Here is a 57,671-nt window from a genome sequence, read left to right as displayed (position 1 = left end):
CTCGCGTGGCGGTGTTCCAGTCTCCGCGCAGACGTCGCGGAAATCCTCGGGTTTGCCGCAGCCATGTGCGCCCATTCGCGTGTCGCCGCGCGGGAGACTGCATTTACGTCTCGGTCGGATCCCGCCGGCGCACGCATCCCCGCCATGATCATCCTCGACAATGATGCGTCGCGATCGCGCTGGTCGCCTGTTGCTGCCGGACCATCGCTCCTCCACTGTCGCTGGCCACTGCGTTCATAACGCGATGCTGTTCGATCGCGGGAATGCGACCCGGCGATCGCGCCCGGGAGCGGCGACGGTGACACAGCGGCGATGGACGCGCCTTCGCGGCGCATCTCCAGTCTCTCCGCCGCCCCGGTCTTCATTATGGAAGCGACGGCGGGACGGCATCGGCGGCTTGGGTGCGGTGCGGCGGTGTCCGCTCACGATATTCACCTTGTCATATCCGGCTTGCCGCGTTCGGTTCGTCGCGTGCGGGACGCGCTTGAACGCCTGCCAGCCCGCTGGCCGTGCCGGGCCGGTGCGGGTCCGGCCGTCCCGTGCGTCCTTGGGGTGGAGGAATATTCGATGACCGCTGATCCATCTCTTCTGCCTTGCTCGCGCGGCTTGCGCGCGGCGCTGCTGCTCGGCGCATCCCTAGCCGTAAATGTGCCCTCTTTTGCCGTGGCGCAGGAGGATCCGGCCGCGACGGGCCCGGTGGCGGCAGGGGCCGGGGCGCCCGCGGACCTGCCGGCAAGCGCCGACGACGCCGCTGTGGACGGCGAGATCGTCGTGACCGCGCCGACCACGGCGCGCTCTGCCGCGCGCGTCGCCCCCGACTTCGAGATATCGGCGGCCGAGGTCGAGCTCTACGCCGCCGACAGCATCGCCGAGCTCCTCTCGGCGCTGGGGCCGCGAACCGGTACGAGCGAACCCGTGGTCCTCGTCAACGGCGAGCGCGTCGACGGCGCGGGCATCGGCTCCTATCCACCCGAGGCGATCGAACGCATCGAGGTGCTGCCGCCCGCGGCCGCGGCGATCTACGGGTTCGAGCCCGGTCGCCAGCTGGTGAACATCATCCTCAAGCGGCGCTTCGCGAGCAGCACCGTCCAGGCAGGCGCTTCGGGAGCGACGCAGGGCGGCGGCGGCAATTATGACATCTCGGTGCAGCGCGTCTCGATCGCCGGCACCCGGCGCGGCTCGCTGCGGATCGAGGCGCGCGGCAGCGACCGGCTGCTCGAAAGCGCCCGCGACATCCCGCTAGCGGAGGACGCGCTCGCCGTGGGCACGCGCGTGCGGGCTCCGGTCTCCGGCGCCGAAATCGATCCCGCGCTCAGCGCCGTCGCCGGATATCCGGTGATCGCCGCGGCGGTCCCGCCAGGGCTGGCAGGCGCGCCGGCGCTCGCCGACTTCGTGGCTGTCGGGGACGGACATGCGGGCGGGGAGGGCGCCTATCGCACGATCCTGCCAAGCGCTCACTCGCTCTCTATTGCGGCCGATATGGCCCGTCCGCTCGGCCGCTTCCAGGCGTCGCTCGCCATCGACATCCGGGCATCGTCGAGCGAGAGCCTGCTCGGCCTCACCGGCACCAGCCTCCTCCTGTCTGCGGATAATGGCTGGTCGCCATTCTCGCGCGACGTAATCGTCGATCATGCCGCCGCGCGTCCGCTTACCGGGCGGCAGGACAGTCTCGGTACCTCGCTCGCCGCAACACTTGCCGGGCCGCTCGGCGGTTGGCAGCTCTCGGCGGGTAGCTCGTACGATCTGACGCTCTCGCGCTCGCGGATCGAACTCGGCGCAGATCGCGCAGCGCTTCAAGCCAAGGTCGATTCGGGAGCCGCAAACCCCTTCGTCGCGGGCTCGCTGTCTCCGCTGGTCGACGCACGCCGCACCCTCAGCCATAACGCCGCCGTCACTTTCGCCGCATCGAAGATCGTCGCGCGGCTTCCCGCGGGTCCGGTGCATCTGTCGCTGTCCGCTGACGGCGCAGTCAATCGCACGAACACCGAAATCGGCGGGCCGGTGCCGGACGTCGCGGTCGCGCGCAGTACCGCGAGCGGGACGATGTCGATCAGTCTTCCTGTCGTGGGGGAGGAGGGGCCGCTTGCTGCGCTGGGGACGATCGCGCTCCAGCTCGGCGCGGGCGGGACGATCGCAGCGCGCGAGCCCGCGCGCACGCGGCTCAATGCCGGTATTGCCTGGGCGCCGCTCGAGGGTCTGAGCGTGAATGCGATGCTCCGCCGCTCGACCTCGGCGCCGCAGCGCGACCAGATCGATGCGCCGCTCGTCGAAACCCCCAATGTCCGGGTTTATGACTTCGTTGCCGGCGAGCGCGTCGATGTCATACGCGTGACTGGCGGCAACCCGGCGCTCGGCGATGCAGTGTCGGAGGCGATCGATATCCGGCTCATGGCGCGCCCGGCCTTCCTCGAAGGTTTCACCGCGCAGCTCGCCTATAGCCGGAGCGAGGAGCGCGGGGCGGTCGGGGCGCTGCCGGCGCTGACAGCCGCAGTTGAAGCGGCCTATCCCGAGCGGTTCTTACGCGCGGTCGACGGCAGGCTCGAGCGCATCGACGCGCGCCCGATCAACATCGCCCGTTCGCTTGGCGAAACCTTGACCACGAATGTCGGCTGGACGCTCGGGCTTGGCGGCAATGCGGCGCGGGACGATCCGGGGCGGGACGGGGGGAACGGCGGCGGCGATGATGCCACCGAAGCGCGCCGCACTGGCCCCGCCGGCAGGCGGGGAATGGGGAACAGGCAGAAGACCGCTCTTGCCTTCGGTCTGAGCCATAGCTGGAAGCTCGCCGACGAAATCGTGCTGCGCGACGGGCTCGCGCCGCTCGACCGGCTCCGCGGCGACGGGGGGGCAGGGGCGCCGCGGCACAGCCTGTCCGCCAGTGCCCGGCTCAGCTTGCGCGGTGTCGGCGGGCTCGCGCTCGAAGGCCGCTGGGCCTCGCCGACGACGGCGCGCAGCGACGGCGTCGACCGCCTCCCCGGTACGCGGCTCGATTTTTCGTCGAAGACCGAGGTTGGCGTTCGTCTCTATGCCGATATGGGCCGGATTGACGATGGCGCCTGGGCAAAGGGACTGCGTCTTGCGCTCGATGTCGACAATCTGTTCGATCAGCGCGTGCGCGTCGTCGACCGGGACGGGCAGACCCCGGCAGGGTTCACGCGCGACGAACTCGACCCGCTGGGGCGAACCGTCAAGCTGTCGCTGCGCAAGATGTTGTAGGCAGCGCAGACGGCGCGGGCTGACCCGCTTTTGGGCATCGCGATACGGAACGGTTGGAACCGCTTTTCGCGTGCGACGGTGAGGAGACTGACGCCGGCGCGCGCGCTCGGCGGGCGGAATATTGGGGTCGCGGAGGGGAATCTTCTGCAGGCGATGATTGCAATGAGCATTCGGAGATTTGGCGTGGCAATCCTGACCATTCGGAATATCGACGATGCGTTCAAATATCGTTTGAGGCGTCAGAAGGCGGAGCAGGCCATTCGATGAAAAAAGAAGCGCGGAATAACCTTCGAGCGGCTTTAGCGCCCGGCGCTCGGCCGTCCTCCGGTCTATCCGCCACAATCCGCGCGCGTTTTGCGGACATAGGCGGTGAGGAAATCGAACTGCCCCCTCGCGCACCCGTTCGTTCTGTGCCCGACTTGTCATAATCATCCTTGGGACGAATAAGGGTGCGGAAATGATCCGCCCCGCTCCGGACGAACTTCGTAAACGGGCTCGACGCTTGGTGCCAGGCCACGCGATCCGGCGTCAGCCTGTCTTTTTTGGCGCTGGCTAGGGGGCTCGGCGCTGTCTAAATGCCCTGCCGCGCGGGATGTCCCCGCGCGCCTCAGGAGATACCATATGAACCACGCCGAACTTTCGGACAGCGTTGCAGCCTCGCTCGGTCTTTCGAAGGCCGAAGGCAAGAAGGCCGTCGATGCCGTCTTCGCCGCGATCGCCGACGCCGCCGCCAAGGGCGAGGAAGTCTCGGTGAACGGCTTCGGCAAGTTCAAGGTCAAGGAATCGGCCGCGCGCGAAGGCCGTAATCCCTCGACCGGCGCGACGATCCAGATCGCGGCGTCTAAGAAGCTCGGCTTCTCGGCGGCGAAGGCCGTGAAGGACCGCCTCAACGGTTGAGGTCTTGCTCCCGCCGGCTGTGCCGGCGGGACGGCCGCGCCGCGGCCTTGTCGGCGCTCCGGACCGGAGCGCGGCAGCTGTTGGGCGCACTCTGGCGGCGGAAACCGCCGCCAGGGATCGCGCGTCGTTCGGGCCGCGCTGCGCACCCGGCGCGCTGTCCTTGCGGGGCAGCGGCGCGCGGCGTCGCCGGGCAAACGGCGCCTTGCGCCGTTCCGGCCGCCGCTGCGCGCGGCCGCCCCTGCCTTGCCGCACCCACGCCGCCCCGCGGCGGGCTTGCCGGGAGCGCGGTTCTTTCTTCGGTGAATGTTTCGAGGGATGAGGTCCGCCCCGAAGCGAGGCGGGGGAGAATGAGTGCGGGCGGACCTGCCATGGTGGAGGGCGCCGCGGCACCGAAGGTTCTGCGAGTTGTTTAACGCTCAAGTAATCGCGCACGTTTGTCCTGAAACGGGAAAGTGAAACGGGACATCGTGCCGCACGGATCGATGAACTCATCTATTGATATCAGGGTAGAAAAAGGCGGAGCGTTGCCCGCAAGGGGCTCATGCAGCGCTTTGACTTATAGGGCGGGGCCGAGGATGTGGCTTGCGCTGGGATGCCCTTTCCTCTAAAGGGCCGTTTCACGAATCAGAGGAACATTCGCGCGAAGGGAGCGTTGGATCTTTTGCCATGCAGATCGCGTTGACCATCCTCGCCATTTTCTTCGGTTTTCTTTCCGTCATTCTTGGAACCCTCTTCCTTGGCGCGCTGCGCAACGGGAAGAAGGAAATCAAGCGGCTGCGTCGCAAGCGGTACGGCGTCCGCAACTGGGCGGCAGGCAGCCTCCCGGCCACGACCGCAGGCGCCACCATGCACGAGCTTGAAGGTCTCGAGCTGAAAGCCCGCGGCGGCGAACTCGTCCACATCCGCCAGACCCGCGCTCCCTCATCGGAGCTCATCTGACCGTCCGACGGGGGGCGTCGGGGGACGGGTGGCAGTGGCAACGAATTTTCATCTGCCCGAGACGGGCACCTATCCTTGGATCGATGCGCCTTACAGCTACGCCGGCTGGGTTCCGAACGTATCGGGGCATCTTTCCTTCGGGCTGATCTGCGCCGGCGGCGAAGCGCAGGCGCTCAATCATCGCAGCCGCGACGGCGGGCGCGCGATCGTTATCCATCGCCGCCGTTCGGCCGAGGACTTCCCGCTGCCGGGCCGCCTCGTCGGACATTTCCGGCGCTCCGCCACGCTCGACTATGTCATTGCGGCGCGCACGGCGACGGCCCGAACGCCGTTTCTGCTCGACGGCAAGCTCGAAGAACGCAGCGAGCCGCATGGCGTGCTCGTCGGCGCCGTCCTCGTCCTCCCGCGCGACAGCGACGACCAGGCGAGCGCAGCGCGCAGCGCTCTGCTTTCCGAAATCGACGATGCGATCGGCACCGGCATCGCCTGCGAGACAACCGAGGAAGAGGCTGCCGCCGCCGCGCTGCCCGAACGGGTCGCCGCGCTCGCCGATGCGCAGCGCGGGCAAGTCGCGTGTCACCGCGTGAACTTCGCGCTGTTTCGCACCGGCGAACTGCGCATCTGGTTCGACATGGACATGTTCCTCGGCCGCGACACCGGCGTGCGGCCGCCGACCGCCATCCAGACGCTCGCTGCCCAAATCCTGCCGTCGCAGATTTATTTCTGCCTCAAGGACCTGACGCACCGCCATTATCATCACGATCCGCAGACCGATCAGCTTCTCGATCTCCACCGGATCGACACCGAAGGGCTTGTCTTTGACGATAGCAGCTGGCGGATCGATACGCTCCGGGGGCTTGCCAAGGTCGTCGTCGAGTTCCGCCATTCCGACGCGCCGACGAGCAACAAGAAGGCGCTCGGCGTGCTCGCCTATGCCGACGCATTCCAGTCGCTGCTCGCGCGCGTCAGGCGCACGCGGCGTGCCGAGGAAGAGGTGGTGCCCCAGGACGGCGTCATCCTTTACGATTTCAATCATGTGCGCGCCTCGATCGAGGCGCTCGACGCGCTTAATGAGTCCAACCGCGGCGCGCTGCTCCAGCTGTTCGGCATCCTCGTTGGCGTGATCCTCTCGGCCTTCGCCCTCTGGGCCGGCGCCGTGCAGATCCAGCCGATCCTCTGCGACGCGATGCGGACGACCACGACGCCTTGCCCGAAGATGACGCCGAACACCGCGGTCGATTTCATCAACTGGGTGGTCGCGAACCCGCTCGGCTTCGTGCTCGTGCTCGCCGTTCTCGGCTTCATCGCCTTCATCTGGTTCTTCAAGGGCATCACCTCGGTACCGGGACAGCGCGCCGTCCGCATCTGGGTCAACCGCTTCTCGTCGGCGATCGGCGCGACGCTCTCGCAAAAATCGGGGTCCGACAATCTCGGCTATGCCGTCTATGTCGCGATCATCGGCATGCTGACCGCGGGAAGCGCCGTCGTCGCCTATTGGATCGTACCCAAGACCGAGGTCCCGAGCGTTGCCGCCGCCGGGCGCGATGTGGGCGGCCCCTGGTCGCAGCTCGACCGGCTCGGAGGCAAACGTCCCTCCGAGACCGGCCTGTTCACCTCGAGCGTGATTGCGCCGCATCTGCGCGACCTCACCGGGGAAGACTATGACAGCTTCATGGCGCTGATGGCCGAAAGCAATGTCCTCCAGCACAAGAAGGGCATCTTCTGGATCACCGGACGAGCCGCCGGCGCGGGCCGCGACGGCGCCTATCTCATCATCGATCAGCGCCACGAGAGACTCGAGATCGGCCTTCGCCGCGAGGGCGTGACAACCGTGTACCGCAGTCCGGGCGCGACGATCGCAAAGCCGCCGGCGGTCACCCAGATGCTCGACGGCATCAGCGCCGACCTTGGCCCGCTCGCGGTGCTTGCGCCCGTCTGCAAGATGTCGCCGACCAGCAGCAAGAGCCGCGGCCTGCTCTTCGAGGGGCAACTTCCTGCGTCGCAGCATTGCGACTACCGGATCATGCTGCGCGCGGGGCAGGTCTTCGGCTACAGCCTCACCTCGGCGCGCGGGCTGCAGGTCGCGGTGGGCGCTCCGGGCAAGGCGGCGCTCCCCATCGAACAAAGCTACACCGCGGTCGCCGATGGCGAACATCTCGTGCGGGTCACATGGCAGATGGTCGGCGGATCGCCCGAAGAGCGGGCAGCGCTGCGTCGCTTCTACGTCCGGGCGCGAATCCAGTAGGGCGCCGCCCGGTCCGCAGGTCTGCCCGATCCGGGTCTTTCATCGCCCGTGCGCGTGCGCGATGAAAGACCCGGCCAGCAGCTTCGTTTCTGCCTCTATCAGCGAGCGGTCAACTCATCTGTTCGCGCCAGGCGCGCGCGCGCGGCTCGAGATCGGCGGCGGCAGGCGGCAGGCTGTAGAAGGCGTAGGGATTGAGGAACTGACGGCCCCAGAAATAGCGGCGGTCGATTTCACCAAGCTGCGCCTCGTCGCACACCGCGCGCCAATTCTCGGCAATGACGCGCAGCTGGGCGTCGGCGATCTCGATCGCGCGCGCCTCGCTCAAGTGAAAATGCGGCGCCGCGGCGATGCACGCGCCAAGCTGGCTTGCGCGCACATCGTCATGGATCAGCATCGCCTGGCTCGCTTCCTCGCCCGCGCGCCCCTGCGGGCAAATGTCGTAGGCGGGGGTGAGCCTCAGATCATGCCCGTTCCAGAAGGCGGCATGATTGCGCGCATGGTCGTCGACATTGCCGACGAGGATGTTGAACATCATGCGCGCGAACAGCTCGTGGAGCATGCGCTGCGGCTCGGCGAAGCGGCGGCGGATCTCTTCGGCCAGATCCTGGTAGCTCGCATAGCGCGCCTCCATCTCGGAGAGGCCAAGCATCGTGAGCGCCGAGACCATCGCGCGGCGGGTCCAGCCGGCGTCTTCGTGGACGCGGTCGAACCGCTCGACGAGCAATATATCCTTGCCCGCGGCATGTTCGAGCCGCACCGGCGCGACGTCGATCCCGGCAATCGCGGCAAGGCGCATCGCGACATATTCGCCTTTCACGACATTATAGCTGTCGTTCCCGCTCGAAAATTTGGCGATATATTTGGTGTCGCCCGCGGTGATCAGCGCCTTGGGACGCGCGCCGCCGATCGAGCTTCCATGGTGCAGCGCCTGGTCGAGCTCAGGGGTGAGGGGGATATTATGTTCCACCCGTTCGGCCGAGCGGATGAGTTCGTCCAGCGTTCCTCCGCTGCCGCGCGGCACATAGTCGCGCGCCGAGGCCTGGAAGTCGAGCGCGCCCGCACGATCGGAGCCCGACGACAAGAGAAAGGTCAACTCATCGAGCTGCGCGGCGTCGAGGTCGGCGCCGCGGCCGAGCAGGCGGTTGAGGATCACCCGCCGGCCCCAGGCGTCGGGCGCTGCGTCACGGATCGCATTGGCGATGACGAGGCCGCGCTCGGGGCGGATCGGTCCCGCGACGAGCGGCAGCTCGGGCATATAGAGGGGAATCGCATCGGTGCGCTCGCGGTAGGAGCGGCCGTAGATGAAATCGATCTCGTCGCCCGCGCTCGCGAGCCGGCCCGCGACGATCGGCTCGGTCGCGCCGGGGAGCCAGACCCAGACATAGGCCTCGCGGGGCGGTGCGAGATCAGAAATCATCGTCATTGCCTTTGGCGGAGCGCGGACGCGCGGCCTGCGGGAGCAGCGCAAGATGCCGTGCTCCCGTCCGTATCTCCTGCTCGATCCGCCCACGGTCACCGCCGAACAAGGCGATGCCGAGCAGCGTGCACGCCTCGAAGGCAAGACCGAGCTCGACCTTGGGGTCGCCCTGTTCGATCCGGCGCAGCGTGTGGCGCGTGATGCCGAGCCGGTCGGCGAGATCCTGCGCGGTCATCTTGCGGTTCCGGCGCTCGAGCGCGACATTCTGGCCGAGCAGCGTCGCCGCGGCGAGCGTGTAGCGAGCATAGCTTCTTTTGTTCGTCGCGGGCATGATGGTCACTCCATTGACCGTAAAGGCTCTTCATGGTCAATGGAGTGACCATTTGACAGGATTGGGCTGAAAGTCAAGGGCTGATGGTCAATGCATTGACCGCGAAATAGGTTCGTGGGCAATGCATTGCTCATTTTTGGCATTCGATTTGGTGGACCGATCGTCTTCGTTCGCGCGCGGCGTGGGTCTGGCCCTGGCGCGCTTCGCGTGCCGCAAGCGGGCGCCAACGAAGCTCAAGGCAGCGGGATCGCGGTCGTATCCTTGATGACGTCCATCGAGAAGGTCGCCGAGATATGGCAGTCGGGCAGGAGCGCCGCGAGACTGCGAAAGACCTCGTCATAGGCGTCGACGCCCGGGAGCCTCAGCTTGAGCAGATAGTCGCCGCCGGTAACCCGGTGAAGCTCGACCGCCTGCGGCATGGCGGCGGCGGCGCGGCGCAGTCGCTCGAGCAGCGCGTCGCTCTTGTCCTGCGTTTTCAGGGTCACAAAGGCGGTCGTGCCCTTGCCGAGCCGGGCCGCGTCGAGCAGAGCAACCCGGCGGTGGATCACGCCCTCGGCCTCCATGCGCCGGATGCGGTGCCAGCAGCCGGTGCGCGAGAGACCCGCTATACGGGCGACCTCGGCGAGCGGTCGGCTGTCATCCTCCTGGATCAGCCCGAGGATCCGGATATCGATTGCGTCCATCGCGTGTCTCCCGCCCGCGCCATCCAAGTTCGAAAGGCGCGGCTGTCCGTCGCCGGTCATAGGCTCCATGACCCCAGAACGAGGGAGCGGGGCGATACCCGCAATCGCCGATGAAATATTTTTCTCGTCCGCGTTGTGGCTGCGCGCTTCGCCGTCCGTCCCAGTCCAGAAATCGGAAAAAAATTCCGGTGGTGGCGCGCGCTCGGTCCGGGCGCGCCTGCCGCCGGACACCAGACCGGGAGACCTATGATGCTGACTTCACTTCTGACCCCGCGCCAGCGCGGCGCCGGCGCGGGCCCGATGCGCGCTGGCGTGCTGGTGGCTGGTGCCGCCTCACTGTTCGTCCCTTCTGCCGCGTTCGCCGCCGCGCCGGGGTCGATCAGCACGCTCGTCGTCCCGAAAAATATCACCTACTGGCAGATGTTCGCGCATGCGACCGCTGTCGTGCAGTTCGTGATGATTCTGCTTCTTCTCGCGTCGGTCGCGACCTGGACGATCTGGGTCATGAAGCTGCTCGAGCTCAAAAAGGGCAGGGCCGAGCTGCGCGCCGACTGCGCGATGCTCGAAACCGTCGTCGATCTCGATCGCGCGCCCAAGCCCGAGAGCCCGGCTTCGGTGCGAATGCTCGCGGCCGTGCGCAGCGAAGTCGTCAAGGCGGGCGCAATCCGGTCGGTCGAGGCGGCGGAAGGTATGAAGGAGCGCGTGGCGGCACGCCTCCTCAACATCGAATCGGGCACCATCGAGAAGATGCTGAAGGGCGCGAGTGTGCTCGCGACGGTCGGCGCGATCACGCCCTTCGTCGGGCTGTTCGGGACCGTCTGGGGGATCATGAACAGCTTCATCGGCATCTCGCAGTCGAACACCACCAATCTCGCGGTTGTCGCGCCCGGCATTGCCGAAGCCCTGCTCGCAACCGCAATGGGTCTCGTCGCCGCGATCCCGGCGGTCATCATGTATAATCATGTCGCACGCTTCATCGCCGGCCAGCGCCGCCTGCTCTCCGAGGTGTCCACCAATATCGCCTGCCTCGTCAGCCATGAGGTCGATCGCCAGCTCGCCGGCGGCGCCCGGCCCGCGCATGCGGCCTGACGGTCCGGGCCGGGGAGACAGATTATGGCGATGAAGCTTTCGCACAGCGATGACGGGCTCGATCTCAATCACGACATCAATGTGACGCCGTTCATCGACGTCATGCTCGTGCTTCTGATCATCTTCATGGTCGCGGCGCCGCTCGCAACCGTGAATGTGCCGATCGACCTGCCGGTCTCGACCGCCGAAGCGCAGCCGCAAAACCAGGACCCGGTGGTGCTCAGCCTTGGCGAGGATATGTCGCTCAGCCTCGGCAACGACCGGATCGAGCGCGCAGAACTCGCCGAGCGGCTGAACGCGGCGTCGAAGGGCGATCGCAATGTCCGCATCTTCCTGCGCGCCGACCAGGTTGTGAACTATGGCGACCTGATGGCGCTGATGAACGAGCTGCGCGCGGCGGGTTATCTCAAGGTCGCGCTCGTCGGGCTCGAACAGGGCGCGGCACAATGATCGACAGCGACCGGCAGCGAGTAATTTCGGGCATCTGCGTGTCGCTGGCGGTGCATGCGGGCGCCGCGGCGGCGCTATTCGTCGGCTTTGCGAATGCGACCCCGAGCCTGCCGGCGGCCGCGATGGTGATCGACATGGCGCCGTTGCCGTCGGCGCCCGCCGAGCCCGTCGATGCGATGCCGCAGCCCGAGCAGGTGAAGGCGCAGCCGAAGCCCGTGGTCGAGGATCTGAAAATCCCGCCCGTGCCCAAGCTCGCCTTTGCCGTGAAACCCGAGGTTGCGGTGCCGCTGAAGGAAGAGGTCAAACCCAATGAAAAGCAGGCTGAAAAGCCCGCCGAGGAAACCACGCCGCCTGCCGCGCCGCAGCTTGAGCGGAAGGACGCGCCCAAGGCGCCCGCGCAGGGGCTGACGTCGAACAGCCCGTCGAACGCCGATCCGAACTGGGAAGCGAAACTGCTCGCGGCGATCCAGCGCAATCTGCGTTTTCCGGCAGCGGCGCAGGCCGCGGGGCAGCAGGATCTCGTCCGCGTGATCGTGACGATCGATCGGAGCGGACGCTTGCTCGATGCGAAGATCAAGAGCTCGCGCGGCTATGCGCTCGTCGATGCCGAGGCGCTCGCGGTGCTACGGCGCGCGTCGCCCTTTCCGAAGCCGCCCGAACGGGTGACGGGCGATCCAATCATCAAGGAAATCCCGATCATCTTCGCGGTGAAGCGTCGCCGATAACGAGGCAATGGAGACAAGATAGGGGCCGGCAGCACATCGCGCGCTGCCGGCCTTTTTCGTGCGCCGGAGGTTCTGGAATATGGCATTCTATGCCCCGCGTACCGTCCGCAGATGATCGGCAAATCGCTTTGTGAAAGAAAATTGCAGGCGCGATTGCGGTGAATCCGGCGCCCGGCCGTCCGAGAAATGAAGCAATTCTGTAACGGAGGCTGAGGGGGACTATGATGAACATGACGAAGGCGAAGCATTTCAGATTTGCGGCGGCTCTGTTGGGGGGCACGAGCTTGTCCCTGATGGTCGCACCGGCGGCTTTTGCGCAATCGGAGCAGGTGCGCTCCTACAATGTGCCGGCCCAGTCGCTGACGTCGGCGGCGGCGCAATTGTCCGAGCAGGGCGGCATGCAGCTCGTCGTCGACAGCGCGGTGGGTGCTGGCGTGCGGTCGAGCGCGGTGAGTGGCCGCATGAACGGCACGGAGGCGCTTGGGCGGATGCTCGCGGGAACCGGGCTGACTTGGCGGTCCGTCGGGAACAATACGATCGCGATCGAGCGCCCCGCGGACGCAAGCGATGGGGATCGGGTCCTCGACGTGGTTCGTATCGATGGCTCGCAGGGCGGCGCCGGTTTCGGCCGCCAAGGTCAGGCAGTCGGTGTGAACGGTGTCAACGGATCCAGGGATATTACCGCGACCGAAGGAACTGGAAGCTTTACCTCGGGCGCGCTTACCGTTGGGTCAAAGACTCCGCAGGCCATCAAGGACGTCCCACAGTCGATCAGCCTGCTGACCGACGAGATGCTCGAGCAGCGCAACGTTACCGACCTGACATCGGCAATGCGTCAGTTGCCCGGGATCACGCTGGAGCAGGGCGCGACGAGCCTCGATTATACATTTTACTCGCGCGGCTTTCGGGTCAGTAACATACAGATAGACGGTGGGGCGCCCATAAGCACCGAGTCTGGTTTGGCGCCGATCATCGATATGGCGATGTACGATCATGTGGAGCTTCTTCGCGGTGCCGGTGCCCAGTTCGGCGGCTACGGCGATCCCTCGGGGACAATCAATCTTGTTCGCAAGAAGCCGCTGGATCACCCGCAATTCACTGTAGAAGCGCAGGCGGGTAGCTGGAGCAACTATCGGATCGTAGCCGATGCGACGTCGCCACTCGCACTCGACGGGCGTCTCCGCGGCCGCCTCGTCATGACCTATCAGACGAACAAGTTTTTTTATGACACGGCCAAGGACAACAAGACCCTTGTCTACGGCATTGCCGAATTCGACCTTACGCCTTCGACCTTGCTAACAGGTGGCTTCAGCCACACCCGGCAGGCCAGCGTACCGTGGCGGGGTGGCTTGCCGCGCTACTTGACCGGCGGCGATCTCGAGCTGCCCAGGTCAATCTGTCTATGCTTCGATTGGAATCGGACGAACATCGAAACCACAGAAGTCTTCGCTGGGATGGAGCAGCGTCTTGGTGGTGATTGGACCCTGAAGGCAGATCTGACCTACACGCGGCAGTCAAACGATACCAAGGTCGGTTTCAGCAGCGGCGCAGTCAATCCCAACAACCTTCGCGGCGCGCGGCTCCAAGCGTATCAGCAAGACTTTAGCAGCGAGGCCCTTGCTGCCCAACTTGGACTTCAAGGATCATTTGAGCTTTTCGGCCAGCGACAAGAGATCGCGCTTGGCATCAGTCGTTCGCGTTCTGACGGTGGGAATAGCTTTGATTATGGTGATCCGCTGGCGAGTTCTCCGTCTGCGCCCTATCAGCCTTACCCTGGAGGACCTCTCTATTTCCTCGGATCGCCGAACGGTTCCCGACCCCAGATCGATGTGTTCGCATTCGATCCAAATGATCTGATCTTCAGCGAGCCGCGCGATGCGCTTCCGATCCAGTATCAACGCACGAACATTTCCACCACAACCACCGCCTACTTCAACCTTCGCCTCACTCCGATCGAGCGGTTGCACTTCTCAACAGGCATACGGTGGAGCCGGTCCAGCTTTGCTTCTGAAAGCGACGTTCTTTGTACTAGCATTCCCGCGACCGATCCAGGCGTGACCCCGAGCTGCTTCGGTCTTGCGATAGGGGATGCGTTGTCAACTGCTGCTATCAAGCATGGCCAAAACGACTTCAGCTGGCCCCCGGCCATTAGTTTATCATATGACTTGACCAAATCGGTTACTGCTTACCTTGGATATACCGACATCTATCGGTCGCAGTCGAACTATCTGGCGGCGGACTTGAAGCCGCTTGAGCCAATTCGTGGATCGAACTGGGAAGGCGGCGTCAAATGGGCGGCTCGTGACGGCAAGCTCAACGTGACACTTTCGGCCTATCGCATGACACAGAAGGGATTTTCCTTGCCTGATCCGCCGGACGGGTCGGGCGTTCGCGAAATATCTCCGGGAATCCTCTGCTGCTACGTGCAAAATCCCGAAAACACATATCGAAGCCGCGGTTTCGATCTGGAGGTTGCAGGCGAAGTCTTCAAAGGTTTGCAGGTTGCTGCGAGTTACAATTATAACAGTAATAAGGCTGTCGGCGCTATTTACGGTGACGATTCCGGGAGGCCGTTCAGCAGCGCACAGCCGAAGAATGTGTACAAGCTCTGGATGAGCTACGATTTTGGAGCGGGAGGCGCAGAGGGATTCTTATCCGGCTTTTCCAGCTCTATCGGCATAAACGGTCAGTCAAGCGGCTTCTATGAAGGCGAGGTTTGTGTAAACTTCGCTCCGGGATCGATTCCGAGCCCGCTTTCGGGGGCGCAGCCTTGCAATTCGTTCGAAGAGCCGGACTATGTTTCGTTCAAATATGTAGTTCCCCCGCACGCAGTCGTGTCGGCCCGCATTGATTACAGATTTTCAGATAAATGGTCGGCTACTCTTAATCTCGAGAATATCTTCGACAAGACTTATTATCAGACGGTCGCTGCGACGCCAACCAGCGGCCATTGGTATGGCGCGCCGCGATCATTCGCAGCGACCGTTCGCGGCAAATTCTAGCCACCGCTGACGTGGTTCCCGGGCGGCGAGCCGCCCGGGAATGCGAAGAGGCGCGTGCGTGGTTCCCGCCCTCTAGATGGAAAATCCTGCGAGGTTTATTTATGCGTATTCTCGTCCCGGCGTGCGCAGCGCTTTATGTGTTTGCAAGCTTCGCCCAGCCAGCTTGGCTGGGCGCCCCAGCGCTCGCAGCGGATTCCGGCGCTTCGGGTGAATTGCCGGCCGAAGCGGCTGGTGTCCTGCCGAACGGGTTTCGGTATTATATCAGGCAATCGGGCCTGCCCGGGGCGAAGATCGAGTCCAGGCTCATTGTGCATGTGGGTGCCGACAACGCGCCCGTCGAAAAAGCCGAGCTTGCGCATCTCGTCGAGCACCTGTCGATGCGGAGCTCCAAAAAATATCCGGATGGAGGGCTGTATAAACAGCTGATATCTCATAATCTTACTGCGCAATATTCGGCCTTTACCGGCCCCGACGTGACGGCGTTCAATCTGCGAACCAATGATGGCTTGGGAACTACCTTGGACGAGGTTCTCGACCTGTTGTACCAGGCAACCATCGACATGGAGTTCACGCCGGAAAACTTCAAAGCAGAATTGGGTGCGGTCATCGGAGAGAATCTGGAGTCGCTCGACAACTCCGTGCGTCGCGACGCCGTCCGGGCCATTGTATTCGATAATCCGCAATTGTCGAACAACGATCATCTTCGCCTGACGTCTGCCTTAACCATCGACGATGTCCGCGACTTCCATCGCCGATGGTACCGACCTGACAACATGACTTTGCTTGTCGTCTGCGACGGTAATCCGAAGGTGGTCGAGGCGAGAATTCGCGAAATTTTCTCAAGGGCGCCCGCAGCACCGACAGCCGATCGTATCGTGCGTACAAGCGAAGGTACGGGTCAAATCGTGCCCGGACCGGGTTCGGTTGCGGCAGCCGTCGCCGTGAGGGGATATGATGGGTCGGAGTTGCGCCTGATCTCGGGCTTCTCCAGGCCGGCAGCAGAGTCCGACATTCAAGGCAGGGCTCGGGAGGATTACCTCATTCAGCTTTCCAACGCCGTGATCGCGTCGCGACTGGCTAGGCTGCCGCTCATCGAACGTGGAAAGTTCGATATCAAAGACGTGAGATTCAATAATTATTCGGGGCTGCCGACAGATAGAATCCTGGCACTGGAAATGAAGGTTTTACCCGCTGCCTCCACCTCCTATTCCGAGGCCATGACGACCATGGGGCGCTTCTATCGTCAGCTTGCCGATTTCGGCTTAGGCCGGGAAGAGTTCGATGCGGCAAGGAAAGAGGCGGCCGCCACACTTAGCTCGCCTGCCAAGGCGAACCTTTTGTCGGCTCTGGGTCAGACGGTCATTGCGGGCGACATTTCTCGCCTTTCCAGCGTCAGGGAGAATAGCGCAGCGTCGGCCTTTGACGGGATATCTCTTGACGATTTAAATGCTTTCGTCCGGCCGCGGTTCGCGAGCGCGGCGCGGCGCTTGGCATTGATCGGCAGTGCACCGTCAGATGCCGATGCCCGTATCGCTCTTTCCGCCTTTGATTCTGCTTACACGAGAGCCTCTGGACCATTCGTTGCCGGGCCGGGCTATTCGAGCAACATCTTGACGGCCGCCGACGTCGCGAAGATCCCTGGCCGGCGGGCAATATCTGCCCGCAGCATTTCGCCCGACGTCATCGAGCTGCGTTTTGAAAGCGGGATTCGCGTCCGGTATATTTCTACGCCGAACAGTCGCATTTCGAGGCTCTATGCGTTCAGGGGCGGCGGAAGGGGAGGATATGCAGAGGCCTCGTCGAGAGCGCTCGCCGGTCTCGCGCGCTATGGATTAAACTTGAAGCTGCCTGTGGCGGGACATCCTACCCTTGCTCAGGCGGTCGGTGTGACCGGGGTGAGCGCAACCGTAAAGCTGGATGATGTAGGGGCGTCGATCGACCTCATAGGCTCGGAGGGCCTGCTGCCGGTGTTGCAGACAGCAAATCTGATGATGTCACCATCCAAGAGTGACATTCTCCAGCCTGCACGGACAGCTGCAAGTCGAGATCGCGGCAAGACACTGACGCCAAGCGGGCTGGCCGCCGCCAAAAATCTGCCGACGACGTCCGAAATCTATGATGATCGCTTCCGAAATCCGGGCGACTTCACTTTTGTCATAGCCGGCGGGCTGACGACATCCGAGGCACGCCGTGAACTGGAGCGGTACATCGGATCGCTCGGATCCGCAAAATCCGGAATTGCCGTCGACAGCGTCGGCGAGATCAAGCTCCCCGAACGGCCGACGCTGAATATCAAAACGTCCGGCTTTCCGGGCGTAGCACAGCATCGGATCTGGATCGCTGGCCGTCAGCCATTGTCGCGTGAAGACCGCCTCGGGCTTGAACTCGTCCACCGCATTCTCATGATCCGCATACCTGCCCGCCTACGAGGAGAAGAAACCGGTACTTACAGTCCCACAGGAAATCTTTTCATCTTTGACCGGCCTTCTGGCATCTCGAAGGAGACGCCTTATGAATTACATGTGGCCTTCACCTCCTTGCCCGAAGATCGCGCTCGACTGGCCAATGCCGCAATCGACGAAATAAAGCAGATCAAGTCGGGCAAGGTCGATTCCGTGACCCTCAAGGCGGCCTTCGACGGACTGCTGCAAACGGTGAAAGCTCGATTGCCCCGGCGCGATCGCGACGTCGAGCAACAGATTTTTCATTTGCGCAATGGTGACTGGCCGACGGAACCCGGCGACGCGGAACTCATGGAGCAATTGGGGGCTCAAGGCGTGCTTGCGCGGGTCGACCGCTTGCTTCGGCTCGAAGACGCAAAACAGGAAATGGTTGTAAGCGAGTAAGCCGCACTGCCAAGGCGGACGTAACCTCACACCGACGTTCCCAGTCGGGAAGGCGCCCAAATGCCTTCCCCAAAGCTGCTGGATTGACCGGCCCATGTTCACAGGGGTCCGTCCGTGCGCCTTCTTCAGTTGCCTTGGGCTGCGTCACATCCACGGAAATTCCGTTTGAAAATCTGCTGCACAAATTTGGTGAGCCGCAGACTGCGCGCTCTGAAAGGTTGAATAGATGCGCCCTTACATTCTGCTCGCAGCCGCTCTGCTTGCCATGCCCTCGTTTGCGCAAAGGACCGCGGCACCGCTTGTGGACGATCCATATGTGTGGCTCGAGGACTGGACCGGGCCGCGTTCGATGGCGTGGGTAGAGATGGAAAACCGGCGGACGCTCGAACGCCTCCAGGCCGATCCGCGCTATCGAATCTTTTACCGCGATTTGCTGACGATCGCTTCGGCCAAGGATCGTATCCCCGATCCGCACATCATTGCCGGCCGCATCTTCAATTTCTGGCGCGATGCTGAGCATCCCCAAGGCATCTGGCGCGTCACGGACCCCGCTCAGTATAGGTCCCCCAATCCCCGGTGGAAGGTGCTCCTCGACCTTGACGCCCTGTCCAGGGTGGAAGGAAGGAAATGGGTATGGAAGGGGGCCGAGTGCCTCGACCCCGAGGAGCGGCGGTGTCTTCTGTCGTTATCCGATGGCGGAGAGGATTCGGTAACAATCCGCGAATTCGACATCGACAGGAGAGAGTTCGTCGACGGGGGCTTTGTCCTGCCACCTTCGAAGCAAAGTGCAATCTGGGTGGATAAGGACAGGCTTCTGGTCGCGCGCGATTGGGGCAAAGGGAGCATGACCGCGTCGGGATATCCCTTCATCGTCAAGGCGCTGAGCCGGGGCGACGACCTGGATTCTGCGGTGGAGGTTTATCGGGGGGCGGCTACCGATCAGGTCAGTTCGGCGCCGTTCGTTCTCCGCGATGGGCGTGGCAATCGCGCTGTGTTCGTCACGCGAAATGTTACCTTCTTTGAAAATGAGACTTATCTTTTGACGGCGACGGGTACCAAGCGCGCTCGATTGCCCGGCAAGGCAAGCATTGCAGGTCTGGTTGACGGACATGCCATAGTGTTGACGAGAGAGGAATGGACTGCAGGCGGGGAGACGGTTCCTGCCGGCGCAGTTGCAGCAGTGTCGCTTGTCGATTTGGGGAATGGCGGTGACCTTGTACCGCGCGTCCTGTTCGTGCCCCATGCGCGCCAATCGGTCAGCAATGTGATCGCGACCCGCTCGCGCTTGGTCGTGACGGTAGACGACAATGTCCGCGGGCGGGCGCTGGTCTTCACGCCAGATACATGGAAGTCCAAGAAGCTCGCTCTGCCCGATAATATGGCGATCAAGATCGCCGCGGCGAGCTCCGGAAGCGATGCAGTCTATTTCAGCGTGACCGGCTTTCTTGACCCAACCACTTTATGGTTCGTGGATGCGGTAAAACCAGCGTCGCTCAAAAAGATCAAGGCTCTGCCCGCGCGCTTCGACACCAGGGGGCTGATTACCGAGCAGTTCGAGGCAACATCGAGCGATGGCACGAGGATACCCTATTTCGTCGTACGTAGAAAGGATGTGCGCGAGCGGCCGATGCCGACGATTATGACCGCGTACGGCGGTTTCCAGGTGTCTCGCATGCCGTTCTACAGCGGGGGCCTGGGAAAGACCTGGCTGGAACGCGGCGGCAGCTTTGTCCTCGCCAATATCCGTGGTGGCGGCGAATTCGGCCCGGCGTGGCACGAGGCGGGGCGCAAGACCAAGCGCCAGATCGTTTATGACGATTTCGCCGCGGTCGCGTCGGACCTGATTGAACGCAAGCTCACGGAAGCTGGGAAGCTGGGCATCTATGGCGGATCGAACGGTGGCCTGTTGATGGGGGTCGCCTTCACTCAGCGCCCCGAACTATGGAAAGCGGTCGCGATCCAGGTGCCGCTTCTCGACATGAATCGCTATGAACAAATAGCTGCCGGTGCCTCCTGGGTCGACGAATATGGGTCCGTGTCTGTTCCCGAAGAACGGGCCTTCCTGCGGAAGATCTCACCCTATGCGAACATTCGCAAGGGCACCTCCTATCCGGAACCTCTGATCTGGACGACGACAAAGGATGATCGCGTGGGACCGCAGCATGCCAGGAAATTCGCTGCGCGTCTCAAGGAATATGGCATACCCTATCTCTTCTACGAAGATCTCGCAGGCGGTCATGCGGGCGACGCGGATGTCGAGCAAGGCGCCCGGCTTCAGGCGCTGCAGATGACCTATTTCACGCAGAAGCTGATGGGCTCTGAAACGAAGCCTTGATCGAAGCTGTAGGAGCAAATCGTCGATTTGAGTGATGCCGACGCTGTTAATGCGATCGGCGTATAATGCGCCACACCAGCAACAATATATCAGCTGGCTACAACCGGAAGCTCAGTCACGCTTTTGATGCGCTCCATCGAAAAGCTTGCGTTGACGTCGGTGATGCCGGGGATTCGAGCGATCGCCCGGTAGAGTTCGTTGTAGGCAGCGAGGTCGGGTGCGACGATCTTGAGAAGATAGTCGATGTCGCCGGTCATCCGGTGACATTCGACGACCCAGGGTATCGCCGTGATCGTCGCGGTGAAGCTGTCGATCCATGCCTCCTGATGGCTGGTGGTGCGGATCATCACATAGCCGGTGAGCTTGAGGCCGATTTTCTCGGGCGCGAGGATCGCGACGCGCGGACCGAGAATGCCCGCCTCCTCGAGTTTTTTGATCCGTCGCCAGCAGGCGGTGTCGGAGAGGCCCGCGATCTCGGCCAATTTGGCTACGGTCAGATTCGCGTCGCGCTGCAGCTGCTCAAGAAGCCTTTTGTCGAAAATGTCGAGTTTCATCCGCCTGCCGTCCCTTTTTCGAGCAAAATGCGCAAAAACCGCTTCATCTCTGGGACGCGTTGCAATGGCCAACACCGCAATAGTGGTTACAACTTGGTGACGGCAGCATGACGCTCGTCTTTCATTCCTCGGGGGAGATGTGGGGCGAGTGCCTCAGACCTGCCTTGTCGGGGATAGCCGGGACGGAACTTTTGTTTGGCCGATGGCCGCCGCATGAAATTATTTTCCTGTTGCGGTATTTTCGATCGTCATACGTCTTGGTGATAGGGGAAGTGGGAAACAGTCTATGGTTCCGACACGGCGCGACGCGAAGCTTGCAGAAACCGGCATGGCCGGGGCTTCCGCCGCGCTGTCCGGACCGGCGCTCTTGCGCGACGAATATTTTCGTATCCGGCCTCTGCTCATCCAGTTCGTGCAGCGCCAGATGCGGCCGCCCGATCTTGCCGAAGATGTCGTCAATGAAATCTATCTCAGGCTCGACCGCGTCGACGAGACGCTGAGCCATCCCGCCGCCGCCAAATCCTATCTCTACCGGATGGCGGTCAATCTCATCACCGACGATGCGCGCAGGGCAATGTATCGGAACGAGCGTCTCGCCCAGTCCTTTCCGCTTCAGGCCGAGGCCGATGACGGACATGAGGGCAGCAGTATCGCCCGCAGCGAGCTCGCGATCGTCGCCGACGCCTTTGCCGAGCTCCCCGAAAAGGCACCCGACATGCTGATCTACTCGCGCGTTCACGGGCTGACGCACAGTGAGATCGCAGCAAAGATGGGGGTCACAACCTCGCTCGTCGAAAAATATATCGCACGTGCTATCGCGCATTGCCGGAGCCGGCTGGAAAGCTCGGACGCGGCAAGCGAAGCGCGCGCGGCAAATGGTCCGTAACGGTGTTTATTGTTGGAGCAGGGATTGCGGTGTTTTGAAGGTGTGGCCGTCCGAGCGATATGACTGAAAGCGATCAGAACAGAAGGGCCATCGCCAAAGGTCCCGATGCCGCGCAGGAGGCCGCGGACTGGCTCGCGCGCATGACGTCGGGCGACGTGAGCGCGGCCGACTTCGCGGAGTTTGGCCGCTGGATCGAAAATCCCGACCATGCCGAGGCCTATAATGAGGCCGAGCGTATCTGGATGGCGCTCGGCAGCGTCATCGAGACCCCCTCGAACGTCGTTCCGCTGCGCCCCGCGAAGCCTTCTCTTGGCTGGCGCCGGTTCGCGGCGATGGCGGCTTCGCTCGCGGTCGCGGTGGCAGGCGCCTATCAATATCAGGCGGTCTGGCAATATGATCATGCGACGCAGGGCAGCGCGGTCGCCTCGCTCGTCCTCGCCGACGGCAGCAGGGTCGAGCTCAACACGAACAGTGCGATCGATTATGAGTATCGCGATGGCGTGCGTCATGTGACGCTCGCAAAGGGCGAGGCCTTTTTCGACGTCAAGCGCGATACCGCGCATCCCTTCGCCATCGATGCGGGCGGCGCCGAGGTGCGCGTGCTCGGCACGGCCTTCTCGGTCCGCCGCGACGCCGACGGCGGCGCCGTCGTCGTCCAGCGCGGCAAGGTGCGCGTCACGACGCCGCACGGGCGCGTCGACCTCACGCCCGATCAGGCGGTGCGCTACGATGCCCGCCGCATGTCGGCGATCGAGCCTGCCGACGCGTCGAAAGCGCTCTCCTGGTCGCGCGGTCTCCTCGTGATCGAGGACAAGCCGCTCGGCGAGGTAGTCGCCGAGCTCGACCGCTATTATCCAGGCGTCATCGTCCTCGCCGACGACAGGGCGGCGAAGACGCGCGTCGGCGCCGTCGTCGAAATCGCGCGCATCGACGACTGGCTCGCGGCGCTCGAGAATTCGCACGGGGTCGATGTCACCGTCTTGCCGGGTGTCACCTATATCCGCTAGCTTTGGAGGAACGCATGAAGCGAGGGCTGATGATCGCATAATGGCCGCTCCGAACCGCCTTCGCCCCTCGTTCGAGCGCGGCCTGCAATCGGCGCGGCGTATCCCGGGCGGCGCGGTTCTTTATGAAGTCGTCTTCGGCGAACGGCGTCCTCCCCGTGAAATCATTCCTGTCCCCCTCGATCGCGACGAGGCGCGGCGCAGCGGACGCGAAGTCCCGGTCGGCTGGCTCGTCGCGGTCGCGCTGCATCTCGCGCTCGGAGTTCTGCTGCACGCCGGCTACGCTCCCGAACGCGCCCGCGATCCGGTGCCCGAGCGCGGCATGATGGTCGAGCTCATCGCCGAACCGCGGTGGGCGGGCGGCGTCAAGGCGGCGCAGCCCGACGCGGCGGGACAGATGCCGAACATCACGGACGCGCCGGGCGGCGGTGGTCGGCGCGCGGTCCTCGCAGCGGCGAGCGAAGCGCCGCTCAGCGTCGCGGTCGGCGAAGGCGAGGCCGATGAAGCAGCCGATCCGCCCGCCGCGAGCGGCCTTCCGGCCGCAGCGCCGCGCGAGGTCGCGATCGTCCCCGCCGCGGTTCCGGCAGGCCCCGGCAAATCGCCCGAAGAAAGGAGATGGGAGAAAGCCATCGTCGAGCGGATCGAAGGCCGCAAGCGCTATCCGAAGGGCGCAGCCTCGGGCGGGATCGAGGATCTCATCCTCCTGCGGCTCGTTCTCGACCGAAGCGGAGCCCTCGTTCGGGCGGAGGTCGCCAAGAGCCGCAGGCATCAGCTTCTCGACATCGAAGTTCTTGAACTCGCGCGCCGTGCTGCGCCTTATCCCAAGCCGCCGCCTTCGGTCACCGGAGACGCTATATCGCTCGTCGTGCCGGTCGAGTTCGCCCTGGGCAAGGCGCGGTAGCAGGCGCCTCGCGCGCGCCTCGCGAGTTTTATGGGCTGCAAGAGATTGCGTTCCGCGGGCGGGCGGCGCCGCGCGCTGGACATCGTCGCGGCCCGGCAATAGCGTTCGAGCAAGGGGGGCATGGCATGATCGACGAAGCACAAGCTTTGAAGGCGGGCGGAATCACCATCTGGACGGAAGGCGACGTCCTCGTCCTCAAATATTCGGTCTGGTTCTACGGCTTTCTCGGAACCAAGCGCATCCCCCGATCGAGCATCACGTCGGTGACATGGAAGGAGCCCGGCGACTGGCTCGCCGGGTTCATGGCGCTCGATATCCTCGGCGAAAAGCCGCCTTCGCCGCACGCCAGTCCGAATGTGCAAAATCAGAACCGACTGCAATATGAGCGGGGTGACCGGGACCGTTTTGCTGCGCTACGCGACTGGATCGCGGCCGGGCGGGCGCCGGCCGCCAGCGAGGTCGCGGCGTCATCGTCGGTTGCCGACGAAATTGCAAAACTCGGCAAGCTGCGCGAGCAGGGGCTTCTGACCGACGAGGAATTCACGGCGCAAAAGGCAAAGCTGCTCGGTTGAGGTCCGCGGCGCTGCTGCGTTGCGGCGGCGGTGGATGTCAGGTCATCGAGGCTCTATTGTCGCAGCGGATGGCGCCGCCAGCGCCTTTGCGGGGCCGGGCGACCGGCAACCGCTTGACCGCATCGTTCGCGCGGCGCAGGGCGTTCGGGGCCGTGGGGGCGGCCTATCGTATCGGGGCGCTATGGGCGCAGGGGGACTGGAATGTGGGAGCAAGCGGGGCTTGAGCGTTTCGTGGCGGCGCAGGAACCCGTCTATGCGCAGGCGCTTGCCGAAATCCGGCGCGGGGCGAAGCGTTCGCACTGGATGTGGTTCGTCTTTCCGCAGCTCTTGGGGCTCGGACGAAGCGCGATGGCAGCGCGCTTTGACATCGCCGATATCGCCGAGGCACGTGCCTATCTGGCGCATCCGCTGCTCGGACGCCGCTATGCCGAATGCGTCGCGGCGCTGCAGGATCTCGAGGGGAGCGATGCCGAAGCGGTTTTTGGCGCCGTCGACGCGGTGAAGCTCCGGTCCTCGCTTACCCTGTTCGAAGCAGCGGTTCCGTCGCCGCTGCTTGCCGCGGCACTCGACCGTTGGTGCGGCGGCTCGCGCGACGCGCGCACGCTCGCGATGCTGGCGGCTTCGGGCGGCGGCTGAGACGCGGCTTTCACGGATATTTCATCCGCGGGTGGCAAGGATGATGGCGATCCCGCCGGCTGCGACCCGTCGGCGGGGTCGACCCGGGGATTAAAGTTCAGGCACGGCCTTGTGGATTTTGCCGCGCGCCGGGAACCGCTCCGCCGGGTGCGCGTATCCCCGCCGAGCTTCAAAACGATAATGGATTGAACGCTTTCCACCGGGCCGCGCGACCTCGCGCGGTCCGGACTATTTGGCTTCGGGGGTGCGGAAATTGCCTTCCCGCGCGTCTAGTCAAGGAAACGGATCGACTTGTCTCGTGGAGGAAGAAGGTCTGTCCGGCAGGGACCGCGAGTCCGTCGGCGCGATGGCGCCGGCGAGCAGGGGCGCGGTTGATCTTTGTCCGTGCCCCAACAGGGGAGGGTGCGATGGACGAAGGGGCTTTTTCAGGATTTCGGGACGAAGAGCGCGCCGCGGGCGCGGACGGTTCTGGCGCCGAGCGGCGGAGCTCGGGGCGTTACCGGACGATCTGCCGCGTCGCACGGGTCCGGCGCGGCGCTGACGCCGGGCTCTGGCTTGTCCGCAATATCTCGAACGAGGGACTGATGCTCGCCGCCGACGTTGCCGCCACCGTCGGCGAGCCGATCGAGATTGCGCTTTCCGAAACGGTGAACCTTGCGGGCGCGATCGTCTGGGCCGACGGCGGGCGGTTCGGTGTCGCCTTCGACGCGCCGATCGATGCCGCCGCGACGCTGCGCGCGCTCGCTGCCGAGCAGCGCGCAGAAGGCTATCGCGCGCTGCGCCTTCCGATCGAAATCGAGGCGGTGGTCGCGCTACGCGGCGACGCGCGCGCCATCGACCTGGTCGACATATCGCAAAGCGGCGCGGGGTTCGTCTTCGGCGAGGCTCTCGAGGTGGGGGCCGAGCTCGACCTGCTGCTCCCGGGCGGCGACCTGCGCCGGCATGCGCTCGTTCGCTGGGCGCGCGGCACGCGGGGCGGGCTCTGGTTCACGCGGCCCCTCGATCGCGCCGATCTCGAGACGCTTGCTGGCTTTCGCCGGTGACGGGAATGCGGCTGCGCGCAAGAACCGCTCCGTATCGGATATTTTAGTCGGCAGCGCTTCTCGCTGGCGCGATTGCGGCGCGGGGTCCGCAGGCATAGACCAGCGCGGCGACAGGCTGCTGCAGCGGTCGGGCGGCAATCCTCAGGTAACGGGCGCAGTCCCGGGGGCCAGGAGAGCCGCGCGCAGGGGTGAGGGGGACCATGTCCGGAAATGCCAATCTCGGGGGCTGCGCGATCCTCGGCCTCCTGTTTCTTGTCGCGGTGGGTAGCTGCCTGCCGAAGAGCGACAGGCCCTCGGCGCAGGCGGATCCGCGCTATGTCACGGCGCGCAGCCTTAACTGCCGATCCGCCGATTCCACCAGCGCCGACGTGGTGGCGAGTTTCCGGCGAGGTGAGCCCTTGATGATCGCCGAGGAACGCGGCGACTGGTCGCGCGTCGAGGGCGGCGCGAACTGCTGGGTGGCAGCGCGCTATCTGGCGCGCGTCCCGCCTGCTGCCGATGCCGACACGGGCGGTGTCGCGGCCGCGGGCGGAGCCGCGGCGCTTCTCTCGGCGCCGCGCGGCGGCGCCTCCGGCACGGGAGGATCTGGCGGCGGATCGAGCGGCTATCCGGGCGGCACAGTCGGTGCCCGCGATGGCGGCAGCTATGATGCGCCGCGCGGCCGCGCCTATGTCGGCGGGAAATCATCCGTGTCGCAGGGTAAAATGGCGTCGGTCCGCAAGAAGGCGGCGAGCTGGAAGAAGCGGAGCACGAAGCGGAAGAAGAAACGGTCGGGCGGCGGCGTGTCCGGCGGTTCCTGTCCATGCTCGGGCTATAATGTCTGCATCGGACCGCGCGGCGGGCGCTATTGCATCACCAGCGGCGGGAACAAGCGTTACGGTGTCTAGGCTCGCGATCGCGAGCGGAGGCACGCACCCCGAGAGGTTCAGGATGCTTGCGTGCTGAATTATCAAGCTGAAGGTTTATATTCACCTATCTGATATAAAGTTATGGCTTGATATATAGCTTTGTGATATCAATTCATGGCTTGATGTATGGAGCAATTGGATAAAGTTGTAGCTTTATGACAGCGATTTTCTCACATACCGGTCGCAAACGGCTGGACAGCAAGCTGGCCGAGTTCAGGCCGGTCTCGCGTTTCGCTTCTCCGCCGAAAGGGTGGATCCGGGCCATACGCGATGCATTGGGTATGTCCGGCACACAGCTGGGCCGGCGGCTTGGAATGACGCCGCAGGGGGTTCAGGCGCTCGAACAGTCCGAACGGCATGGCACGATCAAGCTCGAAACCCTGCGCCGCACTGCCGAAGCGATGGACTGCGTCCTCGTATACGCGCTGGTTCCCCGGACGAGCCTCGAGCAGATGATCGAGGAGCGCGCGCGCGCGCTCGCTCTCGATACGCTCGGACGTGTGTCGCACTCGATGGCGCTCGAAGACCAGGAGGTCGATCGGGGACTGGAGGAACGGATCGAGGCGTTTGTCGCGGCAGGGATTCGCGAACGCGATCTCTGGGACAAGCCGTGACCGATCTCTTCGCCGGACCCGACGATGCGACCCCGTTGACCGCCGAAGAGAAGGAAGGGCTACTCCCCACCTGGATCACCACGCGGGCCGATCTCAACGAGGCTGAGCAATCGAATATCGACGCCGCCTATGCCTGGGCGATGCGGCCGCGGAGCCGCTTCGATCCGCTGGCTCCTGCCGCGCTCTTCGATCTGCATCGCCGCATGCTGGGCAATGTGTGGAGCTGGGCGGGCAAACAGCGGACCACTGGCAAGAATATCGGCGTCGACCCCGTACAGATCCAACTGCGCCTTGCAGGCCTGCTCGACGATATCCGCTACTGGACGGACAATGCGACCTTCCCACCGGACGAGGTGGCGGTGAGGCTCCATCACGGGCTCGTCTATATCCATCCCTTCCCGAACGGGAATGGCCGCCACGCCCGGCTTGTCGCCGACCTTTTCGTGACCAGGCTTGGCGCGCTGCCGTTCAGCTGGGGCGGCGGAACTCTGACCGGGATCGGTGACCTTCGAGCGGCCTACATCGCCGCGCTGAAGGCGGCCGATAATCATGATTTTAATCCGCTGCTGGCGTTCGCGCGAAGCTGAAGACAGGGCGCCAGACTGCGCCTTTATGCCATATTCGCTGGCATCGACCGCTTATATCCGATCCGGAGACGAAATGGGGCCGTGCGCCCGCACGGTTGGCATAAGACTTTACCCGAAGGAGGGTGTGCCATGGCCGTTCTGCTGGTAACCTATGATCTCAAGGCACCGGGGCGCGACTATGCACCGGTGCACGATTATCTGAAAAAGAATTTCACCTGGTGCAAAGGGCTGGAGTCGGTCTGGCTTCTCGACACGACGATGTCGCCGGGCGCAGTGCGCGACCGGCTGAAAGAGCTCGTCGACGGCAACGACAAGGTCTTCGTCGTACGCATCACCCGCGAATGGGCGTCGCTCAACTTCTACTGCGGCGACTGGCTGAACAAGTCCGAACGAACTTTCTGAACATCGTGCAAGCTGGCCTCTCGTCGGCGGCGCCAACCCATATTCAGCGCGGGCACGTGAATGAGGCATCCCCTGTAACCAAACCGCCATGCATTCGCGCATGAGGAGGCTATTCATGCGATTTCCCGACAAGGACGACTGAATTCTGATGGCGTGGCGACGACGCTGCCGTTGAGCGTCGCACCCGCATCGCAGAGCTGACGGCAGGGGAAGGCAGATATCCGGCATTCTTCCGCCTGTACGCCTGGTCGGCTATTGCGCCCGGGAACGCGATGTGGGAGCGATGGCTGCGGGGCGGACATTTTCGTGAATGCTGCGGACGGCGTATTGTCGGAAGTGACCGAGGTGGCTGAGTGCCAGCGACCGCCGGGGCGCGTACGTCCGGTTTTCCGATAACGGGGAGGCGATAAGGATGGTGGGGGATCGGTCGGAACGTGCGGTATGGGTCTGGCTGATCGAGGCCTTCTCTATAGCGACCGCAGCCAGCTTCCTCGCCTCTTCGGCCCTGCTGTGGCTCGTCTTCTCGACCTGGCATCTCGATTTCTTCAGCCTTGCGACACCGGGCGACGTGCTCATGAGCGGCCTGTCTGCTGCGTTCCGCCTCCTGCCATTCGCAGTGCTGGCATGGATTTACTGGCGCTATGACAATCTGGCCACGCGGCGCAATCTCGTCATCCTCGCCGTGGTTCTCCTCGGCATCTATGTCGCGCGGGTGCTTCTGTTGCGCCGTTATGTCGACACCTATATTGTTGGCGAAAAGAGCGCTTTCTTCGAATGGTATTACACCCTCCACATGGTGCTACCGGGAACTTGGGTCGTGGTTGCCGCGGCCGCGGCAATTGCCGCCGCTATCGTCGTCAGGCTCGCACGCAGCGGCCGCCTCCGGGGGCGCAAGTGGATCGGGTTCGGGCTCGCGGCTTGCGCGGTGGCGGCGGTCGGGGGGCTCGTAGGGCAGTTGCAGAAGTCCGGCTTCCAGCCTGCCGGCGTCGATGTTCTACGCCATGACGCCGATTGTTTCGGCCATGCTCTCTGGATCGGCGAACGTTTCACGGTCCTGCGATGCACGCCCGAGGAGATACGCGTCGTCCGGTCGGAAGGGCTTTCGCTGTCGGCGCGCGGTCCCAAGCCGCCACGCGGCTGGGCCTATCAGAAGACCGAACGCGACTATCGACGAGAATATCGGCAGGAACGCGAGGACGCGCTACTCGCGCGGCAGATCCGCGAATGGCGGCTTGATGAGGAGCGCAAGCAGAATGCGCTGGGCAAGGAGCAATTGTTCATTGCGGACCCTGACAGTGCGGACGAGAAATCGGCCCTCCCGCCGACGCGATAAAGTCAGCCGGGGCTAGCGACCGAGACCGCATCGGTGGGGCAGGCGCTGCTCGGTTGCTGTCATGCCTCCGGCGTTTGAGCAGAAATTCTCGTTTGCCATGACTGCGGGACCGGCGTCGCGGACGATGCGCAAAAGGACCGAGCTTCGAAACGACGAAGCTTGAATTTCTCGCACCGCGCCGCGCGCGCGTCGCTTCGCGGTCCGGACTATCGTCTCTGGCGAACAGACGAAAGCCAATGCGGCGGCGGACGGTCGGACTTCGGGCCGCCCTTGTGGCCTCGCCGTTGCGCCGCAGTTCTTGTCATGAGCGGGGGCGAGCGCTTAGCTCCGGATCGGAGCGAATATTTTTGCTATGGCCTTACTAGTTTGGCGAACTCCCGCGTCATGCCTATCGGGAAGAGGAGGTGCAGGCCACGACCGTGAGCAGGGATCCCGCAGCACTGGAAGCGTTCAGCACGGCCTATCGGCCGCTGCTGCTGACCTTCTTTGCGCGGCGCGTCCGCTCCTGGTCGGAAGCCGAAGATCTGACGCAGGAGGTTTTTATGCGTCTCGCCGACGCCGACCTTGAGACTATCGTGAAGCCCGAAGCCTATCTCTACACCATGGCCGCCAATCTCGTGCGCGACCGCGCGCGCCGCGAGCATTACCGGCTCGCGGTGAAGGAGGATTATGCGAACCAGCCCGGCATCGGCGTCGAATATCTCGACCCGCACCGCCTGGCCGAGGGACAGGAGCTGCTCCGCGAACTCGATCTTGCGCTGCGCGATCTGCCCGAGCGCACGCGCCGCGTCTTCGTCCTCTACCGCATCGAGGGGCTGCCGATGAAGAAGATCGCCTCCGAACTCGGCATATCGCTGAGCGGCGTCGAAAAACATGTCCGGCGCGGTCTCGCCTTTCTGGTCGACCGGTTGGAGAGGGAGCCATGACCGATATCGATCCCCCCGTGTCCGAGCGCTCCGAAACCGCCAGCGCCTGGTGCATGAAGATCGCCGAGCGGCCGCTGACGGCCGAGGAAGCGCGCGCCTTCGAAACCTGGCTCGAAGCCGATCCCCGGAACAACGCCGCCTTCGAGCGCGCGAGCTTCATCTGGCGCGCGCTCGACGGCGCCAACACCTCGCCGATCCGCGTCTCGGTGCGCATGGACGCGCTCTCGGCGCTCGGCGGTCAGGACAATGAACCCTCCTGGTGGCAGCGTCCGCTCGTCCGGCGCTCGGCGTTCGGCGCGCTCGCGGCGTCGCTCGTCGCGGCGATCAGCCTCATGGTCCTGCCGCCGGCGCCCGATGCACGGGGCGTCGATTATGCAACCGCGCTCGGCGAGCGCCGCGTCGTGATGCTGGATGACGGCTCGCGCCTGTCGATGGACGCCGCGTCAGAAGTGTCGGTCGATTACTCGGGGGACAAGCGTCAGCTGGTCCTCAAATCAGGCCGCGCCAAGTTCGACGTCGCAAAGAATCCCTTGAAACCCTTCTCGGTCGTCGCCGGCGCCAAGCTGATCGTCGCGACCGGGACGTCATTCAGCGTCGAGATATTGAACGGCGAGGTCAATGTCGTCCTCTTCGAAGGCCATGTCGCGGTGCTCGATCGCGTCACCAAGAGGCCGGCGGTCGTCCCTTCCAGCGGCAGGCTGAGCGCGGTCGATGCGCTCCTCCAGCCGGGACAGGAATTGTCGCTGCGCGAAAATGGCGCGAGCAGGCTCGAGCCGGTCGACATGGCGCGCGCGACCGCGTGGGAGGCGGGGCAGCTCAGCTTCGCCGACGAACCATTGGGGCAGGCGGTCGAGCGGATGAACCGCTACTCGCCGACGAAGCTCGTCGTCGGCGATCCCGAGGCCGCGGCGGTCGAGATCAGCGGCGTGTTCAACGCGAATAATGTCGACGGGTTCGTGTCGAACGTGACGGGCGTATTCCCCGTAACGACGGTGCGCCGCGGCAGCGAAACCGTCTTTGTGACAAGAAAATGAAGTTTTTTTGATGGCGCCTTACTAGTTTGCGATTCCCCTGCGTCGAAGCGTCTGAAGGCCCGGACAGATGGCCTTGAACATAGAGGGGGATTTATGGGGACCAATTTGTTCCGCGCGATGCTTCTGGCCTCGGCTGGCGTGTCTGCTGCATTTGGCGTGCTGGCGCCTGCAGCGGCAGAGGCGCAGGAAGCCGTCTATCAGATCGACATTCCGGCGCAGCCCTTGAGCGATGCGCTTCGCGCACTCGGACGCGTGACCAAGCAGAATATCGTGTTCAATGGCCAGACGGTGCGCGGCAAGCGGAGCGTCGCGGTCCGCGGTCGGATGACCGCCGCCGAGGCGCTCGGCCAGATGCTTGGCGGCTCGGGGCTGAAGGCGGCGCCCTCGGCGGGCGGCTATATGGTGCAGGCGGGAAACGCATCCGGCGCCGCTAGCGGCGGCGCGCAGCAGGTCCGCGCAGGGCAGGGCAATGCCGTCCTCGTCGGCTCGGTGCGCGATCATAAGACCGGGGCCGCGCTCAAGGGCGCGCGGGTCGAGGTGGTCGAGACCGGCGAAAGCACCGCGACCGGCGATCTTGGCGACTTCCGCTTCGCCCGGCTCCCGACCGGCGAGGTGACGCTGCGCATCTCCTATCTGGGTTTTCCCGAGCAGACCGAAAGCGTGTCGGTCGTTGGCGGGCTCACCAACCGGACCGACATTTATCTCGGATCGGGCGCGACGACCGAGATCGTTGTGATCGGGCAGGTGTCGGCACGTGCGCAGGCGCTCAATCAGGAGCGCACCGCGGAAAATTCGACGACTGTGATCTCGGGCGATCTGCTTGGGAACTTTAACGGCAACACCATTTCGGATTCGCTGCGCCGTGCGCCTGGCGTGGCATTTACTTCGGACGATCTGACGGGCGACGGCGTCAATATTGTCGTGCGCGGCCTGGCACCCGATTACAACCAGGTGAAGCTCAACGGCATTGCCCTCCCTGAAGCCACCGGCAAGGGGCGAGCGGCAAGCCTCAATAATATCCTCGCGGACTCGGTGTCCGAGATCAAGATCAGCAAGACCCTCCTTGCGAGCCAGGATAGCGCCGGTACCGGTGGCCTTGTAGAGATTGAGACCAAGTCCCCGCTCGACCGTCCGAAACGCTATTTCAATATCAGTGCCGACACGACGCAGCGCAGGAAAGGCTTTGGCGAGGATCGTCAGTTTGCCGCGACGGCTTCGGCGAGGTTCGGTGCCGATGAAAATTTCGGCGTCAGCGCGTCGTTCCAGCTTCGGCAGCAGGATGTCACCTCGTACAGCTATGCGGCTGGCGGCGTGCCGGCAGCCTATCTTCCGCTCGCGCCAAACGGCGCGCCGGGCTCGCTGTCGGAGCTCGATCCACGACGGCTTTTTCCGTTCGAGTCTGGCGGCGCCTACTATCTGAACTCCGTGGCTCTGACGACGACGCGGGTGAAGTCGGACACGTCGAACGTGGCTCTCTCGGCGGAGTGGCAGCCGGATGTCTCGACGAACCTGCGGGTCGATTATGTTCGATCGCGGCGAAAAAGCGACAGGCTCGACATTTCGAACTCGATCGGCCTTCAAAGCCCGAACTACTGGTTTCTGCTTCCTGTCGCGAGCCAGGGCGGAGAAACGCGATTTGTGTATGGCAGCCAGAGCAATGAGCTGACCAGCGATACCCGCGCCACCTATTTCAGGGACAAGCTCGAAAGCACCGATACCCTGAATTTCAGGGCCGAGCACAGCATCGGCCCGCTCATTCTCAAGCTGAGCAGCGGCTATGCGCGCGGCTCGACCCACCTCCCGTCATATAGCAGTTTGGCCTTTGCAACGGTTCTCCCCATCAACGCGGCTAATGTGCTCCCGCAGGCCGTGAACCCCGAAACGGGTACCGTGGTCAGCTTGTTCGCTCCGCGGAGCGGGCGCGAGTTCCCCCAACCGCTCCTGACGCCTGCAGGTTTCGATGCGTTGCGAAACGCCCCGTCTCCCACCTTCGGTCTGTTCAGGGACACGAAGGACGAGCGCGGACGGTCGAGCAACTGGAACAGCCAGTTTTCGGCCAAATATGAGTTCGGCTCGGGCATGCTGAAATATATCGAAGCCGGACTGACCTACAATCGCGCGCGTTTTCGCAGCCAGCCGTCGTCGACAAGCCTCTTTTACGGCCAATATTATCCCGGCACGATGGACATTCCGCTCTTGTCGGAATTCGGTATCGAGTTCGAAAATCAATCGCTCGCAGGCATCGCGGGCAGCGATACAGCCTATCGCTTTCCGGTACGGCGATCACTTGTGGATTTTATGAGAAATCCCGACCTGCTTGTGGACAGGGGTGCGGCTTTCCGGGTCGATATTGCCGCAGATCCATTGATCGCTCAGCAATATACGCATGAGGACGGCCTGGCCGGCTATGTGCAGGCCCGGGTCGATATCGGCAAGGTCGAGGTCATCGCCGGACTGCGCGTCGATCGAGGCCGGGTTGCGGCAGGCTTTATCAACTCGATCGACATCTACGACGAATTATATAATCGCGACGAAGCCTATTATCTCGAGAATTTGAAGATCGTCGAGGGAACCGATGTCCTGACGAGCTATTTGCCGCGAATCCTCGTCAATTACAGGCCAACCGACAATCTCGTTGTGCGAGCGGGCTATTATTCGACTGTCGCTCGGCCGCAAATCGAGCAGCTTTCGAGCGCGCGCTACATCACTTACTTTGCCGCGCCTTGCTGCGGCCCGACTTACACCCAGCCGGGATTGATCATTACGCAGGGAAACCCTGCTCTCAAGCCCGCCAGAACGCATAACTTCGACGTCGGGGTCGAGTGGTATGACGGCCAGGTCGGTGCGATCAAGGCGAGCATTTTCCACAAGCGCATCTCGAACCTGATCGAGTCCAACCTGATTACCGGTTTCGACAATATCGGGGATTTCGAATTGCCCGACCATCCGGTCTTCAGCAACCTGCCCTCGAATCTCGCGGTCGAGCTCCGCTATCCCGTCAACAACCCGGACGTCGCGACCGTCTGGGGCGGTGAGATATCGGTCGAACGCCGGCTCACCTTCCTGCCTGGAGTCCTGTCCGGCCTCGGCGTCTACGCAAATTATACCTACAGCAAGAGCAAGAAGCAGCTCACGGAAATCTGGTACACGAGCCCGATCTACGACCCTGACGGCGCGCTCGTGAACTTCGAGACAATCTCATACCAGCGCCCGGTGCCGTTCGACTATGCCCCGCGGCATTCCGGCACCCTCGGTCTGACTTACACGCGCAAGGGCTTCGATGCCTCGCTCTTCTACACCCGGCAGGATCGAGCGCAGAATGGGTCGGACTATTATGGCCTCGACCCCTATGCGGAGGTAATCTCGTCCCTCGATTTTCGCGGTGTTTATAATTTTCGTGTGGCGGGATCCGATATGCGGCTCAGCCTCGAGGCGCTCAATTTGCTCAAGGGTAAATCCGATCCGCAAAGCGAGCGCTCCAGAGGCGGTCAGAACGGCGTGCCGAAGATCTACACCCACGGCTATTATCTCGGCGGCCGAAGCGTGGCCATCGGACTGTCGGCCAGCTTCTAGTGCCGGACAAGCAATCGGGAGGTGCGGCAGCGCGGCGCGCTGTCGCCGCCTCCGCGCCTTCCCGGCTGAAGACGGTCGTGGCTCTTGTTGCCGCTTCTCTGTTGGCTGCGGTCCCGGGGGCCGTCCCCGTTGACGCGGCGAATACCCTGTCCCCCGCTGCCACAGCTCCCAAAGTTGTGAGCGGTCGGCTTCCCAACGGCCTGACCTATCATGTCGTTCAAGGTGGGCCGCCGGATCAAAAAATCTCGATGCAGCTCGTCGTGAAGTTCGGCGATCTCGATGCGATGCCGAAGGAGCAGCAGGTCGGACACCTCATCGAACATATCGTGTTCGAGAACGCCCGCGATGCCAGGACAGGACAAACGATCTACGAGCGCGTCGCCGCTATGGGCGGTCTTCGAGGCGCCGACGTCAATGCGGTGACCGGTGGCGACCGAACGCTCTTTTTCCTGAAAATCCCCCCGGCAGACCCGCAAGCGCTCGAAACCGGCCTGGACATAATGCACGGCTGGGCTCGACCCTTCGAGATAAGCGATGCAGCCATCGAGAGGGCGAGCCAGGCGGTCATGGCAGAAACGGCCCGATCGTCCTCCCGCGCGGCAGCCGAGGCCATGCAGCTGGCCTGGTTTGACGGCCATCCGCTGCTCGGAAGGCCATCCGACCCGCCCGGGACGATCGCCGTGACCGGACAGACGATCCGTTCGATGCACAGCAATTTTTACCGACCCGGCAATATGGCGGTCATTATCTACGGCCCACTCGATGCCAAGAGCGCTGCGGCCCGGATCGAGGCGCTGTTAGCCGACATACCGGCTCGGGCCGGAGTCGTGCCATCTCGGCGATGGAGCGCGCCAAAACCCTCCGGCGGTCATTATATCGTTCTGCCTGGGAATGGCAGCGCCGAAGCGTCCATACGCGTGACGCATAAATATTATCTCGCCGGCGATACAGTGTCTCGCGCTCGTGCCCAGGCTGCCGAGCTTATCGGGAACCGGTTGTTCGCCGACGCTTTCGGCAAGTTTTCACAATCGGACGGGGCCGCTGTAATTTACAGCGGAACCCATTTGCGCCTTCCGCAGCAGCCAGGATCGCTGATGGGACTGGAGATAGCTGACACCGGTCTCGAAATCCGGCCCGCGCGGCTGCGGGAGGCCATGGCGCAGCTTTTTGAAGTATATGCGGCGGTACGCCGTAGGGGGTTCGAGACCGCGCATGTCGAGCGTGCTCGCGCCGACGTGCTCGCCTCGCTTGACGCCGCACCGCTTCGTGCAGAGGAAGTGGCGGAAGGCTACTCGGCTGCATTTGCGTCAGGCAGCGCGCCGCCCGATCGTCTGGCTGTGCGTGCGGCCGTGGGTAAGCTTGGCGTGCGCGATATTAATGCGCTGTACCGCGCTTGGCTCGATCCTCGCCACCGCGACATTCTGCTGGTCTTGCCTGATCCTGCAGCCGCGCCATCGAGGGACGAAATCGACCGGCTGATGGCAAAGGCTGAAAGCGGGCCGTTGGCCAGCCTTGCTCCAGCCCCTGTCGTTGCGCCTGATCTCGTTCGGTTGGATGCCGTCGCGGTGCCGTCTGCGAGCGCATCGCTGCGCGAGGTCGATGGGCTTTGGATTGGTCGGCTCCCGGGCTCCGGTGCGACCTTTCTCTATCGTCGGCGCGCTGGCGACCAGCTTATGATCCATGCGTCGCGGCGCGGCGGCAGCACGCGTTTCGGCGCGAGGCAAGCCGAAGCCAGGGAAGCGGTAGAATATATTGGCCGATCAGGCATAGGCGGGATCGACCATTTCCAGCTCGCCGCTTTTTTTGCTCGTGAGCAGATCGATGTCCGGCCCACTATTTCCCTGTTCAGGGAGGGAATATCGGCCCAAGGCTTGGCCTCCCGTCTTGGACTGATGACGCGGCTCATGCGCACTTACCTCCTCGCGCCGCAATGCGACCCCGCGGCGCTTGCCGCGCTTCGATCCGAGCGGGAAGAGGGCGAACGGCGGATCGATGTCACGCTATCCGCGCGGGCCGCGCACAATGCCCTGGTGGACGAGAATTTGTCGGAAATGGCCTCGGTCATACCCTCGAAAGCGGCATCTGCTGCCGACCTCTGCGGCACATATCGTCAGGTGCTGGGGGGTATGCAGGGCATGGTGATCGCTATCGAAGGGCCGTTGCCGCCGGAGGAAATCTGGAAGATTGTGGTGCCGTCGCTCGATATCGGAATTGGGTCTGGGCGCGCGGAAATACCGGCAATCACGGTCCGCGAAACGACGGGGCGGAAGCGGACAATAGAAACCGGCTCCTATGCGATGGCGCAAGTGTCCATCGTCCTGAAACGATCTATGCCAATCAGCCCGTCGAACGAGCCCATGGCGGCGATCGTTGCCCAGATTTTGCAGGAAAGGCTGACGGACCGCCTTCGCGGAATAGAGCAGGGCGTATATAGCGTAGCCGCTTCGGCCGAAGTGCGTGCCTGGCCCGACCATCTCTATCTAAGGATCGACTTTGATGCGCGGCCCGCGGATGTCCCGCGTCTGGTTGCTGCCGCCCAAGATGAATTGCGCCGCTTGAGCCATGACGGGGCGTCGGCTTCCGAGATTGCTGCGGCCATTATGGTGGTGTCGGCACGGCCCGATCAACTCCATCTGATAGCCGAAAGATATCTCTCTTATGGCGCGATCGTTCGGTCGCCGCCGCCTGACGATGCAGCGGTCAATGCGTGGCTGCGCCAATATTTGGATGCCGCGCCCTTTGACGAATATGTGCGGTTGCCGGCCAAGGAGCGCTCGTCGCCGCCGAGGCAGTGACTCCGGGCAGCACCGATACGCCTGTGCCTCCCCGCTAACGCGAAAACAGATAGAAGGAAGATAATTGTGGGCTTTGGAACGCGATCGCTGGTCCTCATGGCTTCGGCCCATCTTGTGTCGCCTGCGATGGCTGCCGAACAGCCGCCTTCCTACTCCGCCGAAGAGGTGGCCTGGTCCATAGGGTTCGGGTCCAACATCATCGACGGCAGCGGCGCGGCAGCCGGTCCTTCCGATTCCGCCACCTGTGCCGGCGAAGAGGTGGTCCTGCGGCCTGATTCCCTGTTCGAGAGGCATCGTAACCGGATCATCTTTGGCAGTCTGGAAGGGGCGCGGATACCGGTCACGAGATTCCTGGCCGTGATCAACGCCGACGATCCGATGCTGCCCGTTCCCCCGAAAGACTATGAAGCCGTCGCGCGTAGATCGCACTGCGCCATCGACGGGAAATTCCTGTTCACAGGCGTGCAGGACGGCGAATATTATGCCGTCACAATGCTGTTTCCTCGCGGAAATCTCGGGAAAGCGTCGCCGATCGACGACATTGAGGTCGTGATGAAGCGACTGAAGGTTGGGGGAGGCCAGACGAGCAAGCTCGATCTCCTTCACAGGGACGACTGAAATACCGGGTATCGGGCTGATTTTGCTTGGCCGAGAGAGCGACCAGGCATTCGCCCAGAATATCGGCAGCGGGTCCAGGCCGCGGCGCTGCGCCGCCCGGTATGGGCGGCGTTGAGCTTTGGCGCGCGGCTTCCGGTCCTGATCGATCCGGATCGGATTCGAATATGGTCCGGGGACGCCGATATCATTTGGCGCTGCTTCGCTTGGCCCGCTAGCGTCGCTGAGGGCGCTGGCGGGGCGCCATGCAAGGCAGGGGGGCGGGATGATGGACCTGTTCGCGGAGGCGGTGAAGATCGGCTTGCCTCCGCTGGTCGAAGTGAAGGGCCGCGTCTTTCGGGCGGCCATCGAGAAACGTCTCGCGGGACGCGCCGAACATGACGTCTTTCTCGCGCCCTTCGCTGCCCGCGGTCTTAGGGGGTTTTCGGGCGTCGTGCCGCCACTGGGCCGCCTCCACTTTCTTCCTCGCGCGACCACCACCGTGCCACCGGGAGAGCGTAGCCTCATCGTCCCGGACTTCGTCACCGAGGCCGAACTGTCGCAGCGAAGCCGGGCGGGCGACATCGTCTGGGGGGCCCGCGCTACGCGCAAGCCTGCCGAGATGACAATTGAGGAGGCCGGGACCGTCTGCGCCCGCGTGCGCGCATCATGGAAAAACGCGTTCATTTTCCGGCAGGAGATCCGGGACGAGGCCGGACGGGTGACCCAGAAAGGTCTCCGGATGCCCCAGCTCGGCGCGCTCTATGCAACGCTCGCCCATTGGAGCGTGTCGCGGCAGCCGGCGACGATCGTCATGCCCACCGGGACAGGCAAGACCGAGACGATGCTGGCGCTGCTCGCGGCAACCGACATCGAGCGCCTGATGATCGTCGTGCCCAATGCGAACCTGCGCGATCAGATCGCCGACAAGTTCCTCGGCTTCGGGATCTTGCACGACGCCGGCGTGCTGGCGCCAACCGCCGAGACGCCGATGGTCGCGGTGCTCGACGGCAGACCGAAATCGCCCGACGAAGTTTCGGAAATATTCGGCCGCGCCAATGTCATCGTCACCACCATGCAGGTCGCCGGACAATGCGCCCCCGAGGTACAGGCGCGGATGGCGGAGCTCTGCTCGCATCTCTTCATCGACGAGGCGCATCATATCGCGGCGCGGACGTGGCAGGCGTTCAAGGGAAAGTTCGATGCGAGGACGGTCGTGCAGTTCACCGCGACGCCGTTCCGGACCGACGGGCGCCGCGTCGACGGGAAGTTCATCTACGTCTATCCGCTCGGCAAGGCGCAGGAGGAAGGCTATTTCCGCCCGATCAATTTCCGGGCCGTGCAAGGGCTCGACGAGGGGCAGGCCGATCGCGAGATCATCCGTCTTGTCGGGGAGCAGCTTGCATCCGATCTTGCCGCCAACCTCGATCATCTGGTCATGGCGCGCGCCCGCGACATCAAGCGGGCGACGGCGCTCCACGCGCTTTATTCGGACCATCTGAGTGCCTATTCCCCGGTGCTCATCCACAGCCAGATGGGCACGGCCGAGCGCGACGCGGCACTGGCGCGAATGCGCTCGCGGCAGAGCCGTATCATCATTTGCGTCGATATGCTCGGCGAGGGGTTCGACCTTCCCCAGCTCAAGATCTCGGGCCTTCACGACCGGCACAAGAGCGTCGCGATCACGCTTCAGTTCACGGGTCGCTTTACGCGTGATGCGAAGAATATCGGCGAGGCGACCGTCATTGCCAATATCGAGCAGTCCGACGTCGACGACAGCCTGCGCACCCTGTACGCCGAGGATGCCGACTGGAACTTCCTGCTCAAGGTGCTGAGCGAGGCGAAAACCGGACGGCAGCTGAAGCGCGCCGAACTGCTGCAGGGGTTCGCCGAAACGCTCGAGGGGGTTCCGCTTCAAACGCTGATCCCGAAGATGAGCACGGTGGTCTACCGCACCGCCTGCGAGGAGTGGAAACCCTATAACGCATTCGAAGGCTTGCCGCCCTTCGCCCTCAATGCCGGTCCGACCGTCAACGAAGGCGTGCGACTGGCGATATTCGTGACGCGCGAGGAAATCCCCGTACGCTGGAGTGCGGTCAAGGAAATCACCAACGTCGAGTGGAATCTTTACCTCGTCCACTGGGACAAGGACGAGCAGCTTCTCTATATCAACAGCAGTCGGTCGAACGACCTCCACGAACGCCTTGCGAAGGCGCTTTGCGGCGAGAAAGCCACCCGCATCGCGGGAGAGCCCGTCTACCGCGTGCTCGACGGCATCAATCGTCTGATTTTGATGAACCTTGGCCTCAGCAGTCTTCTCGGCCGCAAGATCCGCTACACCATGTTCGCCGGCTCGGATATCGCCGCGCAGCTCACCGACGCCCAGAACAGCGGCAAGCGCAAGTCGAACCTCTTCGGCGTCGGGTTCAACGGGCAGGGGCGCCGAACGATCGGCTGCTCCGCCAAGGGCAAGTTTTGGGCGCTCGAATCCGCCGCCGATTTCAGCGAATGGGTCGAATGGTGCCGCGATATCGGACGCAAGGTCACCGATGACAGCATCGCGACCGACGGTTTCCTGCGCAATCTCGTCAAACAGGAACAGTTGACGGCCCGCCCGCCCGGGAAAGTTCCGCTCACCATATTCTGGCCCGAGGAGTTTCTGATCGAGCTCGAGGAACGTCTCCAGCTGCGCTTCGGAGGGGCGGATCCGGTTGGCTTTTACGAGTGCGAGATCGAACTGGTCGCCCGTGAACCCGACGGTCCGATCCATTTCAAAATCTGCTCGGACGATGTCGAAGCCACATTTGCCATCGACATCGGCAAAGATGGGGCATCCTATCCACAGATCGGCGGGCCGCCCGTTTCGCTCGTCCGCGGCAAGGAACGCCCGCTCACCGAGATATTCGGAGAAGATCCACCGCAGCTCCTGTTTGCCGACGGCGACTTTCTCATCTTCAACGAGTTGTTCAAGGTTCCCCGCGAAGCGGATCGCCGCGTCTATGACGACCGGAAAATCGAAGCCCGCGACTGGACGAATATCGATCTCTCGGTCGAATCGCAGGGGCTCGCCAAAAAGCCCCACTCGATCCAGCGGCGCATCATCGAGTGGCTGCTCGAGGACGACAGCTGGGACGTGATATTCGACGACGACGGGAGCGGCGAAATCGCCGACATCGTCGCGCTGCGCGAACGCGGCGATTGTCTTGAGGTGCATCTCTACCATATCAAATATGCGCATGGCGCCGCGCCGGGCAATCGCGTCGCCGACCTTTACGAGGTTTGCGGTCAGGCGCAGAAGTCGGTCCGCTGGATGGAATATCCCGCACGCATCCTCAAACGGATACGGCGACGCGAAAAGGACAGGAGCGAGGCCGGCAAACCTTCGCGTTTCGAACGCGGCGGGAATGACGACATCCGTCACTGGCTTTCGCGGTGGCAGCTCATGGACCGGGAATATGCGGTCTGGATCGTCCAGCCGGGTCTGCGGACGTCGACGATCGAGCCGCAGCAGCTCGACCTGCTCGCCGCGACCGAAAATTATCTCCTCGACACCTATAGCGCACCGCTCCGCGTCATCGCGAGCGCATGAGCGCCCGCCATCGGGGGGTGCCGATATGGCGCGCCCCTCGATCGACACCTCCATAGCCGCGGTCGCGCGGCCATTCGTCTCATGTGGCACGAGCCTGCAGGGCGGAGGAGATCGGCGTGAAGCGAGGTTGCGATAGCGATACCGGTGCATCGACGGGCCGAGCGGAGCCGTGGCATCGTTATCGCTGGTCGCTCGCGGCCCTGGCGGCGATCCTGCTCGCGGCCGCGACCATCGCTGCGCCGCCCCGTCCGTTGCTGGTGTGGAATGTCAGCGACAGTGCGCCGCGCGGTCTCTACTTTGTGGCGGGGCGGGCGGCTTATGATCGCGGTGATATGGTTGTCGCACGCTTGCCTGCCGGCCTTCGGCTGTTCGCCGCGCGGCGGCGCTATCTCCCGCTGAACGTGCCGCTGGTCAAGCGTATCGCGGCTCTTGGCGGCGACGAGGTTTGCGCGCGCGGCGACCGCATCATGGTCAACGACCGGCTTGTCGCACGCCGCGTCGCCGCCGACGCGCGGGCGCGCGAACTGCCGTGGTGGTCGGGATGCGCCGAGCTTCGTGAAGGCGAGTATCTCCTGCTCATGGGCGAGCGGGCGGACTCGTTCGACGGCCGTTACTTCGGCCCGAGCAAGGAGGCCGACCTGCTCGGCGGGGCGCGGCTCATATGGCGCCGCTGAGATGGGCGCTCCTGCCGGTCCTGCTCCTCGCTGCCGGGACGCCTGCGCGCGCGGACCCGGTGACGCGCTGGCGTGCGCATGTCGAGGAGGCGTCGGCACGGTTCGGGGTTCCCGCCGAATGGATCGAGACTGTGATGCGCGCGGAGAGCGGCGGGCGAACGACGCTGGCGGGCGCCCCGATCGTCAGCCGGGCGGGCGCGATGGGGCTGATGCAATTGATGCCCGCCACCTGGACCGATATGCGAGGGCGGCTCGGCCTCGGCGACGACCCCCATGCACCGCGCGACAATATATTGGCCGGGACGCTCTATTTGCGGCTGATGTACGAGCGGTTCGGATATCCCGGCCTGTTCGCCGCCTATAATGCCGGCCCGGCGCGCTATGCCGCGGTGCTGGCCGGGCGTGCGCGTCTACCGGCCGAAACGCGCGCCTATCTCGCCGACGTTGCGGGGCGTGACGGGAGTTCGCGGCCGATGCGACCTGTGCGAGACGCATCGCCGCTTGCCGGCGCGCGCGAGGCGTCCGGCGCCATCTTCTTCCTGTGTAGCGAGCCCGAATGAAGGGCGCGGGAGGCCGATCCGGATCGGAGACTCTTCTGCTGTTTTCGGGCTTCGCCGGTGATTACACCCCCGTCCGGGGAAGGGGTGGGACCATGAAGCTCGACTTTTGTTGCCGGCTGATGGCGGCTGTGTCTCTCGCGTCGCTTGCAGGCTGTACCAATCCTTATGGCCAGTCGGTCGCGTCGGTCAGCTATGCCGCCGATCCCGCCGCGGGCGAAATCCTGATATCGAGCCCCAAGCTTTACAAGCGCGAGGCGCTGATCAACGAGCGGCGCGAAGAGGTCAATTATCTCGCGACCCTGATCGAGGGTTCGAAGAGCGCCGAATTCGGACCCGAGATCGTCCGCGAGCTCGAAGTCATTCGTGCCATCTCGGCTTCGGTCGGGCTGAAGTTCGATCCCGCCTCGGGCGCGGCCTACCGGCGCACCGAGGAAAAGGCCGAGATCCAGCAGCAGCTCGACATGATCGCGCTGGGCATGCAGCTCGACAAGCTGAAGCGCGAAGCCGAGCTTTTGAAAACGGCGCTTGCGGCGCAGACGGTGCCGACGCCGGGTGCGGGGGGCGCCCAGGGCGCTACGGTCACCGTCAATCCCGTCACCACCGCATCGGTGACCGAATTGCTGGCGGCGCTCAAGACCCTGACCGACCGTCTCGGCACGACGGGCGGCACCGGGCTCACAGCGCTGAAAGGCGTCGACGTCAAAGCCAATCCGATCGATGTGTTTCAGGACCGCGCCGTCTATCGCGATCTCATCAACAATGCGCGCAATGCCGCGAGCCTCGACGAGCTGCACGACCGCGACGGCTCGGCGCTCATCCGGCTCAACATGACGGCGACCGTCTTTCCGCCCGACAAGCAGCGCCGTGCGAGCTTCGGGCGGCTCCGCCTCGATCTCGAGGCGCCGGTTGTCGATCCCGCGAGCCCCGAGATCGAGGCGCTATACCGCGACTGGATGTCCTATATCAGCCCGCAAATGTCGCAGCCGTTCCGCGACGCAAAGGACAATTTCGCGGGATATGAGCCGAGCAGCCTCAGCCAGGCGCTCCTGCAACTCGGCGTCGTCGACGTCGTTCCCTTCGAATTTTCGCGCGGCGCAGGGGCGGGCTGCGCGGGGCTCGCGACCGACGGGGTCTCCGTACGTCCGGGGTGCCGGATCATATGGGTCGCCGCCCCGCCGATCCGTCTGCCCGCGAATATCGCCGGCGCGAGCCGCCAGGGCTCGATCTCGGTCGGCGAGCTCGGCAAGCTTCCGCTCCGGGCCGATTCCTTCATCAAGACGGACTTCGCGCGCTTCCTTGCCGCCGAGACCATGACGCTGTTCGAACCGGGTTGCAGTCTCGCGCCCGAAAGTCTCGACTATCCCGGCCCCGGCCTCTCGCCGGGTGCGACCGTGACGATCGCTGCGGCCGCCGAGCGGATCCTGTCGATCGCGCCGCTCGTCGAGCAGCGTGCGCAAATCGGCATCCGCTCGCTCGATGCCGCAGCGCGCATCGATTCCGCCAAGGCGGGCCCCATATATTTCAGCCCGATCGGGCCGGTCGACCCCGCGCTTCTCGACCAGGCGCGCGCCGTGATGCGCAAGGCGCGCGACCTTGCGCGCGTGCAGTGCGCGCGCGCCGCTCAGCCGGCTTTCTTCGCTGCGCAGCCCCCCGGCGCCTTTCTCGATCGCCTCGCTTATGGCACGGTCGGCGTCTATCAGCTCGGCCCGAAGCAGCAGGTCCAGACCGTCTCGACCGAAGCCCGCGCCGCCGAATCCATCGCGCTTGCGGCGTCGATCGCGGCGCAGGCGCCCGGCAAGGGCATCGGCGGCGACGGGGCGTTCGGTTTTTCGCGGAGCGCGGCAGGCCGGGCCGACGCGCTCGAACGTGTGCCGCTCGTCGTCGCCTTCGCCGACGCGGGCTGGCCGGCCGGGCGCGACGGGGCGCAGTCCGGCGCGGCGTCTCTCCCGGGCTTCGGCTGGATGATGGGGCCGCGCGCGACGCTCGATACCGAAAGGAAGCGGATCGATTTTGCGCAGGGGCTGCGGCCGCAGGAGCTGACGGCCGATCTCGTCGTACCGGGCTGGTGGCCCTATCTCACCTTGCGCGTCGCCTCGACCTGGGCGCCCGCCTGGACCGGCAATGAGGGGAAGGCAGCGGTCACGCCGGTCGAGCGCCGGGTGCGCGTGCCGCTGGCGCCGTCGTCCGCCGACTTCGAGCAGCTCACCAACCAGATATTGGGGGGAGGCAGTCTCAAGGTCCCGCAGATCCGGACGGTCGAACCGGCCGCCTTGCCGGCATGTGCGAGCGCTGTCGCGGTCCAGCTTCGCGGACCCAATATCTGGCGCGCCGACAAGGTGATCGTCGGCGGCAGGATCATCTCGGGCGACAAGCTCTCGGTGCTCGCCGGTATGGAGGGGCTTCTCGTCGAAATCGACAAGGCGGATTTTCCGGTGTCGGGCAGCAGTTCGGTCGCCGTCACAGCGCTGACCCCATATGGCCCCGCCGATTTTTCGCTTCCCTTCATCGGCGGCGGCAAAGGCTGCCCTCCGGCCGATGGCGGCAAGGCGGGCGCCGACGGCTCCGCCAAAGCGAAAGGGTGACCGGCCATGGCGCAATTTGTCTGGGAGAGCGGCAAAGTCACCGCGAATATCGTTTTCGGCACGATCGCGCCCGTTTCCGGCGGCGCCGAGATATATTTCAATCCGCCCGCGTTCACGCCCGAAGGCTCGTGGCCGCCGGTCGGTCAGAAGGTCGAGTTCGTGCGCTATCGCTCGCAGGCCAATTGGGCCAAACGGGTGCGCGCGGTTTGACCCGCGCCAAGGCCCGTTCGGACGACTATCGCTGGCGGGGTAGGGTGCCGCAGGCCGGCGTGCGCCGCCGCCGCGGCAGCGCCGCGGCCGATCGGACAGGGCGATACGATAGGGTCGGTCCGGTTGAAATCGGCACGGTCAGGCCCAAATTCGTAACAATCTTGGTTCAAAACGGTCCCGGCGTTCGACGCATAACTTGCAATCCTGCAAGCTTTGCGGCACGCCCGCGCCGGATTGGGGAATATTTCGTGGCCGAACTTCGCGACAGAAACGTTTCGACGGTACTGCTCGGACGATTCAATCCGCTGATCTTCTCGCCCGACTGGCTCGCCGCGAACAATGTCATCGGACCGGTCGAGGCGAAGGAAGCCAGCCAGGACGGCATCGAAATCATGTCGCCGACGGTCACGTCGATCAAGCTCGGGTCGATGAAGCTTCTCGTCGAGGAACAGCGCTTCATGCTCGTCGTCGGCGACGAGCCCTTCGTGCGCGCCAAGGATTTTCCGGCAACCTGCTTCGCCGTGCTGCGCCATACGCCGGTTCACGCCATCGGCATCAATTACAACGAGATGCTCGTCGGCAATGACGAGGCGAGCTGGCATCGTCTCGGCGACCGGCTCGCGCCCAAGGAGCCCTGGGGCGATTTCGTGCCGCACGACGATGGCGCCGAACGGCGCGGGGGACTGCGCTCCGTCGTCATGGAGCGCCGCGGCGGCGGCGGCGGCGACGACCGCTGGAGCTACACGCGCGTGTCTTTCGAAATCCAGGACCAGGCGCTGCACGGCCTCATCAATGTGAACAATCATTTCCGCCTCGGCGACGCGGCGCATCCGCAAAGCGGTGCCGAGGCCTATCATCTCGTGAACGATCTGTGGGACCGGGTGATGGATCATTCGCGCGCCCTCGTCCACCAGATGCGGGACCTCGCCGATGCTGTCTGAAAGCCTGCGGGAAAATACCGCGCTGGCGCCATTGAGCGCGCCCGATCGCGGCATCGACTGGCTCGACTTCGACGAGCTTCTCTATCTTCCCGTGCCGGCGGGGGAGAAAGCCCCGCGGCGCAACTTCGTCGTCCAGTATGAAGAGGTATTTCGTCTCTATGGCGACGCGCCGCTCGCCGCACTCGCGGTGCCGGCGGACTTGCCGCACGACGAGGTTCAGTCGGACGGCATGCGGATTTTCGATCCTGTCCTTCTCCCGATGCCGCCCCTCGAGCGCGCGCGTCTCGAGCAGCTCGACGTCTCGTCGAAACTCGACGTGCTGCAATCCTGGGAAGGCGCCGTGATCGACGTCGACGAGAAAGCGGGCGAGTTCACCGCGCGCCTTCACGACCTTCTCGACAGCAAGGCGGATTTGCGCGAGGTCACCTTCGACCTGCGCGAAGTGAGCGCCAACGATCGCGATCTCTTGCGTCCGGGCGGCATCTTCCAGTGGATGATCGGCTACCGCCGCTTCAATCATGGTCGCATGGAGCGTGTCTCCTCGATCACCTTCCGGCGCCTTCCGGCCTGGTATTCGGAGGATCTCGCCGCGGCGCGCAGCGAAGGTGAGGCACTTGCTGCCGCTTTTACCGCCGACTGAAGACTATAACCGGCCGCCGGACCCCGACGAGATCGAAGTCACCATCATCGGTCCCGGCTTCGGCGAGACGGCCCTCGTCCATATCGGCGACGGGCAGTGGATCGCGATCGACAGCTGCACGCACGGCGACGATCCCGCGCCCGCCGCGCTGCGCTATTTCTCGGACATCGGCGTCGATCCCGCCTCGGTCTTCCTCATCGTCGTGTCGCACTGGGACGACGACCATATCCGCGGGATGGCCGATCTCGCGACCCACTGCGCCAATGCGCGGATCGCCATGTCGAAGGCCTTTATCGACAAGGATTTCGCCGCCTATGTCGCGACTCACGATGCGCCCCTGACGCAGTGCGTCCGTGCCGGCGTGCGGGAAATCCGCAGATTGCTGACGGTGCTGAAAACGACCGAACGCACGTCGATCCTCACCGCGACGGCCGACCGCCGCATTTACGATCCATCGAGCCTTCCGATGTCGCATGGCGAACCGGTCGAGATCTGGACGCTCGCACCCTGCGATTATGAGACCGACAATTTTCTCCTCTGGGCGGCGGCGCAGATGCCCAGCGAGGGCGAAACGCGGAGGGTGGCAACCAGGCGCCTTCGTAACGACCTGTCGGTCGCGGTGCATCTGTCGATCGGCGACGACGCGATCCTGCTCGGCGGAGACCTCGAGGAGGAACAGGATCCGCTGACCGGCTGGAGCGCCGTCCTCGCCTCGACGGGCCGCCCGCAGGCCCGCGCGGGCCTCTTCAAGGTGCCGCATCATGGCTCGCACACGGGCGAGCATCCGGGTGTCTGGAGCGACATGCTCGCGCCCGAGCCGGTCGCGCTCGTCGCGCCGTTCCGCAACGGCAATGTCAGCCTGCCTGCCGCCAGCGACGTCACGCGTATCTCGGCCTATACGCCGCACGCCTATGCGAGCGCGAATCTCAAGGCGCTGGCGCCGCCACCGCTCGACCGGATGGTGCAGAAGACCGTCGAGCTCGTCGCCAAGCGCTTTACGACGATAAAGCCGGCGATGGGCCTGGTGCGCGCACGGAAGAAGGCGGGAAGCGGCGCGCCCTGGACGGTCGAGACGTTCGGTGAGGCGGCGCCGCTCGCCCGCGTCCGCTAGCCTCTCCGTCTCACTCCGATCCGGAGACGATATCTCTGCGCGATTGCCATAAGCATTTATACTCCTAGGATCGGCGGGAGGGGGGCTCGATGGTCACGGCACAGGAAAGGCGGCACAGCCTCAAGGCAGTGCGGCGGCTCACGATATTGGCGCAGGATCCGGCGGTAAGGGTCGATGGTGCGCTCGTGCGCGCGCGTATCGAAATCCCGACCGAGGAACTGCTGCCCGGGCCGACCGGCTACAGGGTGAGCGTCATCGACTATGACGCCACCGCCAACATGCTCTACGCCCCTCTCGATCTCGCCTCCGCGCTCGTCGAGGAAGACGATCCCTTCCTTTTCGCAAGCGACGATGAGCTCATCGGCAATCCCGGCTTTCATGCACAAAATGCCTATGCGATCGCAATGCGCATCCTTGCCCGCTTCGAGTTCGCGCTCGGGCGCCGCATCCCCTGGGGCAGCGCGGGCCATCAGCTCCACATCGCGCCGCACGCCTTTGCCGACGCCAATGCATTTTATTCGCGCGAGGACCGCGGGCTCTTCTTCGGTTATTTCACGGCCGCCGCCGAGGATGGCGGACGCGAAACCGTCTATACCTGCCTCTCGCACGACATCGTCGCCCATGAGACGACCCATGCCGTTCTCGACGGCCTGCGCGCGGGCTTCATGGAGCCTTCGCTTCCCGACCAGGCCGCTTTCCACGAGGGCTTCGCCGACGTCGTCGCGCTGCTCTCGGTCTTCTCGCTTCCCGAGACAATCGGGCGGCTGCTCGCCGGCCGAAGCGATACCAATCTCATCGATCCCGAATGGCTGACCGAGGACGCCCTCAAGGAGTCGGCGCTGTTCGGACTCGCCAAGCAGATGGGAAGCGCGCTCACGGGTCTGCGCGGGCAGGCGCTCCGGCGATCGATCACGCTCGAGAAAGGCCGGGATTATCTTGGCGATCCCGAGTTCCAGGAAGAACATAGCCGCGGCGAACTGATCGTCGCCGCGATGCTCGGCGCCTTTCTCTCGATCTGGATCGAGCGGCTGTCGCGCATCGGCCCGGTTCACGACGGCAAGAAGGATTTGCGGATCGTCGTGGAGGAAGGCGCGCGCGCGGCCGATCATCTTTTGACGATGGCCATTCGCGCGATCGATTATTGTCCGCCGGTCGATCTCAGTTTTGGCGATTATCTCTCGGCGCTGCTTACCGTCGACCGCGAAGTGGTTCCGGACGACCGGCACGGATATCGCGCCGCGCTGCTCGAGAATTTTCGCGCCTATGGCATCCGGCCATCGGGCGATGCGAGCGACGACGGGACCTGGCTGCGCTGCGATCGCCGCTTCGTGCACAGCCAGACCCATTTCGATTCGATGCTTCGCGATCGCGAGGAGGTGTTCCGCTTCATCTGGGAAAACCGGGTGCCGCTCGATATCGGCCGTGTCGGCTATATCGAGGTTCAGTCGGTTCGCCCGAGCTTTCGCATCGCACCCGACGGTTTCATGCTGCGCGAGACGATCGTCGAATATGTGCAGCGTCTCACCGCGACCGCGGGCGAGCTCAGCGCCGACTACCAGATCCCGGTTCCGTCCGATATTCCGCACTGGAAGGCGATCACGATCCTGGCGGGCGGGACGATCATCTTCGATGAATATGGCCAGGTCAAATATCAGATCGCGCACCATCTGACCCGCACCGCTGCCGAGCGCGACTGGCAGGCAAGGCGCATCCGCCACCTTTGGGATCGCGGCCTGCTCGACGTCGCCGAAGAGGCGAGGGGGCGCTTTGCCGCCATGCACGCGACCCGCGCGATGATGCGATCGGCGCATGAAAGCCCCGTCGAGCTCAAAGAGAAGGGACTGAGCCGTGCCTGATCCGATCGAGGTTCAAATCCGCTCCTACCAGATGGGGTTCGGCGACTGCTTCCTGATGAGCGTCCGCTACCGGTCCGGCCGCGATCGCCACGTCCTGATCGACTTCGGCTCGACCAAGCTGCCGCCGGGCGCGGGAAAGGATCATCTCCTGCGGGTCGCCGAGAATATCCGGGAACGGGTCGGCGAAGATCGCCTCGCCGTCGTCGCGACCCACCGCCACAAGGACCATATCGCGGGATTTGCCACGACGCGCACCGGCGGGCCCGGCGCCGTGATCGCTGCGCTCACGCCCGCTCTTGTCGTCCAGCCATGGACCGAGGATCCCGATCTCGCGGTCGACGCCGAGGGACCGGCGGCGCTCGCCGCAGAACCCGGGACGCGGCACATGATGGGCGCGGTCCGCTCGCTCGCCGCCATGCAGGGCGTCGCGGAAAGCTATGTCGCCGAAGCGCGGCGCAACCATCAATATATGCGCAGCATCGGCCAGCGTCTCAAGGAACAGATCGACTTCATCGGCGACGACAATATCTCGAACCGCTCGGCGGTCGAGAATCTCATCGCCATGGGACGCGCGGGCCAGGCCGAATATCTGCACGCGGACAAGCCCACCGGCCTGTCGGACTTCCTCGGCGCCGAGGTTCATGTGCTCGGCCCCCCGACCGTCGAACAGGATGCGCGCGTTCGCAAGCAGCGGGCGCGCGACCCCGGCGAATATTGGCATCTTGCAGCCCATGCCGCCGCCGCCGTGCCGGGGGTCGGGGGAGGCAAGGTCGAGCCGCTCTTTCCCGCGCATGTCGTGGCGCGCAAGGCCGGCGAGTTTCCGGTCGATACGCGCTGGTTCGTGCGGCGCCTTCGCGAGATGCGCGGGCGGCAGATGCTGAGCATCGTGCGCACGCTCGACAAGGCGATGAACAACACGAGCCTCATTCTCCTCTTCCGGATCGGCAGCAAGCTCCTGCTTTTTCCCGGAGACGCGCAGGGCGAGAACTGGCGTTTTGCGCTCGAGGACGTCAAGATGGCGGGGGTTCGGGCGCTCCTCGCCGAGGTCGATCTCTACAAGGTCGGCCATCATGGCAGTCTCAATGCCACGCCCAAATCGCTCTGGGCGAAATTCGCGCGCAAGACGTCGCAGGATGATGATCCGGAGCGGCTCCGGACTTTGATGTCGACGATGGCCGACGTCCACGGCCATTCCGCGGATCGCACCGAGGTGCCGCGCGCCTCGCTCGTCGCCGAACTCGAGGGGCAGTCGAACCTCCAGTCGACCGAGGCACTCGGCCCCGGCGACCTCTATCATCTGACCCGTATTTCCGTGTGAGGATAGATTGTGACCGAACGCAATATCGTGCTTTGCCTCGACGGCACCTCGAACGAATGGGCGAAGGACCTCACCAATGTCGCAAAGCTGACCTATGCGATGCTGAAGGACCCGGCACGCCAGCATATCTTCTATAACCCCGGGCTCGGGACCATGGCGGCGCCAGGCTATCCGCTGCCGCTCGGCAATGCGGCGGCGCGCGGAGCCGGGCTCGCCTTCGGCTACGGCATCAAGGACGACCTCGCCGAGGCCTATAAGTTCATCATGAACCACTGGCGCCCCGGCGACCATCTCTACCTCTTCGGGTTCAGCCGCGGAGCCTATACGGCGCGTGCACTCGCGTCGCTCCTTCGCCTCTATGGCGTGGCGATGCCGGGGAACGAGGCGATGGTTCCCTATCTTGTCCGCATGCTCTGGAGCCTGCGCGGCGACGATCATGACATCCGCAAGGAGCGCTACGACCAGGCCCGACGCTTCAAGCGCAGCCTCGCGCTTCCCTGCCGGCCGCATTTTGTCGGCGTATGGGATACGGTGTCGTCGGTGGGCTGGGTCGGCTCTCCCGTTGCGCTCCCGTTCACGCGAGTCAATGAGGATATCGCCATCTTCCGCCACGCGGTCGCGATCGACGAACGTCGCGCCTTTTTCCGGACCAACCTCTTTCAGGCCTCGCCAGGGCAGAGTGTGTCGCAGCTCTGGTTCCCGGGCGATCATTGCGATGTCGGCGGCGGGCATCCCGAGGAGGAAAGCGGCCTCTCGAAATATGCGCTCGAGTGGATGGCCACCGAAGCCGCCGGCGCCGGCCTCGTCATCGACCGCCCGCGGCTCGACGAACTTCTCTGGCGCTCGGGCGGAGCAGGATCCCAGCCGACGCCCGGCGCGATGCGGCACGAGTCGCTGACGCTTCGCTGGCGGCCGTTCGAATATGCCGAAAAATGGCACTGGGACAACAGGACGGGCCAGCGCACCCGCCGCCAGAACCGGGGACGGCGCAGATCCATGCTCGCGGCGCCGCTCGTCCATCCCGTCGCCTGGGAAATTGCGGGTTATGCCGACCGGCTTCCCAGCGATGCGGTCAAACTGGATTGGCCGCTGCCGGAGAAGCCCAACCCATGAGCCCGAGGCTGTTCGTCCAGAGCGGTGTGCGCCGGCCGCATGGCGTCGATGCGGACGAAGCGCTCATTCTCCTTCGCGACGATTGGAACGATTTCGGTTTCCAGACCCTGTTCGACCTCTGGTACAAGACGGGCGACCGCGTCGAGGAGATCGGGTCGGTTCGCATCTTGCGCGCCGGTCAGGAAGAAGGGCGTTCGCCGCTCTTCGACGGCGAGCAGCCGGGCGGGCAGCTCGGAGACGACTATGTCTCGCTCGGCAACAATGTCGACTATTATCTGCGGCTGCTCGACCTAGGCATCGCTTCGTCGGTGCGCCCGGCGCTCAACGACCTGACAGCGAGTCCGGATCTGCGCAGGGCCTTCGAGACCGAAAAGGGCCTGCGGGTGTCGCTCTATCGTTCGAAGGTCCGCCCCGAGGAATTTTACGACGAAATCGACCGGATGTTCGGCGCGGGCGGCCGCCCGCCCGATGATCGCCACTTCACTTTCTCCTTCGTGCCGCAGGCCGGCGATCCGCCGCTCGTCTTCGATTTCGATGTCGGAACCGTGGCCGCGGGGCAGGGGCTGCAGCGGCCTTCGCGCCGCGCCATGGTGCTCGTGGGGGCCAATGGCGTCGGCAAGACGAGCCTGCTCGCGCGGATCGCGCGCGTCGCCTATGCGCCGCCGGCCGAGCGGACCGATGTCGCCGTCGACGGGATGATCCTCGAACCCGTCGCCTTCCCGAACATCGTCGCCGTCTCCTACAGTCCCTTCGACAGTTTCGAACCGCCACGGCTCCATGCCGAGACCGAGGCCGAGGTCGAGCAGCAATATAGCGAGGGCCGCGGGCGATATATCTATCTCGGATTGCGCGACCTCAGCCTGCTCGGCTCGGACGGCATGGCGGCGCCGCGTCTCGTGACCCAGGAGGAACTGGCCGACGCCTTTGCCGAAAATATCATGCGCATCCGCGAGCGCAATCGCATGCCGCTGTTCGCCCGGAGCCTCGATCCGGTGCTGCGCGAGCAATCCTTCATGCGCTACGTGGGCGTGCCGCCGATCGACAAGGAAGACGAACTCACCGCCGACGAACTTTCCGAGATGCGCCTCGCAGGATTGCTGGGCGAGGATCCGAAGGCGCTCTTCGCCCGCCTGTCGAGCGGGCACAAGATCATACTCCACCAGCTTGCCGGGCTGACCGCCAATCTGCAGCGGCACGGCCTCGCGCTGATCGACGAACCCGAAACCCATCTCCATCCGCCGCTGCTCGCGGCGCTCATGTCCTCCATCCGGCGGCTGCTCGGGCGGCTGAACGCCTATGCGATCGTCGCGACCCATTCACCCGTCGTCGTGCAGGAGGCGCTGGCGGCGCAGGTCCTGATCCTGTCGGGGCGCGAGCCGACGATCGCCATGCCGCCGCAGATCGAAACCTATGGCGAGAATGTCGGCGCGCTGACCCGCGAGGTGTTCGGCTATCATCCGACCGCAGGCGATTATAGGGACGTCCTCGACAGTCTCGTGAAGCGTTCGGAGACGGTCGAAGAGGTCGAGGCCTTTCTCGGCGCCGACCTCTCGGGTCAGGCGCTTGCGCATGTGATCGCGGCGCTCGCGCGCAAAAACGGGCAGGGCGGCGGCAAGGCGCGCGACTGATGCACTCGCTGACCTATCCCATCGAGAAGGCGGGGTGCCCCGTCGCGATCCTCCGCGATACGCTCGGCGACAAACTCTCGCAGGCCGAGATGCGCAAGCTTGGCCGCCTTTATCTTCTCTACGTCAAAAAGCGGGGTCTCGCCTGCCGGCTCAAAGCGTCGACCGCCTTCGCAGGAGCGCAGGGAGACTGGCTCCGGAGCGCCTACAAGGCAACCTATAAGGACAAGCCCCTCGAATGGCTGCGGACCGCGCTCCTCGCGGTCGCCGGCAATCGCTGTCCGAGCTGCGGGGGGACCCGTCCCGTCGAACTCGACCATCATCTGCCCAAGTCCGAATATGCGGAATATTCGGTCTTTCCGATAAATCTCGCCGCGATCTGCGGGCCGTGCAACAAGAGCAAGCTTGCGAAGGTCGGTGCCACGGTCGAGACCTCCTTTCTTCACCCTTATCTGGATCGCATCCCCGAGGTCGCTTTCCTCGATGCCGCGACCCACCGGTCGAACGGCAGCTACCTGCTTCGCTTCGCCTTCACCGGCGGCGCGGTTACCGATCCCTTACTGGCCCTGCGTATGAAGAACCAGTTCGGCCAGATCGACATGGACGCATCGCTCGCTGCCGAGATCACCGAGCTGTTGAGCGAGCTCGCCTGCCGGTTCGAGGACGAGCTGGAAGACCCCGCGGGCACCCCGGCCTCGCCCGAACTCGTCCGTGCCTATCTCGAGCGCAGCGCCAAGCGGGTCGAGCGTCAGCATCGCGTCGGTTTCTGGCAGGCGATCATGCTTCGCGCGCTCGCGAACGATGCCTCCTTCTGCGGCGGCGGTTATCGCAGCCATCTGCCGCGTTAGGCCGAAGGGCTTCACGCCGGTCCTGAAGGGGAAGGCCTTCCCCTGACGGCGAGCCCCCGGGGGTCTCGCCATACCCCTTCTGCGGGGGCCTGGCCCCCGCAACGCCCCCCGGAAGGCCGCTGCTGCGCAGCGACGTCATCGTCGGGCCTTCCCGCCGTCGTGGCGGTGGCCGGCGCGCTGCAAGCCGGCCTCGCTTCTCTCTGTCTTTGCGGAGCGCGGCGGCGTCGGCCCGGTCAGCGCTTATGCCCGCCTGGCTGCGCTGGAGGCCAAGCCGAACCGCAGCGCGAAGCGGTGTGACGATGGGAGGGGGCGGCTACCGCCGCCCTTTCTTCGGCATATGTTCGCTGGCATGATCCCGGCTTCCCGTCACCGGCGATTTGAGTGTCGCTTCGAGGGAAACGGGACCCTTGGCGGCCGCCGATGCATAAAAATTCCGGGGCAGCCCGGAGTCTGTCCGACCCAAACGTCTCTTCCCGTGGGAGGTAGGCGATGGACTTTGCGGAAAGCTCGATCGATGCGTGCGATTTGTACGCAGTGGAGGATCGCCATGACGGCAAATGCCGTCGAGGTCAGGCCTCAAATGGCCGTGGCGAACGCAGCCGATGGTTGCTTCGCGAGGTCACGCCGCACGAGTCGGACCTGCGCCGATTCCTGGGCCATCGGGGACATGCCCACGATAGCGACGACATCGTCCAGCAATGTTATTTATCGATGCTCGCCATTGAGAGCGTAACCCATATCAAAAATCCCAGGCACTATCTGTTCGCGGTAGCACGCTCGGTCATCCATTCGATTGGGCGTCGGCTTCAGATCGTTGATATCGGCTATCATGGGGACATGACTGCGTTCAACATCGCTGACGAAACCGTTGCGACAGAGCGAAGCGTTGACGCGCGGCTCTCGCTCGCTCGTATTGATGCCGCCATCGCCGCGATGCCCGAACGCCGGCGTGCAATTGTCCACCTTCGCCAGCACGAGCAAGTTTCCGGCAGCGCTGTAGCGGAGCGATTTGGCGTCGGTGAGACCACAATACGAAATGAGTTGTCGCGCGCGTTGGCCGACATGAGACGGGCGTGCGAGCCGGACTGGAATGATGAGGTTTTGGCTGAGCTAGCATAGGTCAACGGCTGAACTTCGGGGCAAATGCGCTGGCGATCGCGATCCCTTCAGCTTCCGGGACATATTCGCCGCGCTCACCGGGCTTGCGCACGGCGTCGCTGTCGAGGCTGAGGCCGCACCACGCGATCGATCGATGAAATTCTGAGCAAAGGCCAAGTCTGGCGTGAACCACCATTATTGCTGCGATCTCCTCGCAACTGACGTCTCGCTGTGACGTCCTACGCGCCCGACTTTCGCTCCATTTTGATTTCTATTGGGCGCGATTTGTGGGTGGGGCGGAAAATGTCTAATCAAATGAGTATTTTGTTTGCGGGCGTTGTCGCCGGCGTTGACGCGACTCTTTGTTTCGCCATCATGACACCATGGGGAGTAGAGCGAAATCCGGCGACGATTCGCTTGAGGGCGTTTACCGCGACAAGCGGAAGCTCGTGCAGTCGCTCGCCCGAAAAGGGGGCGACGAGGACGCCGAGGATGTGGTCCAGGACGCTTTCATGAAATCCGTGGAAGCCGAACAATCGCGTCCCCTTAAATCGGCCGCGGCCTTCGTCATGGCAGTCACCCGCAACACCGTTATCGATCGCCTCCGCCGCCGCGCATTTCGCTCGACGATCATCTCGGAAACGTCCGATCTTGACGTTGTGGCGATCGACGCGAGCCCTGACCCGGAGCGCTCGGTCATTGCCTCTGATCGTCTGGCCAGAACGATGGCAATTATCGAACGGCTTCCGGACCGCCAGCGCGAGGTGCTATTCCTTCACCGCTTCGAAAGCCTGAGTTACGGGGAGATCGCCAAGCGACTTGGCATCAGCTCGCGGACTGCCGAGGGACATCTGGCGACCGCCCTGAAACGCATATCTTCCGAACTGGACCAAAATGATCCCGATGGCGACTAGGGGGAGCACGGTGTTCGAGCGTCAATCAGTTCCAAGGAGTTTTTACGCATCATGA

The 57,671-nt window shown here is 64.1% G+C and carries 47 protein-coding genes (1 of these 47 running past the window's edge); 42 read left to right on the top strand and 5 right to left on the bottom strand.

Going from position 1 to position 57,671, the window contains the following annotated elements; genetic code table 11:
• Nucleotides 1–567: 567 nt before the first annotated feature.
• From BLW56_RS02815 to BLW56_RS02795, 4 genes are all read left to right on the top strand, one after another.
• On the top strand, nt 568–3,216 hold the full coding sequence (locus tag BLW56_RS02815; RefSeq protein WP_093509133.1) for a TonB-dependent receptor: 2,649 nt from the start codon (nt 568–570) through the stop codon (nt 3,214–3,216).
• 621 nt (nt 3,217–3,837) lie between these two features.
• Nucleotides 3,838–4,113, top strand: a complete 276-nt coding sequence (locus BLW56_RS02805; protein ID WP_093509132.1) for an HU family DNA-binding protein — start codon at nt 3,838–3,840, stop codon at nt 4,111–4,113.
• A 582-nt stretch (nt 4,114–4,695) separates the two neighbouring features.
• The gene (locus tag BLW56_RS02800; RefSeq protein ID WP_177175775.1) at nt 4,696–5,052 is read left to right on the top strand and encodes a hypothetical protein; all 357 of its coding nucleotides are present in this window, start codon (nt 4,696–4,698) and stop codon (nt 5,050–5,052) included.
• A 34-nt stretch (nt 5,053–5,086) separates the two neighbouring features.
• A complete protein-coding gene (locus BLW56_RS02795) occupies nt 5,087–7,297 on the top strand; it encodes a hypothetical protein (RefSeq protein ID WP_143043340.1) in 2,211 nt (736 codons plus the stop codon).
• A gap of 109 nt (nt 7,298–7,406) precedes the next feature.
• On the opposite strand, the gene BLW56_RS02790 is transcribed toward BLW56_RS02795, so the two are convergent.
• From BLW56_RS02790 to BLW56_RS02780, 3 genes are all read right to left on the bottom strand, one after another.
• Nucleotides 7,407–8,714 (bottom strand): type II toxin-antitoxin system HipA family toxin, encoded by a 1,308-nt coding sequence (locus BLW56_RS02790; protein ID WP_093509129.1) that lies wholly within the window; start codon nt 8,712–8,714, stop codon nt 7,407–7,409.
• A complete protein-coding gene (locus BLW56_RS02785; RefSeq protein ID WP_093509128.1) occupies nt 8,704–9,045 on the bottom strand; it encodes a helix-turn-helix transcriptional regulator in 342 nt (113 codons plus the stop codon). The genes BLW56_RS02790 and BLW56_RS02785 overlap by 11 nt, the downstream gene beginning before the upstream one ends.
• A gap of 233 nt (nt 9,046–9,278) precedes the next feature.
• The gene (locus tag BLW56_RS02780) at nt 9,279–9,728 is read right to left on the bottom strand and encodes an Lrp/AsnC family transcriptional regulator (RefSeq protein ID WP_177175774.1); all 450 of its coding nucleotides are present in this window, start codon (nt 9,726–9,728) and stop codon (nt 9,279–9,281) included.
• Nucleotides 9,729–9,977: 249 nt separating this feature from the next.
• On the opposite strand from BLW56_RS02780, the gene exbB reads away from it, so the two are divergent.
• The 6 genes from exbB (at nt 9,978) to BLW56_RS02750 (ending at nt 20,175) form a co-directional block, all read left to right on the top strand.
• Nucleotides 9,978–10,817: a tonB-system energizer ExbB gene (gene exbB / locus BLW56_RS02775; RefSeq protein ID WP_177175773.1), complete on the top strand. Its 840-nt coding sequence runs from the start codon at nt 9,978–9,980 to the stop codon at nt 10,815–10,817.
• A 24-nt stretch (nt 10,818–10,841) separates the two neighbouring features.
• The gene (gene exbD / locus BLW56_RS02770) at nt 10,842–11,267 is read left to right on the top strand and encodes a TonB system transport protein ExbD (RefSeq protein WP_093509125.1); all 426 of its coding nucleotides are present in this window, start codon (nt 10,842–10,844) and stop codon (nt 11,265–11,267) included.
• Nucleotides 11,264–11,992: a TonB family protein gene (locus BLW56_RS02765; protein WP_093509124.1), complete on the top strand. Its 729-nt coding sequence runs from the start codon at nt 11,264–11,266 to the stop codon at nt 11,990–11,992. The genes exbD and BLW56_RS02765 overlap by 4 nt, the downstream gene beginning before the upstream one ends.
• Before the next feature lie 221 nt (nt 11,993–12,213).
• Nucleotides 12,214–14,994: a TonB-dependent siderophore receptor gene (locus BLW56_RS02760; protein ID WP_093509123.1), complete on the top strand. Its 2,781-nt coding sequence runs from the start codon at nt 12,214–12,216 to the stop codon at nt 14,992–14,994.
• Between the two features lie 101 nt (nt 14,995–15,095).
• Nucleotides 15,096–17,840, top strand: coding sequence for a M16 family metallopeptidase (locus BLW56_RS02755; protein WP_093509122.1), 2,745 nt, complete (start codon nt 15,096–15,098; stop codon nt 17,838–17,840).
• A 226-nt stretch (nt 17,841–18,066) separates the two neighbouring features.
• Complete coding sequence (locus BLW56_RS02750) at nt 18,067–20,175, top strand: prolyl oligopeptidase family serine peptidase (protein ID WP_093509121.1); 2,109 nt, start codon at nt 18,067–18,069, stop codon at nt 20,173–20,175.
• A gap of 89 nt (nt 20,176–20,264) precedes the next feature.
• Here the strand turns inward: BLW56_RS02750 and BLW56_RS02745 are convergent, their stop codons facing one another.
• Nucleotides 20,265–20,729: an Lrp/AsnC family transcriptional regulator gene (locus tag BLW56_RS02745; protein ID WP_093509120.1), complete on the bottom strand. Its 465-nt coding sequence runs from the start codon at nt 20,727–20,729 to the stop codon at nt 20,265–20,267.
• A gap of 328 nt (nt 20,730–21,057) precedes the next feature.
• On the opposite strand from BLW56_RS02745, the gene BLW56_RS02740 reads away from it, so the two are divergent.
• From BLW56_RS02740 to BLW56_RS02595, 30 genes are all read left to right on the top strand, one after another.
• Nucleotides 21,058–21,615, top strand: coding sequence for an RNA polymerase sigma factor (locus tag BLW56_RS02740; RefSeq protein WP_177175772.1), 558 nt, complete (start codon nt 21,058–21,060; stop codon nt 21,613–21,615).
• A gap of 59 nt (nt 21,616–21,674) precedes the next feature.
• A complete protein-coding gene (locus BLW56_RS02735) occupies nt 21,675–22,622 on the top strand; it encodes a FecR family protein (RefSeq protein ID WP_093509118.1) in 948 nt (315 codons plus the stop codon).
• Nucleotides 22,623–22,662: 40 nt separating this feature from the next.
• On the top strand, nt 22,663–23,520 hold the full coding sequence (locus BLW56_RS02730; RefSeq protein WP_177175771.1) for an energy transducer TonB family protein: 858 nt from the start codon (nt 22,663–22,665) through the stop codon (nt 23,518–23,520).
• Nucleotides 23,521–23,645: 125 nt separating this feature from the next.
• A complete protein-coding gene (locus BLW56_RS02725; protein WP_093509116.1) occupies nt 23,646–24,092 on the top strand; it encodes an SHOCT domain-containing protein in 447 nt (148 codons plus the stop codon).
• A 201-nt stretch (nt 24,093–24,293) separates the two neighbouring features.
• Entirely contained in the window at nt 24,294–24,728 is a 435-nt protein-coding gene (locus tag BLW56_RS02720) for a DUF1810 domain-containing protein (protein ID WP_093509115.1), read from the top strand.
• A gap of 407 nt (nt 24,729–25,135) precedes the next feature.
• The gene (locus BLW56_RS02715; protein ID WP_093509114.1) at nt 25,136–25,771 is read left to right on the top strand and encodes a PilZ domain-containing protein; all 636 of its coding nucleotides are present in this window, start codon (nt 25,136–25,138) and stop codon (nt 25,769–25,771) included.
• Between the two features lie 200 nt (nt 25,772–25,971).
• Nucleotides 25,972–26,658 carry an SH3 domain-containing protein gene (locus BLW56_RS20990; protein WP_093509113.1) on the top strand — a complete coding sequence of 229 codons (687 nt, stop codon included), beginning with the start codon at nt 25,972–25,974 and terminating at the stop codon, nt 26,656–26,658.
• A 176-nt stretch (nt 26,659–26,834) separates the two neighbouring features.
• Complete coding sequence (locus tag BLW56_RS02705; RefSeq protein WP_093509112.1) at nt 26,835–27,293, top strand: mobile mystery protein A; 459 nt, start codon at nt 26,835–26,837, stop codon at nt 27,291–27,293.
• Complete coding sequence (locus BLW56_RS02700; protein ID WP_093509111.1) at nt 27,290–27,880, top strand: mobile mystery protein B; 591 nt, start codon at nt 27,290–27,292, stop codon at nt 27,878–27,880. The genes BLW56_RS02705 and BLW56_RS02700 overlap by 4 nt, the downstream gene beginning before the upstream one ends.
• Nucleotides 27,881–28,009: 129 nt before the next feature.
• The gene (locus BLW56_RS02695; RefSeq protein ID WP_093509110.1) at nt 28,010–28,282 is read left to right on the top strand and encodes a hypothetical protein; all 273 of its coding nucleotides are present in this window, start codon (nt 28,010–28,012) and stop codon (nt 28,280–28,282) included.
• A gap of 412 nt (nt 28,283–28,694) precedes the next feature.
• Nucleotides 28,695–29,615 carry a hypothetical protein gene (locus BLW56_RS02690; protein WP_093509109.1) on the top strand — a complete coding sequence of 307 codons (921 nt, stop codon included), beginning with the start codon at nt 28,695–28,697 and terminating at the stop codon, nt 29,613–29,615.
• Nucleotides 29,616–30,034: 419 nt separating this feature from the next.
• Nucleotides 30,035–30,541 carry an RNA polymerase sigma factor gene (locus BLW56_RS02685; RefSeq protein ID WP_177175770.1) on the top strand — a complete coding sequence of 169 codons (507 nt, stop codon included), beginning with the start codon at nt 30,035–30,037 and terminating at the stop codon, nt 30,539–30,541.
• On the top strand, nt 30,538–31,575 hold the full coding sequence (locus BLW56_RS02680) for a FecR family protein (protein ID WP_093509107.1): 1,038 nt from the start codon (nt 30,538–30,540) through the stop codon (nt 31,573–31,575). Before BLW56_RS02685 ends, BLW56_RS02680 begins: the two co-directional genes overlap by 4 nt.
• 93 nt (nt 31,576–31,668) lie before the next feature.
• Entirely contained in the window at nt 31,669–35,148 is a 3,480-nt protein-coding gene (locus BLW56_RS02675; RefSeq protein WP_093509106.1) for a TonB-dependent receptor, read from the top strand.
• Between the two features lie 176 nt (nt 35,149–35,324).
• Nucleotides 35,325–37,943, top strand: coding sequence for a M16 family metallopeptidase (locus tag BLW56_RS02670; RefSeq protein ID WP_143043338.1), 2,619 nt, complete (start codon nt 35,325–35,327; stop codon nt 37,941–37,943).
• A gap of 96 nt (nt 37,944–38,039) precedes the next feature.
• Nucleotides 38,040–38,561 carry a hypothetical protein gene (locus BLW56_RS02665; protein ID WP_093509104.1) on the top strand — a complete coding sequence of 174 codons (522 nt, stop codon included), beginning with the start codon at nt 38,040–38,042 and terminating at the stop codon, nt 38,559–38,561.
• 265 nt (nt 38,562–38,826) lie between these two features.
• Complete coding sequence (locus tag BLW56_RS02660) at nt 38,827–42,126, top strand: DEAD/DEAH box helicase (protein ID WP_177175769.1); 3,300 nt, start codon at nt 38,827–38,829, stop codon at nt 42,124–42,126.
• 116 nt (nt 42,127–42,242) lie between these two features.
• The gene (locus tag BLW56_RS02655) at nt 42,243–42,800 is read left to right on the top strand and encodes a S26 family signal peptidase (RefSeq protein WP_256203264.1); all 558 of its coding nucleotides are present in this window, start codon (nt 42,243–42,245) and stop codon (nt 42,798–42,800) included.
• Nucleotides 42,788–43,360 carry a lytic transglycosylase domain-containing protein gene (locus BLW56_RS02650; RefSeq protein WP_093509102.1) on the top strand — a complete coding sequence of 191 codons (573 nt, stop codon included), beginning with the start codon at nt 42,788–42,790 and terminating at the stop codon, nt 43,358–43,360. The genes BLW56_RS02655 and BLW56_RS02650 overlap by 13 nt, the downstream gene beginning before the upstream one ends.
• A gap of 92 nt (nt 43,361–43,452) precedes the next feature.
• Nucleotides 43,453–45,942, top strand: a complete 2,490-nt coding sequence (locus BLW56_RS02645) for a hypothetical protein (RefSeq protein ID WP_143043336.1) — start codon at nt 43,453–43,455, stop codon at nt 45,940–45,942.
• Nucleotides 45,943–45,948: 6 nt separating this feature from the next.
• Nucleotides 45,949–46,152, top strand: a complete 204-nt coding sequence (locus tag BLW56_RS02640) for a hypothetical protein (RefSeq protein ID WP_093509100.1) — start codon at nt 45,949–45,951, stop codon at nt 46,150–46,152.
• 248 nt (nt 46,153–46,400) lie between these two features.
• On the top strand, nt 46,401–47,093 hold the full coding sequence (locus BLW56_RS02635) for a hypothetical protein (protein WP_093509099.1): 693 nt from the start codon (nt 46,401–46,403) through the stop codon (nt 47,091–47,093).
• The gene (locus BLW56_RS02630) at nt 47,083–47,733 is read left to right on the top strand and encodes a hypothetical protein (RefSeq protein WP_093509098.1); all 651 of its coding nucleotides are present in this window, start codon (nt 47,083–47,085) and stop codon (nt 47,731–47,733) included. Before BLW56_RS02635 ends, BLW56_RS02630 begins: the two co-directional genes overlap by 11 nt.
• The gene (locus BLW56_RS02625; protein ID WP_093509097.1) at nt 47,708–48,844 is read left to right on the top strand and encodes an MBL fold metallo-hydrolase; all 1,137 of its coding nucleotides are present in this window, start codon (nt 47,708–47,710) and stop codon (nt 48,842–48,844) included. Before BLW56_RS02630 ends, BLW56_RS02625 begins: the two co-directional genes overlap by 26 nt.
• Before the next feature lie 89 nt (nt 48,845–48,933).
• On the top strand, nt 48,934–50,700 hold the full coding sequence (locus BLW56_RS02620; protein WP_177175768.1) for a hypothetical protein: 1,767 nt from the start codon (nt 48,934–48,936) through the stop codon (nt 50,698–50,700).
• Nucleotides 50,693–52,018, top strand: coding sequence for a hypothetical protein (locus BLW56_RS02615; protein WP_218140478.1), 1,326 nt, complete (start codon nt 50,693–50,695; stop codon nt 52,016–52,018). The genes BLW56_RS02620 and BLW56_RS02615 overlap by 8 nt, the downstream gene beginning before the upstream one ends.
• A 9-nt stretch (nt 52,019–52,027) precedes the next feature.
• Nucleotides 52,028–53,131, top strand: a complete 1,104-nt coding sequence (locus BLW56_RS02610; RefSeq protein ID WP_177175767.1) for a DUF2235 domain-containing protein — start codon at nt 52,028–52,030, stop codon at nt 53,129–53,131.
• Complete coding sequence (locus BLW56_RS02605; protein ID WP_093509094.1) at nt 53,128–54,759, top strand: AAA family ATPase; 1,632 nt, start codon at nt 53,128–53,130, stop codon at nt 54,757–54,759. The genes BLW56_RS02610 and BLW56_RS02605 overlap by 4 nt, the downstream gene beginning before the upstream one ends.
• Complete coding sequence (locus BLW56_RS02600) at nt 54,759–55,604, top strand: HNH endonuclease (protein WP_093509093.1); 846 nt, start codon at nt 54,759–54,761, stop codon at nt 55,602–55,604. The genes BLW56_RS02605 and BLW56_RS02600 overlap by 1 nt, the downstream gene beginning before the upstream one ends.
• A 489-nt stretch (nt 55,605–56,093) precedes the next feature.
• A complete protein-coding gene (locus BLW56_RS02595) occupies nt 56,094–56,723 on the top strand; it encodes an RNA polymerase sigma factor (RefSeq protein WP_093509092.1) in 630 nt (209 codons plus the stop codon).
• Between the two features lies 1 nt (nt 56,724).
• On the opposite strand, the gene BLW56_RS20510 is transcribed toward BLW56_RS02595, so the two are convergent.
• Nucleotides 56,725–56,898 carry a hypothetical protein gene (locus BLW56_RS20510; RefSeq protein WP_177175766.1) on the bottom strand — a complete coding sequence of 58 codons (174 nt, stop codon included), beginning with the start codon at nt 56,896–56,898 and terminating at the stop codon, nt 56,725–56,727.
• A gap of 166 nt (nt 56,899–57,064) precedes the next feature.
• Between BLW56_RS20510 and BLW56_RS02590 the strand changes: the two genes are divergently transcribed.
• Together BLW56_RS02590 and BLW56_RS02585 are read left to right on the top strand one after the other, a co-directional pair.
• The gene (locus BLW56_RS02590) at nt 57,065–57,616 is read left to right on the top strand and encodes an RNA polymerase sigma factor (RefSeq protein WP_143043335.1); all 552 of its coding nucleotides are present in this window, start codon (nt 57,065–57,067) and stop codon (nt 57,614–57,616) included.
• Between the two features lie 51 nt (nt 57,617–57,667).
• A protein-coding gene (locus BLW56_RS02585) for a FecR family protein (RefSeq protein ID WP_093509090.1) crosses the window boundary here: on the top strand, nt 57,668–57,671 show its 5' end (the start). It continues 956 nt past the right edge of the window; the window shows 4 of its 960 coding nt (coding positions 1–4); the start codon lies at nt 57,668–57,670; the stop codon falls past the right edge of the window.

The sequence above is a fragment of the Sphingopyxis sp. YR583 genome (genome assembly GCF_900108295.1).
In the GTDB taxonomy this organism is placed as follows: domain Bacteria; phylum Pseudomonadota; class Alphaproteobacteria; order Sphingomonadales; family Sphingomonadaceae; genus Sphingopyxis.
This window is presented reverse-complemented; position numbering and strand designations above follow the sequence as displayed.

What these genes read in the sequence shown, in the direction of transcription:
- BLW56_RS02815 (WP_093509133.1), top strand. Translation starts at nt 568, where the DNA reads ATGACCGCTGATCCATCTCTTCTGCCTTGCTCGCGCGGCTTGCGCGCG.
- BLW56_RS02805 (WP_093509132.1), top strand. Translation starts at nt 3,838, where the DNA reads ATGAACCACGCCGAACTTTCGGACAGCGTTGCAGCCTCGCTCGGTCTT.
- BLW56_RS02790 (WP_093509129.1), bottom strand. Translation starts at nt 8,714, where the DNA reads ATGATTTCTGATCTCGCACCGCCCCGCGAGGCCTATGTCTGGGTCTGG.
- BLW56_RS02785 (WP_093509128.1), bottom strand. Translation starts at nt 9,045, where the DNA reads ATGCCCGCGACGAACAAAAGAAGCTATGCTCGCTACACGCTCGCCGCG.
- BLW56_RS02780 (WP_177175774.1), bottom strand. Translation starts at nt 9,728, where the DNA reads ATGGACGCAATCGATATCCGGATCCTCGGGCTGATCCAGGAGGATGAC.
- exbB (WP_177175773.1), top strand. Translation starts at nt 9,978, where the DNA reads ATGCTGACTTCACTTCTGACCCCGCGCCAGCGCGGCGCCGGCGCGGGC.
- exbD (WP_093509125.1), top strand. Translation starts at nt 10,842, where the DNA reads ATGGCGATGAAGCTTTCGCACAGCGATGACGGGCTCGATCTCAATCAC.
- BLW56_RS02765 (WP_093509124.1), top strand. Translation starts at nt 11,264, where the DNA reads ATGATCGACAGCGACCGGCAGCGAGTAATTTCGGGCATCTGCGTGTCG.
- BLW56_RS02760 (WP_093509123.1), top strand. Translation starts at nt 12,214, where the DNA reads ATGATGAACATGACGAAGGCGAAGCATTTCAGATTTGCGGCGGCTCTG.
- BLW56_RS02755 (WP_093509122.1), top strand. Translation starts at nt 15,096, where the DNA reads ATGCGTATTCTCGTCCCGGCGTGCGCAGCGCTTTATGTGTTTGCAAGC.
- BLW56_RS02750 (WP_093509121.1), top strand. Translation starts at nt 18,067, where the DNA reads ATGCGCCCTTACATTCTGCTCGCAGCCGCTCTGCTTGCCATGCCCTCG.
- BLW56_RS02745 (WP_093509120.1), bottom strand. Translation starts at nt 20,729, where the DNA reads ATGAAACTCGACATTTTCGACAAAAGGCTTCTTGAGCAGCTGCAGCGC.
- BLW56_RS02740 (WP_177175772.1), top strand. Translation starts at nt 21,058, where the DNA reads ATGGCCGGGGCTTCCGCCGCGCTGTCCGGACCGGCGCTCTTGCGCGAC.
- BLW56_RS02735 (WP_093509118.1), top strand. Translation starts at nt 21,675, where the DNA reads ATGACTGAAAGCGATCAGAACAGAAGGGCCATCGCCAAAGGTCCCGAT.
- BLW56_RS02730 (WP_177175771.1), top strand. Translation starts at nt 22,663, where the DNA reads ATGGCCGCTCCGAACCGCCTTCGCCCCTCGTTCGAGCGCGGCCTGCAA.
- BLW56_RS02725 (WP_093509116.1), top strand. Translation starts at nt 23,646, where the DNA reads ATGATCGACGAAGCACAAGCTTTGAAGGCGGGCGGAATCACCATCTGG.
- BLW56_RS02720 (WP_093509115.1), top strand. Translation starts at nt 24,294, where the DNA reads ATGTGGGAGCAAGCGGGGCTTGAGCGTTTCGTGGCGGCGCAGGAACCC.
- BLW56_RS02715 (WP_093509114.1), top strand. Translation starts at nt 25,136, where the DNA reads ATGGACGAAGGGGCTTTTTCAGGATTTCGGGACGAAGAGCGCGCCGCG.
- BLW56_RS20990 (WP_093509113.1), top strand. Translation starts at nt 25,972, where the DNA reads ATGTCCGGAAATGCCAATCTCGGGGGCTGCGCGATCCTCGGCCTCCTG.
- BLW56_RS02705 (WP_093509112.1), top strand. Translation starts at nt 26,835, where the DNA reads ATGACAGCGATTTTCTCACATACCGGTCGCAAACGGCTGGACAGCAAG.
- BLW56_RS02695 (WP_093509110.1), top strand. Translation starts at nt 28,010, where the DNA reads ATGGCCGTTCTGCTGGTAACCTATGATCTCAAGGCACCGGGGCGCGAC.
- BLW56_RS02690 (WP_093509109.1), top strand. Translation starts at nt 28,695, where the DNA reads ATGGTGGGGGATCGGTCGGAACGTGCGGTATGGGTCTGGCTGATCGAG.
- BLW56_RS02680 (WP_093509107.1), top strand. Translation starts at nt 30,538, where the DNA reads ATGACCGATATCGATCCCCCCGTGTCCGAGCGCTCCGAAACCGCCAGC.
- BLW56_RS02675 (WP_093509106.1), top strand. Translation starts at nt 31,669, where the DNA reads ATGGGGACCAATTTGTTCCGCGCGATGCTTCTGGCCTCGGCTGGCGTG.
- BLW56_RS02665 (WP_093509104.1), top strand. Translation starts at nt 38,040, where the DNA reads ATGGCTTCGGCCCATCTTGTGTCGCCTGCGATGGCTGCCGAACAGCCG.
- BLW56_RS02660 (WP_177175769.1), top strand. Translation starts at nt 38,827, where the DNA reads ATGGACCTGTTCGCGGAGGCGGTGAAGATCGGCTTGCCTCCGCTGGTC.
- BLW56_RS02650 (WP_093509102.1), top strand. Translation starts at nt 42,788, where the DNA reads ATGGCGCCGCTGAGATGGGCGCTCCTGCCGGTCCTGCTCCTCGCTGCC.
- BLW56_RS02645 (WP_143043336.1), top strand. Translation starts at nt 43,453, where the DNA reads ATGAAGCTCGACTTTTGTTGCCGGCTGATGGCGGCTGTGTCTCTCGCG.
- BLW56_RS02640 (WP_093509100.1), top strand. Translation starts at nt 45,949, where the DNA reads ATGGCGCAATTTGTCTGGGAGAGCGGCAAAGTCACCGCGAATATCGTT.
- BLW56_RS02630 (WP_093509098.1), top strand. Translation starts at nt 47,083, where the DNA reads ATGCTGTCTGAAAGCCTGCGGGAAAATACCGCGCTGGCGCCATTGAGC.
- BLW56_RS02620 (WP_177175768.1), top strand. Translation starts at nt 48,934, where the DNA reads ATGGTCACGGCACAGGAAAGGCGGCACAGCCTCAAGGCAGTGCGGCGG.
- BLW56_RS02605 (WP_093509094.1), top strand. Translation starts at nt 53,128, where the DNA reads ATGAGCCCGAGGCTGTTCGTCCAGAGCGGTGTGCGCCGGCCGCATGGC.
- BLW56_RS02600 (WP_093509093.1), top strand. Translation starts at nt 54,759, where the DNA reads ATGCACTCGCTGACCTATCCCATCGAGAAGGCGGGGTGCCCCGTCGCG.
- BLW56_RS02595 (WP_093509092.1), top strand. Translation starts at nt 56,094, where the DNA reads ATGGACTTTGCGGAAAGCTCGATCGATGCGTGCGATTTGTACGCAGTG.
- BLW56_RS20510 (WP_177175766.1), bottom strand. Translation starts at nt 56,898, where the DNA reads ATGGTGGTTCACGCCAGACTTGGCCTTTGCTCAGAATTTCATCGATCG.